Genomic DNA, 42,456 nt, shown 5'->3' with positions numbered 1-42,456 from the left:
GAGTCAGACTATACGAGATAAGTTGGATAGTCAAAAGGGAAAGAGCCCAGACCTCCAGCTAAGGTCCCAAAGTACGTGTTAAGTGGAAAAGGATGTGGGATCTCAAAGACAACCAGGATGTTGGCTCAGAAGCAGCCACACATTCAAAGAGTGCGTAATAGCTCACTGGTCGAGAGGTCCTGCGCCGAAAATGTCCGGGGCTGAAACACGACACCGAAGCTGAGGAATCACATAGTGATTGGTAGAGGAGCATTGCATGCGGGATGAAGCAGTACCGTAAGGAGCTGTGGACTGCATGGAAGAGAGAATGCCGGAATGAGTAGCGAGAACAAGGTGGGAATCCTTGTGGCCGAATATCTAAGGTTTCCAGGGTAAAGCTGATCTGCCCTGGGTAAGTCGGGGCCTAAGGCGAGGGCGAGAGCCGTAGCCGATGGACAACAGGTTGAGATTCCTGTACTGCGATATAACAGAACTGTGGGGACACGTGTGGAGAGCACATCCCGGGAATGGAATCCCGGGGCAAGCGAGGTAGGAGTCACATAGGAAAATCCGTGTGGCGATCCGAAGACGTGATGCGGACCGAACTAAAGTAGGGAAGTGTGTGAGCCATGCGTCAAGAAAAGCCGCTATTGTTTATACCGTACCCGTACCGTAAACCGACACAGGTGGATGAGGAGAGAATCCTAAGGCCGACGGAAGAAGCATTGCCAAGGAACTCGGCAAAATGACCCCGTAACTTCGGGAGAAGGGGTGCCAGGGAGACCTGGCCGCAGAGAATAGGCTCAAGCAACTGTTTAGCAAAAACACAGGTCTATGCGAAACCGAAAGGTGAGGTATATGGGCTGACGCCTGCCCGGTGCTGGAAGGTTAAGAGGAGATGTCAGGAAACGAAGCATTGAATTTAAGCCCCAGTAAACGGCGGCCGTAACTATAACGGTCCTAAGGTAGCGAAATTCCTTGTCGGGTAAGTTCCGACCCGCACGAAAGGCGTAATGATTTGAGCGCTGTCTCGGCAATGCATCCGGTGAAATTGAAGTACCAGTGAAGATGCTGGTTACCTGCGCCAGGACGGAAAGACCCCATGGAGCTTTACTCCAGTTTGGTACTGGGGTCCGGTATTGCATGTACAGGATAGGTGGGAGGCTGAGAAGGCATGACGCCAGTTGTGCCGGAGCCAATGTTGGGATACCACCCTTGCAGTATTGGGCTTCTAACCAGCCGCCGTGACCCGGCGGTGGGACAATGCCAGGCGGGGAGTTTGACTGGGGCGGTCGCCTCCGAAAGAGTATCGGAGGCGCCCAAAGGTTCCCTCAGAATGGTTGGAAACCATTCGCAGAGTGCAAAGGCAGAAGGGAGCTTGACTGCGACACCGACGGGTGGAGCAGGTACGAAAGTAGGGCTTAGTGATCCGGTGGTATTAAGTGGGAATGCCATCGCTCAACGGATAAAAGCTACCCTGGGGATAACAGGCTTATCACTCCCAAGAGTTCACATCGACGGAGTGGTTTGGCACCTCGATGTCGGCTCATCGCATCCTGGGGCTGTAGTAGGTCCCAAGGGTTGGGCTGTTCGCCCATTAAAGCGGTACGCGAGCTGGGTTCAGAACGTCGTGAGACAGTTCGGTCCCTATCCGGCGTGGGCGTAGGATATTTGAGAGGAGCTGTCCTTAGTACGAGAGGACCGGGATGGACGGGCCGCTGGTGTATCTGTTGCACTGCCAAGTGCATAGCAGAGTAGCCAAGCCTGGAAGGGATAAACGCTGAAGGCATCTAAGCGTGAAGCCCCCCTCAAGATGAGATATCCCATTCATAAAGAAGTAAGACCCCTTGAAGACGACGAGGTGGATAGGGCAGAGGTGGAAGTGCAGCAATGTATGGAGCTGACTGCTACTAATCGGTCGAGGGCTTGACCTAAGCACGAAAGTGCGAACGGCGGGTAAGAGAAAAGGTTTTTGTGTTTTGTATATGCGGTTTTGAAGGTACATTTCAAAAAATAGATTTTTTTTGAAAAAAGTCTTGAAAGAAAAAAGATTTTATGTATAATAATAGGTAGTATATAGGGGATTAGTTCAATGGTAGAGCACCGGTCTCCAAAACCGTCGATGGGGGTTCGAATCCCTCATCCCCTGTTGATGATAAAGTGGCAAGTTTAGTATAATCTAAACTTGCCACTTTGTTTTATATTTAAAATCCATTTCCAATGAGAGAAGGAGAAGTGTATGATTTATCAGTTTGATAAAGAGAGGTTTGCGTATATCGTTCACCTAGTGAGTAGAGAGTGGGATAATATTGAAATAGATTGTCAGCTATTGCCTGACAAATTTTATTTTTCAACATACTTATACCATCGGAATTGAAACATTAGAGGGATATCGGAGAAAAGGATATTGCCAAATCCCTACAGAGGCGTTTATCTCTGAGCTGCTGCAGAATGTGGAAATCGAATTCTGTCCATATCTGTTGGAATCCCTTTCTTCACAGTTTCCCACCTGCCATTTCTAAACACTTCATACTGTTTAAACGCGCAGGGAACCCTCTGTGCTGAATTCATATCCTTATCATCCATAAGCTGAAAATGCATATGAGGAAAAAAGGAATTTCCGGAATGTCCGATTTTACCCAAAACATCTCCCCTCTTAACCTTTTGGCCTGCAATAACTTTGATGGAGCCGCATTGAAGATGGGCGAAAGCCGCATACACGTGTTCGTTACATTTTATGATAATATGATTCCCGGCTATGGACTGTATATCATCTTTCCGGGGATTATAAAAATGTGAACTTCTGACAGCAACAAACATATCTGAAATAAGATGTGCTCTGGATCTTTCCCTATGATTATCTTTTGCGTCAACAACTGTTCCATCACAGGGGGCGTAGATATTTTCTCCCCAACAATAGCATTTTTGCAGCGGAACACCAAAAAGTAAATAGTTAAGCCAATGCGTTTGATAACTGGGATGACCTCTTCGTTTCCAGTCGACTTGTAAAAAGTCATAGGCGTACCGTGTTCCGAACCGATTTGTCCCGTGGCTTGGAATCCGTGCTCCGGGGGTGTTGGGAGAGAACCATTCACCTCTCAGTGGGAAGTCCATGATCACAGGTGTGTATTGCTCATTCATTTTGTACCTCCGTAAATTTGGCGGTTTTCTTTTCCGGCCAAGGCTTTAAGCTGCAGATTTACAAATTATCTGACGCATAAAATATCTTGCGCAGTTCTGCAAAGTAATGATCAAGTTTATGTATGACAGTTTCTCCGTCAACATGAGGGAACGCATTGTTTCTAATCTCCTCTAAGATTTTATCTGTAAATCCAACGTTGGACCAGAAGATAAACTGTTTACATGTATTTATCTCCAATCCTTTTCTGAACAGGCTTTCATCTATATCATCAAATAGCTTAGGATAGCAGTCTGCATGTTCCTGTTTTCTCTTATCTTGCAGCTTCTTTTTTACCTCCTCGGAATTTGTATGGCGTGATAGTTTATTAACATTTAAAATCCAGGGATATTCTTCTGTTAGCTTGAGCTGTAGAAAATATGACTGCTGTAGTCTGGCAAAAATATATCTCTCGTTAAAGTCCATTTGTTCAAAATACTCCCTCCTGATCAAATCGGTAAAATAATCATAAACTACGAAAAAGAGCTATTGCTTACTGCTGACATAGTGGAACATGAGAGCTTTCGAGATTCCGGCCTCCTTAGCTATGATATTTGTTGAAGCTTTGTCATAACCTTGTGATGAAAATTCTTTTAGCGCTGCATTTAGTATAGCGTCTCTTTTTTGAGGGACCAGCTAGTTTTACGGGCATTGCTATCTCCTTTTTAATATCAAAAATTTACCTATTAGGTTAATATTTATTGTAACTATATTTACCTAAAAGGTCAATATAGAAAAAAGCCAATATATAGAGCATAAGACCACGGGGAAGCAAACCAATAGATTTTGGTGAATAATGCTTGTATGGCTACTGTTCCTATAGCCACTATCCTGCGGGATGTTATCATGCACCCAGCAGGAAAATTCGTAGGACTGCCAGCCCGGCATGAAGCAGATTTCCATGTCTGCGCATCACGAAGCCTGTTGCTGAGAACAGTAACCCAGTATTTTATGCAGTGGACCATGATTGCTGATCATGCAGGGATTCCGTTTCTTTTTGATTGTTTCTTACAGAAAAAAATGTATCATATCTTTAAGTGAAAGTATCGGTGCCACAGAAAAGGAGTCTAGACGCGGAGATACAATGCCGGATTGGGATAATACCTATCAGGTAGGGGAGCAAGTTCAGATAAGATATATAAAAACAGAAAATGGATATTGCGGATACATCCTGAGAGAAGAGGAGAGCAGTCTATGAAGAAATATGGATATAAGTTTATTGAAATACCACTGGTTACGGATGAGACGGAAAGGTCCGGGTGTGTGCAGACCCAGCAGCCGCCGGTGTCAGCCCCCCGGCTGTTCAGATTTGAACAGCCGGAGGGCTGACTTATGTTTTATTCGTTGCATAAACCAGCCAGAACTTCCTCCAGTGATTTGCCGGATTCCATTACTGCTCTATATAAAGCCTCTTTTTTGTCTTCCGTGATTTTCTGCTCAATCTCTTTTTTCTTGCGGCGTAATTCTTTTAAAGTTTCTTCATATGTGGCGATTTCCCCGATAACTGCCTGCAGTTGTTCATCCAGTGTCCTCGTCTCTTTTTTGCGTCCTCTCGCCATGTTGTAATCCTCCTCATACATAAAATAATTTCAATAACTAGTATAACATTTAAAATTAGGAATTTCCACTATTTTGTATTACATAATCACGAATATTTCTATAATGATGTTACACTTCACATCCACTCCCCTTTAGTGCAGTTTTCTCCGGGGAAACGCCTCCAGGGCAGAAAACTGTGAACAGCAGTGTTATGGTCACGGTGCAGCCGTATCTATAAGGAATCTGGCTTTAAATGTAATTTACAGTATCATGATTCATTCCAGAAACGAAACCCACATCAAGCCGTCATTTTTTGTGTATTATTTCCGAAATTCAAGAGATATTATCTGCAATTACTGCCAATTGACTTTATTTAAGCAGAGTGGTATTCTAAATATAAAAGAATGGTTCTGTAAGTATGCTTAAAATAATCAGCAGTTTACAGCGTAAAAGTAAAAAGGAGGATTTTTAAATGAAAAGAGAGAGGAAATTCAAATTTTCTATGCCCCATGCCTACGTGATCATGATGACAATGGTTCTTATCAGTGCCATACTGACCTGGGTTTTACCGGCAGGACAGTTTGACAGGGCGGTGGACCCGGCTTTGGGGAGAGAACTGGTAGTAGCGGGGAGTTATCATGCGGTGGATGCCAATCCTATAGGCCCCTGGGCTTTTTGCATGAGTATCTTTCAGGGGTTTGTGAATGCAGCGGATATTATATTTTTTCTGCTTTTCGCCTGTGGGTACGTTACTTTGCTTATGAGTACCGGAACATTGAATGCTCTGGTCGGTTCTATACTGAGGAAGATCAAGGACAAGGATTATTTCCTGATTCCCATATTCTTTACTCTTTTTGCTCTTGGGGGAACTACATTTGGCATGAATGAGGAGGCCTGGGGACTGATCCCGGCGTTTGTCGCTATTGCGATCACACTGGGATATGACAGGATAGTAGGGGCTTCCATCGTGATTCTGGGAACCGGTGTTGGCTTTGCCGCGGCAGTCCTTAACCCCTTTACGGTTGGCCTGGGAAGCAGTATTGCAGGAATTCCAAGTGTTGGAGGCAAAATCACCACATTCCGGATCGTGGCATTTGTCTGTTTTGTGACTGTAACTATAATCTACATAATGCACTATGCAAAAAAGATAAAAAAAGACCCCACAAAGAGTTATCTCTACGGCGTACCGGAGCCCACAGTCACTGCCAGCCGAGATGAGGTTATGCAGATGCCTTTTACAGGCAGACAGAAGCTCACGTTAGTGGGATTTGGAATTATTATCATGACCATCGCGGTGGGAGTTGCAAAGTTTGGTTTTTATCTGCAGCAGCTTGCAGCAGTATTTTTTATCGGAATGGTGATAACCGGCCTTATCAATAAAATGGGACCTAGTAAAATTGCAGATTCCTTTGTGGAATCCTCAAAATCCATGGTATTCACGGTTCTTATGATTGGTTTTGCCCGCTCGATCGAAGTGGTGATGAGTTCAGGTAATATTATTGACACAGCAGTTTTGTATTTATCTAATATAGTAAAAGGATTCCCCTCCGGACTTTCCGCATTTGCCATGCTGCTGGCGCAGAACCTGATCAACTTCTTTGTTCCATCAGGAACCGGGCAGGCTGTAGTGACCGTACCTATTATGGCGCCCCTTGCCGATGTGGTCGGACTGAGCCGTGAGATCGCTGTTATAGCTTATCAGTTTGGGGATGGATTTTCTAAAATGTTCTGGCCTACAGGATGCGCTATGATGTGCGGTGTTATGGGGATTGGTATGAATAAGTGGTACAAATTTATCTGGAAATTATTTTTAATGTGGATCGCGATGGAAGTTATCCTGATCATGGGAGCTGTAATGGTGGGTATATAAGGAGAGGAAGAAAATGACAGAGGCAAAAGAAAGATTATGCAGAAGAATTGCAGAGAAGGAGAAGACTTACTCTGATATCAGCCGGAAAATATGGGAATATGCAGAACTGGGATTTCATGAATACCGATCAGCAAAATTACTGCAGGATACGCTGGAAGCGGAGGGGTTTCAGGTGGAAACAGGGCTGGCGGGAATTCCCACAGCCTTTAAGGGAACCTTTGGCACCGGCGGACCGGTGGTTGCCATTTTGGGGGAATTCGATGCGCTTCCTGGGCTTAGCCAGAAGCCGGGGAGAGATACGCAGGAAAAGAGAGAGGAGACAGACTGCGGTCATGGATGTGGCCATAATCTGCTGGGCACCGGTTCCCTTGCGGCGGCAGTTGCCGTTAAGGCTTACCTGGAGGAGAGCAGAGGAGCAGGAACCATTATCTACTTTGGCTGCCCGGGGGAAGAGAAAGGTTCGGGTAAAACTTTTATGGCACGGGAGGGCTGCTTTGAAGGCCTTGATGCGGTGTTCTGCTGGCATCCCTGGGACGTGAACGGGCTTTTTTCATCCAGTTCGCTGGCGGATATCTGCGCTGCTTTTATTTTCCACGGCAAAGCGTCTCACGCCTCCGCGTCTCCCCATCTGGGAAGAAGTGCCCTGGACGCAGTGGAGCTTATGAATGTGGGATGTAATTTTTTAAGGGAGCATGTGATCCCGGAGGCCAGAATTCACTACGCGATCACCAACGCAGGAGGAAGCGCGGCAAATGTGGTACAGGAGACTGCATCTGTCTATTACGAAGCCAGAGCTCCGCGGCTTCGCCAGTCTTTTGAAATATTTGAAAGGATCTGCGAAGTGGCACGGGGAGCAGCTATCATGACAGGTACCTCCTATAAGGTGGTGCGGGGGGATGGATTCAGCGACTATATCCCCAATAAGGTCCTTGGAAACGTATTGATGGAGAATTTTCGGGAGGCAGGAGCGCCGGATTTTGACACCCATGATTACGCGTTGGCTGAGAAAATCCAGAGTACATTTTCGGAGGAAATCATGCAGGAAGCTGTGACGGCGGTGGAAGATCAGCACGGGGAGAATGCGGCTGCAGAGATGGAGGGTAAAGTGCTGGCAGATGCAGTTTTTCCCATAAATCCCCTGAAAACGGTCATGCCGGGAAGTACAGATGTGGGGGACGTGAGCTATCAGGCGCCCACAGGGCAGATCCTTACAGCCTGCAAAGCTTTTGGAACTCCTGGGCATTCCTGGCAGGAGGTCAGTCAGTCAGGGTCTTCCATAGGGATAAAGGGTATGATCACTGCGGCAAAGGTTATGGGGATGTCAGCTATTGATGTTTTTCAGAATCCTCGGATAGCTGAGGAGGCAAAGAAAGAGTTCCTCAAAGCAGTGAAAGGTGGCTATCATTGTCCGATTCCAGAAGAGATAAAGCCGGATTTATAAAAATAATAAGACAGCAGGGCAAAACAGCAGCCGTTCCGGATAAACCGGTAAGGCTGCTGTTTTTTCTATCAAAGAGAACATGCGGATGGATCAGTATTTCAGATTGATCTGATATATGTTGATGGGCCTCCCTTTATTTCCGGAACGTCTCATGCCCACAACTTCCGCGTATCCGTCCTTCTGCAGGGCAGCCAGAAATTTATTGGCCGCTCTGGCGGAGATATTAAGGTGATGCATCAATTCCTGGGAGGTAAGTTTATTGGTGCCCTCCTGTTTCATGACACGGATGATCCTGACAATGGTCTCTGAGGAAAGGCTCACCTTGTCCGCAATGTCATGGATGTAATCGCCTGACACTTTCATTCCGGCCGGGACCAGGCCTATCTGCAGGACTGTGAGCTGATCATTTTCGTCGATCAGGTAGCTGCCGTCCTCCTGCTGGCTGCCGTTTCTGGAATAATGACTGGCATCAATGGCATTTACTCTGGCCTGATAAAAGGTGCGGCCAATGCCGTATCCCACAGAGCCTCTGAAAGAAGGCAGGCTGTGGAGCAGGTCCAGGATCTGACATTTTTGAAATTCCCCTGTGATCTCTTTTATGATACTGTGATCACCGTAAAGTTCAAAATCCCGGTACGTGTTTTTTATGATAAGGCGGTTCAGATATTTCCGGTTCAGTTCCACGATCATTTTATTGATCTCCAGACGGGTGGTTTCATATGACATTTCATCCTGTACAGGCATATTTTCCATATTAATATGTATGACTGCAGGAAGATGGTTCTTCATGCTTTTTATGGAAATGCTTTTTTTCATACTGTTCAGAATATCGCTTATCATGTTCTCGTCAGGATACACATAAATGCAGGGGATAGAGGTGTCACTCAGATTTTCGATCACGCTGTAAAAATAAGTGATGACCATATCCAGTTTGTCCTGTGCTGCCAGCTCCCTGTATTTTTCGGAGAGGGCAGCCTCTCTCTCATCCAGATCCACATTGGATGAATACGCTATCCACTCATCCTCAAATTCTCGGATGCGCTGGGCAAACCGATTGCTCTCCAAGAGCTCTTTTAAGGTGTGGCCGTCCTGAAGGAAATCCATGCCGATTCGGGACAATTTCAGTTGTTCATTCAAAACAATCTGCTGAAGCAGAATACGGTAGGTGTTCTCCACACTGATATGAAAATAGTCAACAACAGCATCGGCAGCCTGCTCCCCAAGGGAGTATATGGCTTTCATGGGGGCAATACCGCTGACCAGAAATCCTTCAAAGTTGTTTTTGTTTTGCAGAAATATTGTTTTGAGTTCCTCCAAGGTATCATAAGTAAAACATTCTACAAAGATATCTTCGCTGATGCCGGGCAGGCGATGATTAAAATGTTGGTAGTAGTGCTGTTTCAGCAGCAGTGCGACTCGGTATCCCATAAGTTATCCCCTTCTGTTCATAGCGATCATAAGACTCCGGTATTTATCTATTGTTTGGCTGTAAAGCGATGATAGATATACTGGTTTGCCTCAATCTCCTGGCTGTCATCGAGGGGAGCCAGCTCCGCTTTTCCGTATTTGCGTTCCAGAGCGTTTGCGATCAGATGATCGCAGATATGCGGATTTTTGGGAAGAAGGGGGCCGTGGAGATAGGTGCCCACAACATTTTTGTAAAGCACACCCTCTGCCTTGTCCTCTCCGTTGTTGCCGCTTCCATAGAGGACTTTTCCGAAAGGCTCATTGTCCCCGATATAGGTGCGGCCTCCGTGATTTTCAAAGCCCACAATGGGAAGGCTGAATTTATCATTCTCCAGTACAATGTTGTCGATCAGGCGGGGGCTGCCCTGTTCTGTGTATAAGTCAACAAGGGAAAGGCCTTCAATGCGTCCGTCATCTGTGTTATAATAATGACCAAGAAGCTGATAACCGCCGCAGACGGCAATCACCACACCGTTGTCCTCCACATAATCTCTGAAATCCTTCTGAATGCTGCGCAGCCTGTCACAGACCAGCATTTGTTCCCTGTCAGATCCTCCGCCCAGAAGCACAATGTCAAGAGCAGAAAAATCAATACGGTCTTCAAGCTGGTATTCTATGGTCTCAGCATCAATGCCTCTCCACTGGCAGCGCTTCCTCATGCACTGGATATTTCCCCTGTCCCCATACAGGTTCAGCAGGTCCGGATATAAATGTCCGATGGTGATCTTCATCATTTTCTGCCCTCCATTTTCTTCAAAATATTATGGGTGGTATACAGGCCGGTGTAGTTTACCAGCAGATACAGATTTTTGGTTCCGCTTTGGATTCGGGTCTGGATAGCCTTCTCTATATCAGGCTCCAGAGAGGAGGGAATATCCACGTATTTCAGCCGCAGGCGCATATCCTGGCAGCGGATGCCGCTGACGGTTATGGATGCGGCATTGGCGTCCTTCAGCTTGTCAAAATCCACATCCCAGAGCCAGGATACATCCGTGCCGTCCTGGCTGTTGTCATTGATCAGGATTATGATATCCTTGGGGGAAGTGTCAGTCATGACCGCTCCGATATTCTGGTTAAAACCTGCCGGGTTTTTAGCCAGGTTCAGCATAACTTTCGTACCGCTGATTTCAAAAAGTTCATTTCTTCCGAACTGAGGCGTGTAGTCACCCAGAATCCTGTTAAAACGGTCAAGGGGAATACCCGCCAGGGAGGCAGCGCCGTAGACTGCCAGTATATTATATATATTGTAAAAACCACGGTAATTGGCTTTTATATGAAAATGGCCTACATCAAAGGACAGACCCTCCGACATATCAATATGGCTGCCGTCAAATTCTGGTGTAGGACGGGCAAAACCGCATTTGGGACAGAAATAATCCCCCAGTTGGCTGTAATGGTAGAATTTGTATTCCATTTTTTCTCCGCAGCGTTTGCAGAAACGGCCTTCCCGGATCTCCCGGGAATCCTGTTCTTTGTACACCTGTTCACTGATGCCGTAAGTGGTGTACGGATTGTCATTGTCCATGGCGAGAAAGGTGGACAGAGAGTCATCCCCGTTGACTAAAAGCTTCATATCAGGTGCCATTTTCATGGCCCGGGACAGAAGGTTCATAGTGGTGTCTATCTCCCCGTAGCGGTCTAACTGGTCACGGAACAGATTAGTCAGGACCATATAGTCCGGTTTGAAGTGGGGAAATACACGGACCGTGGAAGCCTCGTCAATCTCGATACAGGCATAATCCGCATCCAGATGGCCGTTTGTCCGGGCATTCAGGACAAAGGCGGAAACCACACCGTTCAGCATGTTGGAGCCGGTGCGGTTGCAGACAACCCTGCAGCCGTTTGCTTCCAGAACAGAGGCCAACAGATTGTTGGTAGTCGTCTTGCCATTGGTGCCGCAGACTACAAAAATGTCTTTTCTGACTTCACAGGCCAGTTCTTTTAAAATGGGCGGATAGATGGAGAGTGCTATTTTTCCGGCCAGAGTCACACCCTGTCTGCCGGTGATCTGACAGGCTGTCTTAATGAGTTTGGCGCTCCATACAGCAAAAAGTCTTTTTATATTCATATACTAAAGTTCCTTTGTTTTTATTTGCGGTTTTTTCAGCCGCAGTCAGGGTTTCCAGATTCCCCATTTATTATACATAAAGTGGGGAAAGAGTACAAGCGGCATTCTGCATTGAGAAAAAAATCCCCGGCACATCCCGGCCGGGGTAAGACTAATCTTCCAGAAGCCCCATCTCTTTTGCTTTTTTAATAATATTTTCCAGGATTTTGTCCTCATACCTGTCACAGCTTTCAAGGAACTGTTTCTTGTCGTATTCTGATGAATGTTTTGGCTCTTCATGATTTGTCATAAAATATTCCCCCATTTCATTCTTTTGTTTTAAATATACTCAATATTTTGAGTATAGTCAAGAGATTGAGTATGATACTATTCAATAAATGTGTTGGATAGGAGAAGTGTTTATGATTAGTTATAAACCGTTTTACGAGACACTGTTCCGGAGAGATTTGACGGAGTATCAATTGATTCACACTCATGGTATATCAGCCAATACCCTGCACAGGATGAAAAAGGGTGAAGCCATAACCACAAAAACCATTGATGTGCTCTGTGATATTCTAAATTGTGATGTTCAGGATATTATAATTCATATCTGATAGCTCAGATCTGAGACGACACTGGACAGTGTATGAGGAACAGCAAAACGAGGGGGAAAGGAAAAAGAGAAGCACAGCTGTCATGGCGTGTTTCTCTTTTTATGTTTTATTTTACCAGCATGTATGCTGCAACAGCCAGGATCACCTGGATGATCAGGAAACGGACAACAACCTGAGTATCTGACCAGCCGCATTTTTTTCTCACGTGGTCATGAATAGGGGTTCTTGTATTTTTCAGGATCGAGATTTTTAAAAATCTTTTCAGGAAGAGTTTTACAAGTCCCAGGCCGCCGTCAATGATCAGTACACCTGCCAGAAGAAGGTAGATGACCGGATGATGGGATTTGATAGCGATCACTGCAATATAAAAGCCCAGTGCCCGGGAGCCTGCGTCTCCCATCAGCATACTGCTGGGGGAGGAATTAAAGTACAGATATGCCAGCAGGACAGCAGCAAAAAGGAAATTGGCGATCACGTAAGTTCCCAGAGTTTCTTTAAAAATCAGGCCAAAGGACAGCATCACGATCACACAGAGACTGGCACACAGCCCGTCCACACCATCGGTACAGTTTGTTACATTGATGGAGACCCAGAAGAGGATAATGCCCAGTATGGCAAAGACTACTTTTGGTATTTCCAGCTCCGTAAAACCAAGAGAGATGGTGGTACTGTTAAAATTCAGGAAAGTGAGAACAGCCACAGCGGAGATGATGAGGTCGATCAGACCTTTTTTGTATTCATTCCACGGCGTCTCTGCAGCATCGTCCAGGTATCCGCTCAGCATAATACAGAAAAGCAGTATGGCGTAGACGATATACTCTTTGTCAAGAGGCATAAAGAGAACCGTGCCGATGATAAAACAGATGACAAACGTGAGCCCAACGCCTCTTGTCTTACCTTTTGAGAGCGCGCCGTTTAAGGCGAAATCCCGTCCCTGGTCACTGGGGAGAAAGGAAAAGGGATGTTTCAGGGCAAAAAATGTGATGAGAAAGGTAATGATGATTCCCAGCATTACAATCTGTTTTGTATCTAAATATTGATTCAGTAAATGGTACATAAGATTTCTTTTGCTTTACAGCAATCCTCCTTCTTTGTTTTGAACACTTTTAGTATACCACATCCGGAAATGCGGGGAAACGGTATTTTGCAGGAATTATCATGGAATAGAAAAAAATACACCGGTCCCGGCAAATTAAGCCTGTCAGCGCATATGATGGTAAAAGAGGCAGTATATGGGGAGGGGAAATGGAGACTATAATGGAATATGTAAAACCTGAGCTTCTTGTGGTGGCCATAGTGCTCTATTTTGTGGGCATGGCGCTGAAACAGTCCCAGGCAGTAAAAGATAAGTATATCCCTCTGATTCTGGGAGCGGCAGGAATCCTTATATGCGCGGTATGGGTACTCGCAGTCTGTGATGTCCATTCTCCGCAGACAGCCGCAAAGGCAGTGTTTACTGCTGTTACCCAGGGGATTTTGGTAGCGGGGCTGAGTACCTATATCAATCAGATCATGAAACAGTCAGCGAAAAATGAATGAAGACAGAAAAACCGGCTGTGCGGCGCAGAAGATCCTGCGTTTCACAGCCGGCTTTTGAAGCAGCGCATCTCAGGGGCGGAACATGGATTCCACATACTCCCGCATTTCGTGGCGGGAGTTTACCTGTCTGGCTTTGTCTACCAGAGGCTTCTGTTCAGATTTGGGAAGCTGGGCAAAATGATTCAGGATATCTGAATGCTGTGCCAGTTCCATGGTGAAGCCGATGGGAAGTTCTTCGTTGTCGATCATCAGAATTCACCTCGCTTCCTGTCAGCCTTCTCCGCCAGGGCCGTCTTTGCGCGGCACTTCGTCGGGGATCACGTCTGTGGCGTTTGACTCCCTGGGCAGGTCGATCTCAGGAATGTTTCCGTCATCATAGTCGTTTTCGTAAGGTTTTTCTTTTAACATGGCAGTATCCTCACTTATTCTGCTTATATTGGGCGGCAGCAGTTGCCTGCGCTGCAGAATTAGTATGCGGAGAAAAATCTTTTTTATTCCTTGTGACACTTTTCGACACTTTCGTGCGTCTAATATATGGTTGATCCATTCCCAGCAGAATTCTGTGACAGGATAGAATATGAAGAAAATATTTCACATACACTAAAAGGAACAGAAAGTATGACAAAAGCTTTAATTTTTTTTTAGGATTCATTTATATTTATCCGGTTGTAGAATTTTGTGTTATAATAGACAAGTATTCGCGTTTATGTCGAATATAGGCGGCTGCAGCATGGAAAATGAAGCGTAGAAGGCTGCAGTACCCACAGAAATGTAATATCGGGGAGCAAATTAGATGAAGAAAAAAACACAGCAAAAGAAATTGCAGCAGGCAGAAGAACAGGCGAAAGCTGCTGTCCGGCAAGGGGAGGCAGAACAGACACAGCCTAAGTCAGAGATGGAAGCCAAAATTGATTCTGCCATGGAGAAGATCATACAGGATACCATCGGTAGCCAGGCGGAAGCCGCTGCTTACCAGGAGCCGGATAAAAAAACTATAAAGATGCAGAAAAAAGCAGCCAAAAAAGAGATGAGGGCTGAGGAAAAGAAGGGTAAAAAGACCGGGATCAAAATTGCACTGGGCATCACAGGTGCTGTGGTCATACTGGCTGCTGCCGGCTATGGCGCAGGCGCTTATTATTATAAAGACAAATTCTTTAAGGGAACAACCGTAAACCATATAGCCTGCGGGAATTTGACTGTGGAGCAGGCAGAAGATTTGATTCGGAAAAAAGTTGAGGATTATTCCATTCAGGTGCAGTTCAGAAATGACCAGACAAGAGAAATCAAAGGACAGGACATTGGTTATGCCTATGTCAGCGACGGAAGTGTGCAGAAGCTTTTAGATGAGCAGAATCCCTTTACATGGATAAAAGGATATTTCAGGGACACCGATCATGAGGCTGAGGAGAACATCCAGTATGACAAGGAGGCACTGAAAGCCCAGCTTCAGTCTTTTGACTGTATGCAGGCCGCCAGCATGGAAGCTCCAACAGATGCGTACATTGCTTTCCAGGAAAACCAGTTTGTCATTGTGGATGAGACGGCAGGCACCACCGTACAGGAGGACATTATCCTCTCCGCTCTTGAGCAGGCTGTGGCCGGCAGTGAGGAATCGGTTTCCGCTGAGGAGGCAGGTTCCTATGCAGCTCCGGCTGTCACAAAGGAGGACCCCACACTGAATCACCAGAGGGATGTGTGGAATTCCTGCGCAGCCGTAACGATCACCTATACCTTCGGAGATAAGACAGAAGTGCTGGACGGCATGACCGTGAAAGAGTGGATGACCTACGACGAGAACGGCAATTATGTGGAAGACCCTGCAACACTGGAGGCCAGAGTGACGGAGTTTGTGGCCTGGCTGGCGGATAACTATGATACCGTGGGCAGAGACAGAACCATAACAAGCACAGCCACAGGGGAACCGATCACCGTTTCTGGCGGCAATTACGGGTTCCAGATAAACCAGTTAAAGGAAAAGGCCCAGCTTTTGGAGGACATTGCCAGCCACGCAGTGACGGTCCGTGAGCCTGTGTATTCCAAGGCGGGTGTGGCATACGGGGAAAATGATATCGGCGGAACCTATGTGGAGATTGACCTGACAAGCCAGCACCTGTGGTTTTATAAGGATGGAGCACTGCTTATGGATACGGATCTTGTATCCGGTACTTATGTCATGAGAGACAGAAGGACACCGGGAGGTGTGTATTCTCTTATGTATAAACAAAGAAACCAGGTGCTCAGAGGACGGAAACTGGAGGACGGCACTTATGAGTATGAGCAGCCTGTAAAATACTGGATGCCTTTTAACGGCGGCATTGGTCTGCATGATGCCAACTGGAGATACAGCTTCGGTGGATCCATCTACCGCACCAGCGGCTCTCATGGATGTATCAACCTGCCGACCGCTGCAGCTACAACTATATACGAAAATATAGAGGCGGGATGTCCGGTAGTATGTTTCTACAGAGAGTAACAAGCAGTTGGTTCATTGCCTTTCGGCTTCATAGCAACAAAAGCATGTACACAGACTGCAAGAACCGCAGTCTGGCGCGTAGCTGCCTTGGTATTGCCTTGCAAATGCAAGGCAATACCTGGCGGGACAGTGGAAGGTTGAACTGTTACGGAAACATTACAACAAGTGACATTTATGCTTGCATGGCACAGGGGAATGTGCTAAGATATAAGAAGAGACAGGAGACAAGAGGATAAAGCCGTATTATGGCTTTATTGTCTTGTCTTTTTAAAATCAAATAGTTTACTAGTTTACAGTACGGAAATGGAGTGTCTCATGAAACAACAGGATATTTTAGAACAATTTGAGGACTGCCCTGTGGTGGCAGCCATCAAGGATGAACAGGGACTTAACAGGTGTCTGAGTTCCGACATCAGAATCGTCTTTGTGCTCTATGGGGATATCTGCAGTATCGGTGATATTGTGGGGCGCCTGAAAAAGGGCGGCAAGACCGTTCTGGTACATATTGACCTCATAGGTGGTCTGAGCAGCAGAGAGGTCGCCGTGGACTTTTTGAAAAACACCACAGAGACGGACGGAGTGATCTCTACCAAGCCTGCCATTATCAAACAGGCAAAGGAGCTGGGACTGTTTGCGGTTATGCGCTTTTTCGTCATTGATTCCATTGCCTTTGAGAGTATCCGAAGACAGACAGAGAGTGTGCATCCGGATATGATAGAAGTGCTTCCAGGTGTTATGCCCAAGATTATTTCGAGAATCTGTATACACAGCAGAACACCTGTCATTGCAGGGGGACTGATCGCGGATAAGGAGGATATCATGGCAGCACTGAGTGCAGGAGCCGTATCCATATCCACCACGAACCAGAAAGTCTGGTTCATGTAAATAGAATAGATAACGCTGGAGAACAGAGACAAAGCGGAGGACACATGTCAGAAGCATGTGTATTCGCCTTGTCTCTTTTTTGTGCAATGGGTGAAAAAGATACGGCCGAAAGCGGCTGTGTTTTGGCCTGAGAATCCGGTTCGCCGGAACTTTCTAAAAAAACAGGAGGAATGAGAAAATGAAATATGATGTGATAATTATCGGAGCTGGAGTTGTGGGAAGCTCTGTGGCAAGGGAGTTGTCCAGATATAGCCTGAAGACAGCCGTACTGGAACGGGAGGAGGATGTCTGCTGCGGTACTTCCAAGGCCAACAGTGCAATTGTCCATGCAGGTTTTGATGCGGAACCAGGCTCCATGAAGGCCAGGATGAATGTGAGAGGCAGTAAAATGATGAAAGCTCTGTCAAAGGAATTGGATTTTCCATACAGGCAGAATGGTTCTTTAGTCCTTTGCTTTGATGAGCATGATATCCCGAAGCTGGAGGCATTGAAAACGCGCGGGGAGGAGAATGGGGTGGAAGGCTTAAGGATTGTGAGAGGAGAAGAAATCCACAAACTGGAGCCAAACATTTCCCACCAGGTCAAAGCCCTGTTATATGCCCCCACCGGCGGGATCGTATGTCCTTTTAAACTGACTATCGCCATGGCGGAGAATGCCTGTGTGAACGGTGTGGATTTCTTTTTGGATACAGAGGTAAAGGCAGTCAGAAAGCTGGAAAAAGGCGGTTACGAAATTGAGACAGACCGGGAATACTACGAGGCAGCGTGTGTCATCAATGCAGCAGGTGTATATGCTGATGTTTTCAACAATATGGTGAGCAGCCAAAAGCTCTCTATCACTCCAAGAAAAGGGGAATACTGCCTGCTGGATAAAAAAGCAGGAGATTTTGTATCCCACACAGTGTTCCAGCTTCCAACAAAGATGGGAAAAGGGGTCCTCATCACCCCCACAGTGCACGGCAACCTGCTTGTAGGCCCCACGGCGGATGACATGGAGGACAAAGAGGGAATCCAGACAACCGCTGGGGGACTTGAAAAAGTGGCATCTCTGGCACGTGTCAGTGCTGCGGATGTTCCCCTGCATATGGTGATCACGTCCTTTGCAGGTCTTCGGGCTACAGAAAAAAATGAGGATTTTGTTCTGGGTGAAGCTAAGGATGCGGAAGGCTTTTTCAATGCGGCCGGGATTGAGTCACCGGGCCTGTCAAGTGCTCCTGCCATAGGGGAATACCTGGCACAGATGACAGCAGAGTATCTCCATGCAAAAAAGAAGGAGGATTTTATCGGCACAAGAGAGGATATTCTAAGCGTGGCGCAGGCCTCTCCGGAAGAAATGGCAAAGCTGATCCAAAAAGACCCGGCTTACGGCAACGTCATCTGCCGCTGTGAGACTGTGACGGAGGGTGAGATCATAAATGCCATAAGACGTCCTTTGGGAGCCAGGTCTTTAGATGGTGTGAAGCGGAGAACAAGGGCAGGAATGGGCAGATGCCAGTCAGGCTTCTGCGCGCCCAGAACCATGGAAATACTGGCCAGAGAGCTGCATGTGGACCCACTCAGCCTTACGAAGGCAGGCAAAGGGTCAAAGCTTCTTACAGGTGTTCTAAAAGACGGGGAAGCAGGAGAAAATAAGACAGTTTAAACGGGGAAAGAGAGGAAAGATCATGTGTTATGATTTAATTATAATCGGCGGAGGCCCGGCAGGACTGGCAGCCGCTGTATCTGCGAGAAAAGAAGGGGTGGAAAACATCCTGATACTGGAGCGTGACAGGGAACTGGGAGGAATTTTAAACCAGTGTATCCACAATGGATTTGGTCTCCATACCTTTAAGGAGGAACTGACAGGACCGGAATATGCCTGGCGTTTTATTGCCCAGGTGGAAGAGATGGAGATTCCCTATAAACTGCACACTATGGTTCTGGATATCCAGGATGGGGAAGCATGCAAAACCGTTATGGCTATGAACAGAGAGGACGGCCTTATGATGCTGAAGGCCCGCGCCGTGATCCTGGCTATGGGCTGCAGGGAGAGGCCAAGAGGCGCCCTGAATATTCCGGGTTACCGCCCTGCAGGTATTTATACTGCGGGAACAGCGCAGCGTCTGGTTAATATGGAGGGATATATGCCGGGCAGGGAAGTGGTGATCCTGGGCTCCGGTGATATTGGATTGATCATGGCAAGAAGAATGACCCTGGAGGGTGCTGAGGTAAAAGTGGTGGCAGAGCTGATGCCCTTCTCCGGGGGCCTTCAGAGAAATATTGTACAATGCCTGAATGACTTTGATATTCCATTAAAACTCAGTCATACAGTGATTGATATTCAGGGAAAGGAAAGAGTGACAGGGATCACCCTGGCGCAGGTGGATGAGAACAGGAAGCCGGTTCCGGGAACCGAGGAGTTTTATTCCTGCGACACATTGCTTCTGTCCTGCGGCCTGATCCCGGAAAATGAGTTGTCAGGAAAAATAGGCGTGGAACTGTCCCGCGTCACCTCAGGCCCTGTGGTGAATGAAAGTCTGGAGACCAATGTGCCGGGTGTCTTTGCCTGCGGCAATGTGCTCCATGTACATGATCTGGTAGACTATGTCTCCGAGGAGGCGGCAAGGGCCGGTGCCTGTGCGGCCGCATATATTCGGGGAGAGAAGGAAAAAAGGGATGCAAGGCCGATCAGGGTTTTGGCTGTGGATGGCGTTCGTTACACAGTGCCTCAGACCATCCGGCCTGCATGTATGGAAGATACCCTTACCCTGCGTTTCCGGGTGGGCGGTGTTTACAGGGACTGTTATGTGAGTGTATACTTGGGTGAGAGGCGGATTTGGCATAAGAAAAAGAGAAAGCTGGCACCCGGTGAAATGGAGCAGGTAGTATTGAAAAAATCGGATTTGACAGACAATGAAAGTTTCGATAAGATTACTGTGAAAGTGGAGGAGGCATAGAGATGGAAACGAGAGAATTGATTTGCATTAATTGTCCTCTGGGATGTAGTCTTACTGTTACAATGGATAATGGAGCTGTGAAAAAGGTGGAGGGAAACACCTGCAAAAAGGGTGAAGCTTACGGAAAAAAAGAGGTGACCAACCCCACCAGGATTGTCACGTCCTCTGTCCGTGTAGCCGGAGGCACACTTCCAGTGGTATCCGTCAAGACAGCCTCCGATATTCCAAAAGGGAAGATTTATGACTGCGCAGAAGCATTAAGAGCCGTCCGGATGAACGCCCCGGTACATATTGGAGATGTGGTGCTTAGAAATGTGTGCGGAACCGGCGTGGATATCATTGCCACAAAAAATATACCGGCGGTATAAAAAGAACGAGATTTACAAGGAGAAGAAAATGCTGACAGATAAGAACGGTAAAAATGCGGAGAGCCTGAGAGACAAGAAACTATATCTTTTGGATATGGATGGAACTATTTACAATGAAGATGAAATATTTGCGGGAACACTGGATTTCCTGGATGAGATCGAGAGAAGAGGCGGACAGTACATCTTTATCACCAACAATTCTTCCAAGTCGGTAAACGACTATGTGGAGAAGGTGGCTAAGATGGGGATCCGGGCAGGATATGAGAATTTCTACACATCCAGCCAGGCAACTGCCATGTATATCAATGAAAATTATCCGGGACAGGTGGTCTACTGCATGGGAACCTGTTCCCTGGTAAATGAGCTGCGTGAGGCTGGCATACAGGTAGTCACAGAGGTGGATGACAGGGCCACGGTTGTACTCATTGGATTTGATACGGAAAATACCTCTGAGAAAATCAGAAATACATGCATTATGCTGGGCAGGGATGTGGTATATCTGGCTACAAATCCTGATTTTGTATGCCCGGTGAGCTTTGGTTATATCCCTGACTGTGGATCTATGAGCATAATGCTGAAAAATGCCACAGGAAAAGAACCATTTTTTATTGGTAAACCTGAGCCGATTATGGTAAACTGTGTATTAAAGAAGCTGGACCTGAAGGCAGAGGATGCTGTCATTATTGGTGACCGGCTCTACACAGATATCAAAACCGGAGTGAAAGCCGGGGTGGATACCATCTGTGTGCTTTCCGGTGAAGCGACTATACAGGACATAGAAGAAGGAGATGTAAAGCCAACCTATGTCTTTGACAGCGTAAAAGAGATCTATGAGGGACTGACAGAAGCATGAGATATCAGAATATCAGGGAAGGGCGCTTTGTAAGCCGCCCCAACCGTTTTATTGCCCGTGTGGAGATTGACGGGCAGGAAGAGATCTGTCACGTGAAAAACACTGGAAGGTGCCGGGAATTATTAGTTCCCGGCGCCTCTGTTTTTCTGGAGAAAAGTGACAAAAAAGAACGAAAAACAGCATATGACCTGATTGCCGTGAAAAAGGGAAACCGCCTGATCAATATGGATTCCCAGATTCCCAACCGGGTAGTGGAAGAGTGGCTGCGAAAAGGAAATCTCCTTGGTGAGGGCGCATATATCCGTCCTGAGACAAAATATGGAAATTCCCGGTTTGACCTGTATATGGAACAGGGGAAACGGAAAATTTTCATGGAAGTAAAAGGCGTGACTCTTGAGGAGGATGGAATTGTCCGCTTTCCGGACGCACCCACCGAGCGCGGCATCAAGCATATAAAGGAGCTGTGCCAATGTATAAAAGACGGCTATGAGGCGTATATTATGTTTGTTATCCAGATGAAAGACGTGAAATACTTTGAGCCCAACAAAAGGACGCACGAGGCTTTTGCCCAGGCGCTTTTGGAGGCAGAACAGGCAGGTGTACATGTACTGGCCTATGACTGTTTTGTAGAACCGGACGCCATTTGTCTTGGGGAACCGGTGGAGGTGCAGCTAATATGAAACTGGAACAGATAACAGAGCCTTTGCTTTCCTGGTATGAGAAGAACAAGCGGGATCTGCCCTGGCGGAGGGAACCAACCCCGTATCATGTTTGGGTGTCGGAGATCATGCTGCAGCAGACCAGGGTGGAGGCTGTGAAGGACTATTACCGGCGGTTTCTCGCGGAACTTCCCGGAACCCGGGATTTGGCGGCCTGCCCGGAAAATAAACTCTTGAAATTGTGGGAGGGTTTGGGCTATTATAATCGTGTGAAAAATATGCAGAAGGCAGCAAAAGAGATCGTCGAAGAATACGGCGGGAATATCCCCCCGGATTATGAAAAGATCTTGGCGCTTCCCGGTATTGGCAGCTACACCGCAGGCGCTGTCTCCTCCATTGCCTTTGGTCTGAAAAAGCCGGCCGTGGACGGCAATGTACTGCGTGTCATTTCCCGTATCACAGAAAACGGGGAGGATATCCTAAAGCAGTCTGTAAAGCGGCGCGTGGAGCAGGAATTGGAAGCTGTCATGCCAGAGGACCGGCCGGGGGCCTTTAATCAGAGCCTCATGGAGCTGGGGGCTACGGTGTGTATACCGAACGGTATGGCAAAATGTGATGTCTGTCCCGTACGTCATCTGTGCAGTGCCCGGGCTCACGGCACGGTTCTGGATTATCCCAAAAAAGCGGCGAAAAAACAGCGCCGGATTGAGGAAAAGACAGTCCTGCTCATACAAAACGGACAGGAATATGCTATTTGCAAGCGTCCGGATAAAGGGCTGTTGGCAGGTTTGTATGAATTTCCCAATATGGAAGGCTGGCTTACCCAGGAGGAAGTGTTAAAGGCAGTGGAGGAATTAAAACTCATGCCCCTGCACATAAGGGCCGCCGGGGAAGCAAAACATATTTTTTCACATGTGGAGTGGCATATGAAAGGATATGTGGTAAAGGTTGCTTCCACAGAGGAGAAAAAGGCAGGAAGCCTGCTTTTTATCAATAAAAAAGAGTCGAAGGGAAAATACCCGATTCCCTCCGCTTTTTCCGCATATAGAAAATATATTGAGGAGGACTAATCCAATGAAATTATTGTCCGTTGCAGTTCCCTGTTATAATTCCCAGGCATATATGGAGAAATGCGTGGATTCCCTGTTGGAAGGCGGGGAGCAGGTGGAGATTTTGATCGTAGATGACGGGTCCGTGGATGACACGGCGAAAATTGCAGACGATTATGCTGCCAGATATCCCGGCATCGTGAAAGCCATTCACCAGGAGAACGGCGGCCATGGGGAGGCCGTGAACACAGGGCTGCGAAACGCAACCGGAATTTTTTTTAAAGTGGTGGACAGCGATGACTGGGTGAACAAGGAGGCCTATGAAGCGATCCTGACAAAGCTCTCAGAGATTGTTGGCGGGCCACAGACCCTGGATATGATGATCAGCAACTTTGTCTATGAAAAACAGGGCGCCAGACGGAAGAAAGTCATGCGTTATAAGAAATACCTGCCCCAGGGAAAGATTTTTACCTGGGAGGAGATCAGCAAAATGCCGGTGGGGAAATACATTCTGATGCATTCCGTGATCTATCGTACCGGACTGCTCAGAGAGTGCGGCCTGGAACTGCCGAAACACACCTTTTATGTGGACAACCTGTTTGTCTACCAGCCCCTTCCCTCAGTGAAGACCATGTACTATATGGATGTGAATTTTTACCGGTATTTTATCGGCAGGGAGGACCAGTCCGTTCATGAGGATATTATGATTCGCAGGATTGACCAGCAGCTTTTAGTGAACCGTCTCATGATTGATTCCGTGGCGGGAAAGAGGATCGGTGACAAGCACCTGCGGCAGTATCTTTTGAGGTACTTGGACATTATCACTGCAGTATCCTCCATCATGCTGATACGCTCCGGGACAGAGGAGAACCTGGAGAAGAAAAAAGATTTGTGGAAATATTTGAGAAATGAGGATATCCATATTTACAGAAAGCTCCGCCTGGGCATCCTTGGCAGAAGTGTGAACCTGCCGGGATGGAGCGGGAGAAATATTTCTGTGGCGATTTATAAAGTAGTGCAGAAATTTTATGGGTTTAACTAAGGCGTCTGTCCGGGTATACCGGACAGCCAATGCCGGCATATAAAAAGGACGTTCCCAAAAGGCGGTAGCTCATAAGGAAACATTAGAAAAATTATGAGTTATGCCAGGTAGACGGAAAAATTAAAAACTCTATGTGATTGAGAATTCTTTCGCATAGAGTTTTTTCATGTTAGGAATGTTGTTTTTTGATTTTCTTAGCGTTCACAGAACGCGCAGCCGTCACCGCAGGTGGTGATCTCAGGGGTTTGGGGATATGTCACCAACAAGCTTTTTTACAGATTGTCATTTGTGAACAATCTGTGAAAATACGCAAACTTGTGGAAGTTTGCATTGCTTGCCAGTAGTTTTAGAAAACTTGATGAGCAGACTTCCCACTCCAAGAGAGTATTGCCTATCAGGCATAAAATAGATATAATATGTTTGTTAAGCATGGGATTACTGTGAGGAGGCTACATATGGAAATCAGAGTTCTTCGTTATTTTCTTACCGTAGTGCGGGAAGAAAGCATTACAAAAGCATCCGAGGTGCTTCATATTACACAACCGACTTTAAGCAGACAATTGTCGCAAATGGAAGAAGAAGTGGGTGTAAAACTGTTTAACCGAGGTACACGAAAAATCACACTGACAAACGAAGGCATTTTACTTCGCCGCCGTGCCGAAGAAATTTTACAGCTTGTGGACAAAACAGAAAAAGAGCTTGTGGAACAGGAAGAACAAATTGAGGGAAAAATTACAATCGGCTGCGGTGAGATTGCCTCTGTACAACTGCTTCCTGAACTATTTAAAGTCTTTCATGATAAATATCCAAGAGTTACTTTTGATATTTTCACGGCTACTGCAGATATTGTAAAGGAGCAGATGGACAAAGGACTGATTGATGTTGGACTGCTTCTGGAACCGATTGATATAGAAAAGTATGATTTTGTACGGATGCAGATAAAAGAAAAATGGGTAGTTGTCATGCGCCCGGATGATCCGATGGCATTCAAGAAATCTGTTACCGCAAAAGACTTATCAGATGTTCCCTTAATTCTTCCCCGCCGACTAAAGGTACAGAGCGAGCTTGCAAGCTGGTTCGGAAATTATTTTGAAAACCTTAATGTGCTGTTTACCAGTAATTTAAGTACCAATGCTTCTATTATGGTAAGTCAAGGATTAGCGTACTCTCTGGTAGTCGAAGGCGCAATTCCATTTTGGGATAAGAGCAAAATTATTTATAGACCATTATCCCCGGAATTGTCGGCAACCAGTGTCCTGGCATGGAAGCGTGGTCAACCGTTCAGTCCGGCAGCGACAAAATTTATCGAACAAGCGCAATGCCTTTTAGGTATGAGTAAGGCATTAAAACTAAGTATTTGATATAAAGCAAAATGAGATTTATAATGTAAGTGCAGTTAAGAGAATGTATTTCTCTGACGGCACTTACTTTTTTGCATAAAAAGGAGGATATAGATGACTCTGAATGAAGCCAGTCGCAGATTTCATATCAGTATGGATAAACTTAATTTTTACGAAGAAAACGGTCTTTTGGAGCATAGGACGCTCACTGGCGGAGTGCCTGACTATACGGAATCCGATTTTCGCAGGATAGGGTTGATTCATGCTTTACTAAAATCCGGGTTGAATATGGATACGCTGAAAACATATTTAAACCTGATTGGGAACAAGACAAGCAGCAAAGAGGAACAAATTAAAATCCTCCGAAAGCAGCGATTTAAATTGTTGGATGACATTCATGAAAAACAGCAATCTTTGGATGAACTCGATTTTATGATCGATGAAATAAAGAAAGGGGCAATCAAATGAACAGACCACATATTATCTGCCACATGATGGTGGCATTGGACGGAAAAATCATAGGAGAGTACATGGACACAAAAACCGCCTATGATATGAATGCGGAATACGATCGTATTCATGATGAATTTGAAGCCGATGCTTGGATGTGCGGCAGAGTCACAATGGATGACAACTTTACCTTTTATGAAAAGCCGGAGCTTCATGAACCGGCAGAGAAAATCCCTCACACAGACTACATCGCCAATGAAAATGCAGACATTTATGTAGTTGCGGTTGATCCTTCCGGTAAACTCGGATGGAAAGAAAATAATATCCACGGATATGCAAAGCGCCCGCCTGCACACATCATTGAGGCACTGACCGAGCAGGTGTCAGACGCATACCTTGCCTACCTTAGAAAACTTGGAATTTCCTATATCTTTGTAGGTGAAAAGCAAATTGACTGCAAGCTGCTGACGGAGAAATTAAAATCAGTATTCGGAATCAATAAACTGCTGTTAGAAGGCGGCGGATATCTGAATGGCTCATTTATGAATGAAGGCTTAATGGACGAATTAAGTTTGGTTGTAGCTCCTGTAGCGGACGGTAACTCAAACACAGTAACACTTTTTGAGAAAGCGGATTATTTAGAAAGCAATCTGCCGATGGAATTCAAATTGCAGAGCGTAGACCGTTTGGGTGAAAGCGGGCTGTGGATTCGGTATAAACCGTGATGTGAACCACAATGAAATGCAGCAAAATATTCTGCCGGAATTAAAAGACAGTGATTTGGATATTTCAAAGTATGATACTGTTTTTATCGGCTATCCTGTGTGGGCAACCGATGTACCGCAAGCAGTGCTGTCTTTTCTGAACGAATATGACTTGACGGGTAAGACGGTAATTCCTTTCTGTACCCATGACGGTTACGGTGCAGGTGGAAGCTATACAACGATTGCAGAAGCAAGCAAAGCAGGAAAAACACTTGACGGCCTTGCTATTGAGGCAAAGGATGTTCCTTCGGCGCAAGATACCGTAACAAATTGGCTGAACTCCATTGGTATAACGAAAAAAACTGAGAACTCTGCTGAAAACGGTGAAACGGCCATTAAAATCACCGTGGGAGATGTTGTTTTAGATGGCATACTGTATAACACAGTGCTTGCCGAAGAAATAAAGACATATTTTCCGTTGACGATTTCTATGGTGGGATACGGCGGCAGAGAATATTACGGCGGTATCGATTTTTATCCCCAACATCTGGAAGGCGGTCAAAAAACCTTTGAAAACGGTAACATTACCTACTGCGAAGCCCATCATAATATGGCAATCTTTTATGCACAGACCGACAATCCCAATCTTTCTGTGGATGTCATTCCGATTGGTAAGGTTACTTCCGACCTTTCCGTGTTTGATGACCTATCTGGCAGCGTTCAGATTACCTTTGCTCTGGCAGAATAAAACATAAAATAAAAATTTGGAGGTATTCATCATGAAAAAAATAACAGCTATTTTACTCTCGTTACTTATGGTGATAGGACTTGCGGCCTGTTCTGGAAATACGGATCAAAACGGGCAGTCATCGACAGAACAGCCCCCAGCTGAAAACAGTTCTTCGGCAGATGCGATGAATAACGAATCCTCTGCACCGACTGATTCAAGCAACACACCGGATAACGAAGATGAATCTTTAAAAGTATTGGTAGCATATTTTTCTGCTACAGGCACGACAGAAGGCGTGGCAAAGCATATTGCAAATGGATTAAACGCAGAGCTTTATGAGATTGTGCCGGAGCAGCCTTATTCATCAGCCGATTTGGATTGGAACGATAACGATAGCCGCAGCACGATTGAAATGAACGATCCAAATGCCCGGCCTGATATTTCCGGTTCCGTAGAGAATATGGAGCAGTATGATGTGGTCTTTATCGGATATCCGATTTGGTGGTATGATGCGCCGAGAATTGTCAGCACCTTTATGGAAAGTTACGATTTTTCCGGTAAAACAATTGTACCGTTCTGCACCTCCGGTGGCAGCGGTATAGGTTCCAGTGCGTCAAATTTGGAAAAACTGACAAGTAATGCCGAATGGCTAGACGGCCAGCGCCTGAACGGCAGTGATTCTCAGGATACGGTTATGGAATGGGTAAACAGTCTCGGACTGGATAAATGATAGGAAAGGACGAACCGATTATGAAACAAAAGCAGAAAATAAAAATATGCGTTGATTTGTTGATGACGGTGCTGCTGCTTTGCCTAATGACATATCAAATCATCGGGCAGGAACTTCACGAGTGGTTCGGTGTCGGAATGCTTGTACTCTTTCTGCTGCATAATGTTCTGAATATGAAATGGTATGGGCATTTGTTCAGGGGTAGATATACTCCCTTGCGAATAATGCAGACACTCATCAATATGGGCGCTCTTGTTTCTATGCTTTGCCTTGGATTCAGCGGAATTGTGTTATCTCGTCATGTATTTTCCTTTGTTCAGGGTGGCCCGATAGCAACGGCAAGAGCCATGCACCTTGTCGCTTCCTATTGGGGATTCGTGCTGATGAGTCTTCACGCAGGTCTTCACTGGGGAATGATTTTAGGTAAGGTTCGCAGATTAATGAAAGGAAAAACTATACCCAAAACATCTATGTGGATTGCGAGGATAGCCACTGTTGCTATTGCGGGATATGGATTATTCTGCTTTATCGGTGCAGATATTCCGTCCTATATGTTTTTTCAAAATCAGTTCGTTTTTTTCAATTTTGAAAAAAGTGCTGTGTCTGTGTTTTCAGAATATGCGGCAATGATGGGCTTTTGGGTTTTTGTTGGTTATTACGTCACAAAGGTGACGTAATAAATTAAATGAAATATGGAGGATTTTATCATGAGCAAAAAAATTTTAGTAGCTTATTTTTCTGCAAGCGGTGTAACCGCAAAGGTAGCGGAAAAACTTGCTGAAGCAGTGGACGCCGATCTTTTTGAAATTAAACCGGAGCAGATATATACTTCGGCGGATTTGAACTGGACAGATAAAAACAGCAGAAGTTCCATTGAAATGAACGATTCAAATTGCCGCCCAGCAATCAAGGTGAAACTTGCGAACATGGAACAGTATGGAACTGTCTTTGTCGGCTTTCCTATCTGGTGGTATGTTGCACCGAAGATCATCAACACTTTCCTGGAAAGCTATGATTTTACGGGTAAGAAAATCATTCCGTTTGCAACATCTGGCGGTAGCGGCATGGGAAAAACAAACGCTTCCCTTGAACCAAGCTGTCCGGGAGCGGTGTTGATGCCCGGTAAAATATTGAATGGTTCTTTATCAAAACAGGATCTGGTATCATGGGCAGAAAAATTAGGTCTTTAGTTGACGAGGAGGATAGAGATGCTTGTAATTAATATCTATTATACCGGCAAAGACGGCTCGGCAAGGGCATTTGCAAAAGAAATGACCGAGAGTGGTCTTGTGGATAGAATTCGACAGGAGGAAGGAAACCTCGGATACGAATATTTTTTCCCGGTAGACCATGAAGAAACGATATTGTTGATTGATAAGTGGAAAAATCAGGAGGCGCTTGATTTTCACCACAAAACAGATATGATGAAGCAAATTGCTGTACTTCGGGAAAAATACAAATTAAAGATGAAGGTAGAACGCTATCAAGGAGAATGATGATGAAAATAAAACAAACAGCTGGAAGAGACCAACTTGGAGAATTTGCTCCGAAATTTGCAGAACTGAATGATGATATATTATTCGGCGAAGTATGGTCGAGAAATGAAAAACTCTCTCTGCGTGACCGCAGCCTTATAACGGTGGTGGCTCTCATGGCACAAGGTCTTACCGACAGTTCACTGACCTTCCACTTACAGGAAGCAAAGAAAAACGGCATCACCAAAACGGAAATTGCAGAGATCATCACCCATGCGGCCTTCTATGCAGGCTGGCCGAAGGCGTGGGCGGTGTTCCGGCTTGCAAAAGAGGTGTGGAATGAGAAACCGTCTGATGACAGCGCTAAGTCCAAACACGCTGCCGAAATGGTATTTCCGATTGGTTCGCCCAATGACGGATATGCACAGTATTTTATTGGGCAGAGTTACCTTGCTCCTCTTGCCAAAACCGACGATGAACATCCCGCTCTTTTTGCTAATGTGACTTTTGAACCCGGATGCCGCAATAACTGGCATATCCATCACGCAAAAAACGGCGGCGGTCAGGTTCTCATCTGTATTGCCGGTGAGGGTTGGTATCAGGAGGAAGGCAAGGAGGCTGTCAGCCTTACGCCAGGGATGATTATTACCATTCCTCCCGAAGTAAAACACTGGCACGGAGCAAAAGCAGATAGCTGGTTCAGCCATATTGCAGTTGAAGTTCCCGGCGAGGGAAACAGCAACGAATGGTGTGAGTCTGTATCTGATGACGAATATGAACAGTTGAAATAGGAGGAATATCATGTTAGGAAATTTTGATTATTGCAATCCGACCAAACTCTATTTTGGAGAGGATTCGCTTAACTATCTAAACGAGGAACTGCCGAAGTACGGTAAAAATATCATGCTGACTTATGGCGGCGGCTCCATTAAGAAAAACGGGATTTATGAACAGATTATCAGTATTTTGAAAGCAAACGGTAAAACAGTTTTTGAAGATTCCGGTGTTATGCCAAATCCTACCGTTCAGAAACTGTATGAGGGTTGCAAACTTGCAAAAGAAAACGGGATTGATTTGATTCTTGCTGTTGGTGGCGGTTCTGTCTGCGATTATGCAAAAGCGGTTTCCGTTTCTGCTTATTGCGAGGATGATCCGTGGGAAAAATACTATCTTCGCATGGAGGATGTAGATAATAGGATCATCCCTGTAGGTTGTGTACTGACTATGGTAGGCACAGGTTCCGAGATGAACGGTGGTGCTGTTATCACCAACCATGAGCAGAAACTGAAAATCGGTCATGTGTTCGGTGAAAATGTATTTCCGAAGTTCTCCCTCCTGAATCCTGCGTTTACCTTTACATTTCCTAGGCATCAGATGATTGCAGGATTCTATGACATTATGAATCATATCACCGAACAATATTTTTCCGGGGAAGATGACAACACTTCTGATTACATTTCAGAGGGACTGATGAAATCGCTGATTCACGCAAGCCGGATTGCCATTAAAAATCCGCATGATTATGAGGCTCGCAGCAACATTATGTGGACAGCAACCTGGGCATTGAACACACTGATTGCCAAAGGGAAATCCACCGACTGGATGGTGCATATGATTGGTCAGTCGATTGGCGCTTATACCGATGCTGCTCACGGCATGACGCTGTCTGCTGTCTCGATGGCATATTATCGTTATATCTGCCCATATGGACTCAATAAATTTAAAAGGTTTGCCATAAATGTGTGGGATGTTGCTTCGGACGGCAAGACCGATGAGGAAATCGCTTCGGAAGGACTTGACCGCATGGAAGCCTGGATGAAGGGGCTGGGACTTGTTATGAATATCAGTGACCTAGGCGTAACCGAGGATATGCTTGACGGCATTGCAAAAGGCTCTTTCCCAATGGAGGGGGGATATAAAGTTCTCGGTCACAATGAAATCGTAGATATTTTGAAACAGAGTATGTAATGATGAATCAGTCAGAATCGTTATTTACCAACCGAGATTTAAAAAATTTAGTTTTACCATTGTTTATGGAGCAGCTGCTTACGATGCTGGTGGGGATTGCTGACATTTTCATCGTTAGTTTTGTCGGAGAGGCGGCAGTATCCGGGGTATCCCTTGTCAACTCGTTTAATACCATTTTCATTTATTTGTTTACTGCTCTGGCCTCTGGCGGAGCAGTGGTAATCAGTCAGTACATCGGCAGAAACGAACCGAAAATAGCAGGTGAAGCTTCGAGTCAGTTATTCACCTCCTCCGTGCTGTTTTCTATTGTTACTGCCGTACTGATTCTGTTAATCAACAGACCTTTAATGAGAATGATGTTTGGGCAGGTGGAGCAGGATGTGATGGCGGCTTGTGTGACCTATCTTCGTATTTCAGCCTATTCCTATCCGGCTCTGGCAATCTACAACGCAGGGGCGGCTCTCTACCGCAGCTTTGGCAAGACCAGCACGACCATGTATATTTCGTTGATTGCTAATACAATCAATATCGCTGGCAATTTAATCGGTGTATTTGTACTGAAGGCAGGCGTTGCGGGAGTTGCTTACCCATCGTTCATTTCAAGAACATTTTCAGCTATTGCCATTACCATTCTGTGTTTTGGAGGAAAGAATCCTGTTCAGTACCATGTAAAATGGATTTTGAGCTGGAAGAAAAAATTACAGTACCAGATGCTGCGGATCGCGATTCCAAACGGCGTGGAAAGCGGTGTTTTTCAACTTGTAAAGGTGGCTTTGAGCAGTGTTGTGGCATTATTTGGAACATATCAGATCGCAGCAAACGGAATTGCACAGAGTATTTGGGGAATGGCTGCTCTTGTATGCGTCACGATGGGACCTGTATTTATTACTGTGATTGGACAATGTATGGGAGCTGGTGACACGCAGGCGGCAGATTATTATTTCAGGAAACTTTTGAAAATAACCCTGCTGTTTTCGCTCGTTTGGAATGGGTTGATTTTCGCCGTAACGCCGATACTGATGCATTTCTATTCGTTAGCCGAGGAAACAAAGCATCTGGTAATAGTTCTTGTGTTGATTCATAATATATGCAATGCGGTAGCGTTTCCATTTGCCGATCCTTTCGGGAAAGGTCTACGAGCAACTGGAGATGTGAAATTTACAACGGCGATATCGCTTTTTACAACAGTCGGTGTCCGGCTTGTTTTTTCAGTATTGTTTGGTATTACGCTGAACTTAGGCGTTGTAGGTATTGCCTACGCAATGTGCCTCGACTGGATAATCCGCGGTATTATATTTTGGATTCGATTCAAGAAAAACAAGTGGAAACAATGTAAAGTAATTTAAGCGGCATCAAGCAGCCTAACATTTGAGAATCTGCTGTGCAACGGCAAAAAACATCGTGCAGCGGAAATAATAAATGATTGTGAGGCGATTTCATGGGAAATTAGCTGTATTCGATTTATCCGGAACAGATACGCAGATTGGTGAGAAATTAGCACTCTTGCTTGATGAAAAACAGCGAAAAGAACTTGCACAATATCTTTTTGGAGATATAGTATTAACTGCTGATACAGGTATAAATCCACCAAAATATAACTGGCAGCAAGATAGTCCTCTTACTGAAATACAAGAAGGTGATTTATATATTTGTTTGGAACATCGTCTGGTAACAGTCCACAAACAGGAAATAAGTCTGACTGCCAAAGAGTTTGATATATTGTTTTTACTTGCCAGCAATCCGAAACGAGTGTTTACTTATGAGCTTATCATGGATTTAGTCTGGAATGAGGATTATACCTACTATTCCCGGAAAGCAATCAATAATCATGTGAGTAACTTGCGGAAAAAGTTAAAGACCAGACCGGATGACCCTGATTATATCAAAAGCGCTACCGGAATTGGATATAAATTTGCATTACAATAGATTCGCACCATAGGCCAAAACCTACGGTGTGAATTTTTTTGTATTTTCTCAGGACAGACGGCAACTTTCTCCTAAAATATGTACGGAATAATGGAAGGATTTTTCGGTTGCCCTCTCTGCCAGGGTGAATTATGAATTTTTCGTGAACTTTTCAAAATGCCCCCGTAATTTTGCACCAAAAATGTACTACGATGTCCGATTTATCGCCATCAATGATGATGTAGACAGTGCTAAAGGAGAAAATGATTTTGCCGTTTTCAATAACGTTTTCAACGATTATTACACAAAGGACACCAGCAAGAAAATCCGGGCGGTTGTCAAAATGCGAGGAGAAGCCGGGGAACACCTTGCCAGCAATCCGCCCTACGGTTATGTGAAAGACCCACAGGACAAAAAGAAATGGATTGTGGATGAAGAAGCGGCAAAGGTAGTGCGGCGTATCTTTGACCTGTGTATTGCGGGGAAAGGACCTATGCAGATAGCAAAAATACTGACAAAGGAACAGATATTGACTGTTACCGCCTACCATGCAAGGCAGAAAGGTTGGACAATGCCGGATAATCTATATGGCTGGAGCCAGAAATCAGTTTCCGGTATTTTAGAACGGAGGGAATATACCGGCTGTACCGTCAACTTCAAGACCTACGCCAAATCCCTGAAATTTAAAAAGCGACTGCAAAATCCAAAAGAAAACCAGCGGATATTTGAGGGGACGCAGCCAGTAATTATCGAGTACGGACAATGGGAACGGGTACAGGTTCTTCGGGAAAATAAACGCAGACCGACCAAAACAGGCAAGACAAGTATATTCTCCGGCCTTGTCCGCTGTGCTGACTGCGGGGCAAAGCTATACTACTGCACTTGTCACAGCTACAAGGATGATTCACAAAACCATTTCGTCTGTTCCAATTACAAAAGCAATACCGGTTCCTGTCAGATTCATTATATCCGGGAGACCACGCTGTATAAGCGAGTACTGGAATGTGTCCAACGAACTCTGACCTATGTTCGATTGTTTAAGGATGATTTTACACAGGAAATGCTGATGCAAGATGAAGCCAGCCGGAAAGAAGAACTTACACAGAAACGAAAAGCTCTCTCCGGCGCACAGAAGCGCATGGAGGACTTGGACAAAATCATTCAGCGCCTTTATGAAGATAATGTTTTAGGAAAACTGAGTGACCTTCGTTTCCAGAAGCTATCGGGACAGTATGAGACCGAACAGGAAGAAATCAGACTGCTTTCCGAAGTGTTGGAACGTGAAATCACAGAAGAAGCCGAACAAGTTTCTGATGTAGAGCGTTTTCTGCAACTTGCCGAACGGTATTCCGATATACAGGAGCTTGACGCTGCAACAGTCAACGAATTGATTGAAAAAATCGTCATCCATAATCCGAAGAAAATCGATGGAAGAAAGCATGTGACGATTGAAATTTATTTTACTTATGTAGGCAAGATTCGGATTCCACTTCAAAAACCGGAACTGCCTACGGGTACGGAAAAACCGGCGTGATTTCCACCACGCCGGTTCTACCAGAAATTTCATTTACTTCCTTATGAGCTTCCGCCTAAGCGGAACGTCCTTTTTATATGCCGGGCCATAAGGCCTCATTTTACAAATGCGGGTTGTTTCTGCCGGGCCGGATGTGCTTTGTAGAACATCTGGCAGCAGAACACATTCAGCGCAAACGCTGCTACCACATCCACGAGTGTATGCTGCTTTAAGAATACAGTAGCCATGACGATAAGTATGGTCAGAAGCAGGGTACTGCCAAGCAGTACGGGATGCTTTCTTGCTTTTGCGTTTTTGAAAACTGCTGTGCAGCAGGCCACGGAATTGAATACATGAATGCTGGGCAGTATATTAGTAGGAGTGTCGATCCGGTATAAATGTCTCACCAGTTCAATAAAGATGCTGTCACCGGTAAGCTTGGGCCGCAGGTCCTGCCCGTTGGGGTAAATGTAGGAGATGACGAGAAACAGTGTCATACCCACTCCAAGGGTAAAGATCAGTTGGTAAAATTCCCGTTTACTGTCATTAAAAAAAGAAAAGTACAAAACAGTGACTGCGATGTAGGCGAACCACAGCAGATACGGGACGATAAAATATTCACAGAACGGGATATAATCATCAATCTTCATATGGATGATATGGGGCCGGACATCGCGCTGTTCCAGATACCGGAAAGCTGTAAGGTAAAAAATACCATATACCGGGATGATCCAGGTGTGTTTATATTTTTTCAGCAGATTCATAAAATCACCTTCTTTTCGATGCCAAAGCCTTTCTTTATCCTGCCCATTATAGCACAGGAAAATCAAGATAACAATGGGATTTACAGTAAATTCAGAAAAGCTTCACATCCAATTCACACTCTGAAAAAACTGTCCGGTTATGCCTGTTTACGTGGGAGAAAACTGTCAAAAATGACGGAATCAAAACGCTTTTTACACTTTTCATAGGCCTCCGGTGTGCGCAGCGTCCAGGCAAAAACAGGGGTTTTGTAGAGATGGCGGACCAGGCAGAAGCTCAGGTTGCGGCTGTCCTTATAGCAGTAGGCAATAAAGTCGGGTCGTCCGATGCAGTTGGTGAGCAGGTGTTTTACCAAAAAACTCAGCACATATCCGCCCTCAGCCACCGGGCTTGTCAGGTTGGAGGAGAGCTGCCCTCTTACCACTCCGGGCCGGTTGCGCCGGTACCAGAAAAGCGCCAGGGAATTAAAAGATTCAATACAGTAACTGCCTTTATACCCCTCTAATAGTTTATCCACAAGAGCACAGGGATATGTGTGGCGGGAGTGAAGTTTTATCTCGATCAGTAAAGGAACCCGGCCATCCACCAATTTCAGTACATCTGAAAACAGAGGGATTTTTTCTCCGGTGTTCTGCAGAGAGAGCTTTTGCAGTTCCTCATAAGTCTTTGTCTCCAGAGGCAGGTCGATGCCGCACATGCGGCCCAATGTATAATCGTGGAAAACCACGATCTTGTTGTCTTTTGTAACCTGAACATCCAGTTCAATGGGATATCCGCACAGGACTGCCCGTTCAAAGGCGGGCATGGAGTTCTCTGGAATGCCTTCTTTGGGATCAAATAATCCTCTATGTGCAAAGAGTCTGTGCATAAAGGCCCGAGTTTGGGATTTTCTTGTAAAACGCGGCATAATACAGTAAAAATAAAGTAAAAAACCGAGAAGTACAATGGCAGCCATTATCAGCAGTGATTTCATAAGTTAACCTTCTTTCAACTATCCGGTGATGACAGAAATCTGTTCCGGCGCTGTTCTCAGGGAGAGGGAACTCCTGAATCCAAAAGATTCCCCGTCACAGTGTACAGGAAGAGGACGCCGGCTGATGATTTCCACCACATGCCCCTGTTCTATCTGTATGCCTTTAAACCATATGTGTTTCCCAATAAATGCTGTGGGCAGCATGGTGAGGATTTTCAGTTTGGAGAGTTTTCCGGCTACACAAATGTGGATTTTGCCGTCAGAGTGATCTGCATCCGGACAAAATTTACAGCCTCCCCCCTCATATTTCAGATTCATGCCCGCAACAAAAAAGCAGCGGGGAAAACGGGAAATCCTTTTTTTGTCCAGCCTGATATCCACAGGGCAGGGGCGGTACAGAAACAATTGTTTCAGGGCAATGGCCGCATATGTAAGCTTGCCCAGGCCATATCTGTTCAGAAGATCCTTGAGGCCGGAATGCAGAGCTTCATGACAGATGGAGGCGTCAAATCCAATGCCGGCACTGATGAGAAAATAACGCTTTTCTTTGTCCGACTGTGCGATGCCAATATCCATCTTTTCAATACATGCGGGAGCCAGGATCTGCTCCACAGCTTTTTTAGTATCTTTCGTAAGCCCAAGGCCTCTGGCAAAATCATTGCCGGAGCCTGTGGGAATATAGCCCAGGGTGATATGGGTGTACACTGTTTTTACAAGACCGTTTACCACTTCATTCGCTGTGCCGTCTCCGCCTACAACAACCAATGTACAGGGGATAGAGAGGGCTGCTATCTGATGTGCCAGCTCGGCGGCGTGTCCCTGCCGCTGGGTAAAATAGGCCTCGTATTCCAGGTTTTCCTCATCCAGACGCTTTTTTACGTTGTCCCAGATTTCCTGCCCCTTGCCGGAACGGGAGCGGGGATTGATGATAAAATAGTACATACGCTTCTCCTTCTTTGCCATTATTGTAGCAGTTTCCCGTTGTGAGGACAAGTAAAATATGATATGATAAAAAAACAGCAGATACATGGTGCTGCCGGTCACAGAGTGGGCAGCAGCAAATACTGTGATCATACAGACAGCTGAAAGGAGTTAAGATACATGGACAACGAATTTGTAACATTTACTATAGGAAAGAAGAAACATATTGCATTGATCGCGCATGACAATGAAAAGCCGAAGCTGATAGAATGGTGCAGAGAGAATTATGATATACTGAAGAACCACAGCCTTTACGGGACAGGCACTACCGCAAGGCTGATCGCAGACAAGGCCGGCCTGCGCGTAAAGGGATACAACAGCGGCCCTCTGGGCGGTGACCAGCAGATTGGCGCCAAGATCGTGGAGGGCGTTATTGATTTTGTAGTGTTCTTCTCAGACCCTCTGACAGCGCAGCCTCATGACCCTGATGTGAAGGCCCTTATGCGTATCGCGCAGGTATACGATATTCCCATGGCGATCAACAAGGCTACAGCAGATTTTATGATCCATTCCCAGTTTATGGACGGGGAATATGACCATGAAGTGATCAACTTTAAAAAGAATGTGGAAAAACGTGCAGACTCCATGTGAGGTGATATGATTTTTATTATAAGATAGGAAAAGATGTCTTCCTGCTTTGCGCAGAAGACATCTTTTTATATTCGGTATTTTTCATACCGCTCCGCAGCGGGTTGCTTTAAAGTATCAGGTTGTGATCCAGGTACTATAGCCTTCCCGGCGCAGTGTCTGTTCCATTCTCACGGCATTTGCCAGGTATTGGTAGGCGCCTACCTGTACTTTGTAAAAGCCGTCCTCATTCAGGATAAAGGCAGGAAATCCTTTGTCCTGCAGTTCATAGAGCAGATTATCAGCATATTGTTTTTCCCTGAACATGCCTACCTGCACCCGGTAGAGGACAGGTTCACCGGCAGGGGGACGTTCCACTTCTTCCTCTTCCAGAGTTCCAAGGATCGCATAGGCAATACTCTGTGCAATCTCGCTGAATTTCTCATCGAACAAGGCGTTGTCTGCGTCGTTGTTGATAAAACCCGTCTCAATCAGGACGGCTGGCATCTTTGTGCGGCGAAGGACCACCAGTCCGGGTCTTGCCTTCACACCAAGATTATTAAAGCCCAGTTCCCCTAATGCCCCGTTGATATTTTCTGCCATCTCAACCTTGGGACCTGACAGGTCATAGACCAGGGTTTCCACACCGGAATACTGGTTTGCCTGGGGGCTTGAGTTGCGGTGGAAGGAGAAAAACCAGTCTGCACCGGCATCGTTGGCGATGCGGGCTTTCTCAAATGGTGTCTGATATACATCAGTGGTGCGGGTGTACACCACATCCACCCCGTTCTGGGAGAGAATCCGTCCCACGGCCAGAGCCAGGCGGAGGTTGTCATCTTTTTCCTGACGGCCCTTATAGACAGCACCGGGATCTGAACCGCCGTGCCCGGCGTCTATTACAATTTTATATGCCAAATGGTGACTCCTTAAATCGCTTTATGACTATTATATGCGCTGGTTTTCGTTTTGTGCCCTGCACAGACGGCGGAATTTGAAAATCAGGGGCAGGATCATGAGACACCAGATCACAGGCTCTGCAATAATGATTCCCATATACTGAAGCACAGGGGTCAGAAACAGTGCGATCAATACTTTGCCTATCAGCTCAATGAAGCTGGATATGACAGGGGTGATATGGTCACCGATAGCCTGCAGGGCATTTCTTAAGATGTTGATCCCGCAGGCTACAAAATACAGCAGAGAGTTGATGCGCAGGTATCTGGAGGCGTTTTCCACAACCACAGGGCTGTTGCTGCCCGTGACCAGATGGACTAGGAAGGGAGCAGCAGTGTAGCTTAATAAGATAATGATGAAAGTCCACCCCCATGTGATGAACAGTGCCTGCCGGATCCCGGTTTTTACCCGTCCGAACTCACCGGCGCCGAAGTTCTGCCCGCAGAAGGTGGCCATGGTCACGCCCATGACGGAGATTGGCAGAAAATAAAATTCGCAGATTTTCCTGGCGGCTGTGTGCGCCACAATGATTTCTGTGCCAAAGGTATTGATGGCGCACTGGAGGGCAAGGGTGCCGAAAAATACCAGGGACATCATAAGTGCCATGGACAGGCCGGAGGAGAAGAGCACTTTCACCATGGTCCGGCTCAATTTAAAATCTTCAGGCTTTAAGCGGAAAATGGGATAGCGTTTCCACATGTATATAAAACTCAGCACCACGGACACACTCTGGGCCAGAACAGTGGCCAGGGCAGCGCCGCGGACACCCATATGGAACTCCAGGATGAACAGCAGGTCAAGCCCCACATTCAGAAGGGCAGCGCAGACCAGAAATAAAAGCGGGGCCACCGTGTCCCCCACAGCCCGCATGATACCGGCCAGCGCGTTGTAGAGCATGGTGATGAGCATACCCATAAGAATGATTCTTATGTATCCGGACGCTTCGGACAGGAGCTGTTTTGGAACCTGCAGCAGGGACAAAAATCCGTTCAGTCCCAAAAGAGCCATCGCAGTCAGGACCACTGTGGTCAGAAATCCCAGCAGAAACGTTCCGGCAGCCGCTTTTTTAAGCCGTTCCTTTTTATCAGCGCCGAAGCTCTGGGAGACAATGATGGAAAAGCCGTTGGTAAGACCCTGCAGAAAGCCGATGAACAGTGTACTGATGGCAGTCGTTGCACCCACAGCGGCCAGAGAGGATTCTCCAAGTGTGCTTCCCACGATCCTTGTGTCAGCCAGACTGTAAAAAAGCTGGAACAGATTGCCCAGACATACGGGAAGCGCAAAGGAAAGCATGAGTTTGGCAGGGTTTCCCTGCGTCAGATTCTTCATAATTTTTATTCTCCAATGATCATTTTTCTCAAAATCCTTTACCATAATATCACAAGACCGGAAAATAGCAAGTTCTAAGTTGCTGTCCACAGGGAGAAACGGTAATGTAACGGTCTGGCTGTCTGAACTGATACACGGTAATTCTAAAATCTCCATAAAGTCTTTTAAAATCTCTTCCTTTCTTAATTCAGAAGTGATAAAATCTAAATCAACACAAAAAAAGGACGGATGAATGAACAAATGAAGAAACCACAGATGAAAGATGAGACAAGAAAAAAAGTTGATAACTTCTGGTACTATTATAAGTTTCATGTGCTGATCGGAGCGTTTCTGCTTTTTATGGCAATCGTGTTTATGAAAGACATGCTGGGCAAAGTGGATTATGATTATAACATTGCCTTTGTCACAGATTACATGATCGCGGATGAGGACAGCCAGGCTCTGCAGAGTTATTTTGAGGCCAATGCAGAGGACTTGAACGGGGACGGGGAAGTTCATGTGCAGATACAGAACTATGTGCTGCCTCCGGATGATGCCCAGGGATATGATCCACAGATGCTGGCAGCAGGACAGACGAAGATGACAGTAGACTTGCAGGAAGGAACCAGTATGATTTTCTTTATCAGCGAAAAGAATTATGAAAAGTTCCAGGACACCGGTGTTTTTCCGGAAAAACTGGAGGACTTTTCAAAAGTGGAAGATTGTGCTGCCTATGGTGAGATGGGGAGCCCTGCGTCTGTCAAAGACTTGTATGTTGCCATGCGCAGCCTGGAAGGAACCAAGATGGAGAAGGAGGAAGAGATGCTATCTTATTATGACGCCTGTGAAACACTTCTGAACAAATTTGTTTCCGGTGGAAAGTGACAGAAAGCACGCGCTGCGGGCTTCCTATTGTCATGAATAAAAAGATGATTGGGGAACTTGTCAGTTCAGTTCCCCAATCATCTTTTTAATATTCTGCATTTGGTTGTCCACAGCTGTGATAGTGTGGGCACATTCCAGAAGTTCCATGCTGATAAGTTCATGGTCTTTGTTGCTGCCCAGCTCCTTTTTATACCTGAGCTGGTGCTCCAGGCTGGCCCAGAAGTCCATGCCTATGGTCCGTATCTGTACTTCAGCCCGCATGGGAGTTTTCCCCTCTGCGAAGAAGACGGGGATCTCCACGATCATGTGGTAGCTTCTGTAACCGTTGGATTTGGGATTCAGGATGTAATCTTTGATGCGGAGGATTTTAATGTCGTCCTGTTCTGCAAGAAGATTGGCAACCGTGTAAATGTCATCTATGAAGGAACAGATGACGCGGATCCCGGCCACATCGTTTAATTGTTCCCTGATATTAGTCTCTGTAAATTCGTATCCCAGTTTTTGGAGTTTGCTGTAGATACTCATGGGCTTTTTGATCCTCGTCTTGATGGAGGAGATGGGATTACGGTTGTACTTTACGGAGAATTCGTCATCCAGCACCTCCAGTTTTGTCTGTATCTCCCGGATGGCACAGCGGTACATCGTCATAAGAGAATTGTAATAATCCGTGTTCTTTATAAAGCGCTCCGGGAAGCGCACATCAAATTCCTGGGGAGGAGTGATTATATCTTCCTGTGTATTCTGCAAAAAAATGCCTTCTTTCGTGTTTTTTTCCAGTATATCGGAAAATTAAGGTTACGTCAATGTGGGGATGGTATTTTGCTGAAACTTATAGTATAATAACATAGACTATGTCAAGAAGTAAGAACCTGCAGCAGCAGGCAGGAGAAAGGCAGCTAAATCATATGTTTGGATATGTGACGGTGGATAAACCGGAGCTGAAAGTCAAAGAATTTTATCAGTATAAGGCATATTACTGCGGACTTTGCAAAACCCTGAAAGAAGAATATGGATTTCAGGGCAGAATGACGCTTACCTATGATATGACATTTCTGGTGGTGCTTCTCACTTCTCTTTATGAGAGCGAGACCAGGGAGATCAGTTCCCGGTGTCCGGTGCATCCGGTGAAGAAGATTCCCATGCTCCTAAATGAGATCACGCAGTACGGTGCCAGGATGAATATCCTGCTCTCCTTTTACCATTTTGCCGATGACTGGCAGGATGAAAAGAGTATGAAGGGACTGGCAGGTATCCATCTGTTTAAGAAAA

48 protein-coding genes, 1 tRNA gene and 1 rRNA gene (2 of these 50 running past the window's edge) are annotated in these 42,456 nt (G+C 45.8%); 33 read left to right on the top strand and 17 right to left on the bottom strand.

Features of this window, described 5'->3' with window-relative positions; genetic code table 11:
• The 3 genes from A4V09_RS11095 to A4V09_RS26795 form a co-directional block, all read left to right on the top strand.
• A 23S ribosomal RNA gene (locus A4V09_RS11095) occupies positions 1 to 1,913 on the top strand (it extends 971 nt beyond the left edge of the window).
• A 144-nt stretch (positions 1,914 to 2,057) separates the two neighbouring features.
• Positions 2,058 to 2,128 (top strand) — tRNA-Trp (locus tag A4V09_RS11090).
• 169 nt (positions 2,129 to 2,297) lie between these two features.
• Complete coding sequence (locus A4V09_RS26795) at positions 2,298 to 2,501, top strand: GNAT family N-acetyltransferase (RefSeq protein WP_157123561.1); 204 nt, start codon at positions 2,298 to 2,300, stop codon at positions 2,499 to 2,501.
• Here the strand turns inward: A4V09_RS26795 and A4V09_RS11085 are convergent.
• From A4V09_RS11085 to A4V09_RS26790, 3 genes are read right to left on the bottom strand one after another with little or no spacing between them, the layout of a single operon-like run.
• Complete coding sequence (locus A4V09_RS11085; RefSeq protein WP_065542401.1) at positions 2,410 to 3,120, bottom strand: peptidoglycan DD-metalloendopeptidase family protein; 711 nt, start codon at positions 3,118 to 3,120, stop codon at positions 2,410 to 2,412. The two genes, A4V09_RS26795 and A4V09_RS11085, sit on opposite strands and share 92 nt — an antisense overlap.
• A 58-nt stretch (positions 3,121 to 3,178) precedes the next feature.
• Complete coding sequence (locus A4V09_RS11080; protein ID WP_084043538.1) at positions 3,179 to 3,583, bottom strand: hypothetical protein; 405 nt, start codon at positions 3,581 to 3,583, stop codon at positions 3,179 to 3,181.
• Between the two features lie 60 nt (positions 3,584 to 3,643).
• Positions 3,644 to 3,769: a TetR/AcrR family transcriptional regulator gene (locus tag A4V09_RS26790; protein WP_369858438.1), complete on the bottom strand. Its 126-nt coding sequence runs from the start codon at positions 3,767 to 3,769 to the stop codon at positions 3,644 to 3,646.
• Between the two features lie 582 nt (positions 3,770 to 4,351).
• On the opposite strand from A4V09_RS26790, the gene A4V09_RS25755 reads away from it, so the two are divergent.
• Positions 4,352 to 4,486 (top strand): hypothetical protein, encoded by a 135-nt coding sequence (locus A4V09_RS25755; RefSeq protein ID WP_274537200.1) that lies wholly within the window; start codon positions 4,352 to 4,354, stop codon positions 4,484 to 4,486.
• An 8-nt stretch (positions 4,487 to 4,494) separates the two neighbouring features.
• On the opposite strand, the gene A4V09_RS11065 is transcribed toward A4V09_RS25755, so the two are convergent.
• On the bottom strand, positions 4,495 to 4,716 hold the full coding sequence (locus A4V09_RS11065; RefSeq protein WP_065542399.1) for a flagellar export protein FliJ: 222 nt from the start codon (positions 4,714 to 4,716) through the stop codon (positions 4,495 to 4,497).
• Positions 4,717 to 5,168: 452 nt separating this feature from the next.
• Here A4V09_RS11065 and A4V09_RS11060 point away from each other — a divergent pair, with 452 nt between their 5' ends.
• Positions 5,169 to 6,566, top strand: a complete 1,398-nt coding sequence (locus A4V09_RS11060; RefSeq protein ID WP_065542398.1) for a YfcC family protein — start codon at positions 5,169 to 5,171, stop codon at positions 6,564 to 6,566.
• A gap of 13 nt (positions 6,567 to 6,579) precedes the next feature.
• Positions 6,580 to 8,007, top strand: a complete 1,428-nt coding sequence (locus A4V09_RS11055) for an amidohydrolase (RefSeq protein WP_065542397.1) — start codon at positions 6,580 to 6,582, stop codon at positions 8,005 to 8,007.
• A gap of 90 nt (positions 8,008 to 8,097) precedes the next feature.
• Here the strand turns inward: A4V09_RS11055 and A4V09_RS11050 are convergent, their stop codons facing one another.
• The 4 genes from A4V09_RS11050 to A4V09_RS24395 all read right to left on the bottom strand — a co-directional run bounded on the left by A4V09_RS11050 (position 8,098) and on the right by A4V09_RS24395 (position 11,831).
• On the bottom strand, positions 8,098 to 9,435 hold the full coding sequence (locus A4V09_RS11050; RefSeq protein WP_065542396.1) for a helix-turn-helix domain-containing protein: 1,338 nt from the start codon (positions 9,433 to 9,435) through the stop codon (positions 8,098 to 8,100).
• A 47-nt stretch (positions 9,436 to 9,482) separates the two neighbouring features.
• Positions 9,483 to 10,205 (bottom strand): type 1 glutamine amidotransferase, encoded by a 723-nt coding sequence (locus A4V09_RS11045; RefSeq protein WP_065544741.1) that lies wholly within the window; start codon positions 10,203 to 10,205, stop codon positions 9,483 to 9,485.
• Positions 10,205 to 11,542, bottom strand: a complete 1,338-nt coding sequence (locus tag A4V09_RS11040; protein ID WP_065542395.1) for a MurT ligase domain-containing protein — start codon at positions 11,540 to 11,542, stop codon at positions 10,205 to 10,207. The genes A4V09_RS11045 and A4V09_RS11040 overlap by 1 nt, the downstream gene beginning before the upstream one ends.
• 151 nt (positions 11,543 to 11,693) lie before the next feature.
• Positions 11,694 to 11,831: a hypothetical protein gene (locus tag A4V09_RS24395; RefSeq protein ID WP_157123494.1), complete on the bottom strand. Its 138-nt coding sequence runs from the start codon at positions 11,829 to 11,831 to the stop codon at positions 11,694 to 11,696.
• Between the two features lie 112 nt (positions 11,832 to 11,943).
• Here A4V09_RS24395 and A4V09_RS11035 point away from each other — a divergent pair, with 112 nt between their 5' ends.
• On the top strand, positions 11,944 to 12,138 hold the full coding sequence (locus A4V09_RS11035; RefSeq protein ID WP_065542394.1) for a helix-turn-helix domain-containing protein: 195 nt from the start codon (positions 11,944 to 11,946) through the stop codon (positions 12,136 to 12,138).
• Between the two features lie 106 nt (positions 12,139 to 12,244).
• Here A4V09_RS11035 and A4V09_RS11030 read toward each other — a convergent pair whose 3' ends face one another.
• Positions 12,245 to 13,195, bottom strand: a complete 951-nt coding sequence (locus tag A4V09_RS11030; protein ID WP_065542393.1) for an MraY family glycosyltransferase — start codon at positions 13,193 to 13,195, stop codon at positions 12,245 to 12,247.
• 188 nt (positions 13,196 to 13,383) lie between these two features.
• Between A4V09_RS11030 and A4V09_RS11025 the strand changes: the two genes are divergently transcribed.
• A complete protein-coding gene (locus A4V09_RS11025) occupies positions 13,384 to 13,677 on the top strand; it encodes a phage holin family protein (RefSeq protein WP_065542392.1) in 294 nt (97 codons plus the stop codon).
• A gap of 69 nt (positions 13,678 to 13,746) precedes the next feature.
• Here A4V09_RS11025 and A4V09_RS11020 read toward each other — a convergent pair whose 3' ends face one another.
• The gene (locus A4V09_RS11020) at positions 13,747 to 13,926 is read right to left on the bottom strand and encodes an HMG-box domain-containing protein (RefSeq protein WP_065542391.1); all 180 of its coding nucleotides are present in this window, start codon (positions 13,924 to 13,926) and stop codon (positions 13,747 to 13,749) included.
• A gap of 21 nt (positions 13,927 to 13,947) precedes the next feature.
• On the bottom strand, positions 13,948 to 14,085 hold the full coding sequence (locus A4V09_RS24910; protein ID WP_167388472.1) for a hypothetical protein: 138 nt from the start codon (positions 14,083 to 14,085) through the stop codon (positions 13,948 to 13,950).
• A gap of 385 nt (positions 14,086 to 14,470) precedes the next feature.
• Here A4V09_RS24910 and A4V09_RS11010 point away from each other — a divergent pair, with 385 nt between their 5' ends.
• From A4V09_RS11010 to A4V09_RS10905, 22 genes are all read left to right on the top strand, one after another.
• Positions 14,471 to 16,150, top strand: coding sequence for a L,D-transpeptidase family protein (locus tag A4V09_RS11010; RefSeq protein ID WP_084043536.1), 1,680 nt, complete (start codon positions 14,471 to 14,473; stop codon positions 16,148 to 16,150).
• Positions 16,151 to 16,465: 315 nt separating this feature from the next.
• Positions 16,466 to 17,035: a glycerol-3-phosphate responsive antiterminator gene (locus tag A4V09_RS11005; protein ID WP_065542389.1), complete on the top strand. Its 570-nt coding sequence runs from the start codon at positions 16,466 to 16,468 to the stop codon at positions 17,033 to 17,035.
• Between the two features lie 178 nt (positions 17,036 to 17,213).
• Positions 17,214 to 18,677: an NAD(P)/FAD-dependent oxidoreductase gene (locus tag A4V09_RS11000; RefSeq protein WP_065542388.1), complete on the top strand. Its 1,464-nt coding sequence runs from the start codon at positions 17,214 to 17,216 to the stop codon at positions 18,675 to 18,677.
• Positions 18,678 to 18,696: 19 nt separating this feature from the next.
• Positions 18,697 to 19,971 carry an NAD(P)/FAD-dependent oxidoreductase gene (locus A4V09_RS10995; RefSeq protein ID WP_089280615.1) on the top strand — a complete coding sequence of 425 codons (1,275 nt, stop codon included), beginning with the start codon at positions 18,697 to 18,699 and terminating at the stop codon, positions 19,969 to 19,971.
• Positions 19,972 to 19,973: 2 nt separating this feature from the next.
• Entirely contained in the window at positions 19,974 to 20,339 is a 366-nt protein-coding gene (locus A4V09_RS10990) for a DUF1667 domain-containing protein (protein WP_065542386.1), read from the top strand.
• A gap of 28 nt (positions 20,340 to 20,367) precedes the next feature.
• A complete protein-coding gene (locus A4V09_RS10985) occupies positions 20,368 to 21,192 on the top strand; it encodes an HAD-IIA family hydrolase (protein ID WP_198168583.1) in 825 nt (274 codons plus the stop codon).
• Positions 21,189 to 21,872 carry a DNA/RNA nuclease SfsA gene (gene sfsA / locus A4V09_RS10980; RefSeq protein ID WP_065542385.1) on the top strand — a complete coding sequence of 228 codons (684 nt, stop codon included), beginning with the start codon at positions 21,189 to 21,191 and terminating at the stop codon, positions 21,870 to 21,872. Before A4V09_RS10985 ends, sfsA begins: the two co-directional genes overlap by 4 nt.
• Entirely contained in the window at positions 21,869 to 22,921 is a 1,053-nt protein-coding gene (mutY, locus tag A4V09_RS10975; protein WP_065542384.1) for an A/G-specific adenine glycosylase, read from the top strand. Before sfsA ends, mutY begins: the two co-directional genes overlap by 4 nt.
• 4 nt (positions 22,922 to 22,925) lie before the next feature.
• Positions 22,926 to 23,942 carry a glycosyltransferase family 2 protein gene (locus tag A4V09_RS10970; protein WP_065542383.1) on the top strand — a complete coding sequence of 339 codons (1,017 nt, stop codon included), beginning with the start codon at positions 22,926 to 22,928 and terminating at the stop codon, positions 23,940 to 23,942.
• Positions 23,943 to 24,397: 455 nt separating this feature from the next.
• Positions 24,398 to 25,303, top strand: coding sequence for a LysR family transcriptional regulator (locus A4V09_RS10965; protein WP_065542382.1), 906 nt, complete (start codon positions 24,398 to 24,400; stop codon positions 25,301 to 25,303).
• A 93-nt stretch (positions 25,304 to 25,396) separates the two neighbouring features.
• Positions 25,397 to 25,750 (top strand): MerR family transcriptional regulator, encoded by a 354-nt coding sequence (locus A4V09_RS10960; RefSeq protein ID WP_065542381.1) that lies wholly within the window; start codon positions 25,397 to 25,399, stop codon positions 25,748 to 25,750.
• On the top strand, positions 25,747 to 26,457 hold the full coding sequence (locus A4V09_RS10955) for a dihydrofolate reductase family protein (RefSeq protein ID WP_065542380.1): 711 nt from the start codon (positions 25,747 to 25,749) through the stop codon (positions 26,455 to 26,457). The genes A4V09_RS10960 and A4V09_RS10955 overlap by 4 nt, the downstream gene beginning before the upstream one ends.
• Before the next feature lies 1 nt (position 26,458).
• Entirely contained in the window at positions 26,459 to 27,184 is a 726-nt protein-coding gene (locus A4V09_RS24905; protein ID WP_162291111.1) for a cyclophilin-like fold protein, read from the top strand.
• A 31-nt stretch (positions 27,185 to 27,215) separates the two neighbouring features.
• Entirely contained in the window at positions 27,216 to 27,896 is a 681-nt protein-coding gene (locus A4V09_RS10945) for a flavodoxin (RefSeq protein WP_065542379.1), read from the top strand.
• A 20-nt stretch (positions 27,897 to 27,916) separates the two neighbouring features.
• Complete coding sequence (locus tag A4V09_RS10940; RefSeq protein WP_065544737.1) at positions 27,917 to 28,573, top strand: DUF4405 domain-containing protein; 657 nt, start codon at positions 27,917 to 27,919, stop codon at positions 28,571 to 28,573.
• A gap of 30 nt (positions 28,574 to 28,603) precedes the next feature.
• Positions 28,604 to 29,086 (top strand): flavodoxin, encoded by a 483-nt coding sequence (locus A4V09_RS10935; RefSeq protein WP_065542378.1) that lies wholly within the window; start codon positions 28,604 to 28,606, stop codon positions 29,084 to 29,086.
• 18 nt (positions 29,087 to 29,104) lie between these two features.
• A complete protein-coding gene (locus tag A4V09_RS10930; protein ID WP_065542377.1) occupies positions 29,105 to 29,392 on the top strand; it encodes a putative quinol monooxygenase in 288 nt (95 codons plus the stop codon).
• Positions 29,392 to 30,162, top strand: a complete 771-nt coding sequence (locus A4V09_RS10925; RefSeq protein ID WP_334293540.1) for a carboxymuconolactone decarboxylase family protein — start codon at positions 29,392 to 29,394, stop codon at positions 30,160 to 30,162. Before A4V09_RS10930 ends, A4V09_RS10925 begins: the two co-directional genes overlap by 1 nt.
• Before the next feature lie 10 nt (positions 30,163 to 30,172).
• Positions 30,173 to 31,339: an iron-containing alcohol dehydrogenase gene (locus A4V09_RS10920; RefSeq protein WP_065542375.1), complete on the top strand. Its 1,167-nt coding sequence runs from the start codon at positions 30,173 to 30,175 to the stop codon at positions 31,337 to 31,339.
• Positions 31,339 to 32,685 carry an MATE family efflux transporter gene (locus A4V09_RS10915; protein WP_330396555.1) on the top strand — a complete coding sequence of 449 codons (1,347 nt, stop codon included), beginning with the start codon at positions 31,339 to 31,341 and terminating at the stop codon, positions 32,683 to 32,685. Before A4V09_RS10920 ends, A4V09_RS10915 begins: the two co-directional genes overlap by 1 nt.
• Positions 32,686 to 32,758: 73 nt before the next feature.
• The gene (locus tag A4V09_RS10910) at positions 32,759 to 33,265 is read left to right on the top strand and encodes a winged helix-turn-helix domain-containing protein (RefSeq protein ID WP_084043535.1); all 507 of its coding nucleotides are present in this window, start codon (positions 32,759 to 32,761) and stop codon (positions 33,263 to 33,265) included.
• Positions 33,266 to 33,407: 142 nt separating this feature from the next.
• Positions 33,408 to 34,778, top strand: coding sequence for a DUF4368 domain-containing protein (locus tag A4V09_RS10905; protein WP_242964067.1), 1,371 nt, complete (start codon positions 33,408 to 33,410; stop codon positions 34,776 to 34,778).
• 95 nt (positions 34,779 to 34,873) lie between these two features.
• Here A4V09_RS10905 and A4V09_RS10900 read toward each other — a convergent pair whose 3' ends face one another.
• From A4V09_RS10900 to A4V09_RS10890, 3 genes are all read right to left on the bottom strand, one after another.
• Positions 34,874 to 35,521 carry a phosphatase PAP2 family protein gene (locus tag A4V09_RS10900; RefSeq protein ID WP_065542374.1) on the bottom strand — a complete coding sequence of 216 codons (648 nt, stop codon included), beginning with the start codon at positions 35,519 to 35,521 and terminating at the stop codon, positions 34,874 to 34,876.
• A 137-nt stretch (positions 35,522 to 35,658) separates the two neighbouring features.
• Positions 35,659 to 36,492, bottom strand: a complete 834-nt coding sequence (locus A4V09_RS10895) for a glycerophosphodiester phosphodiesterase family protein (protein ID WP_065542373.1) — start codon at positions 36,490 to 36,492, stop codon at positions 35,659 to 35,661.
• An 18-nt stretch (positions 36,493 to 36,510) separates the two neighbouring features.
• A complete protein-coding gene (locus tag A4V09_RS10890) occupies positions 36,511 to 37,434 on the bottom strand; it encodes a diacylglycerol/lipid kinase family protein (protein ID WP_065544734.1) in 924 nt (307 codons plus the stop codon).
• Positions 37,435 to 37,593: 159 nt separating this feature from the next.
• On the opposite strand from A4V09_RS10890, the gene A4V09_RS10885 reads away from it, so the two are divergent.
• Positions 37,594 to 38,064 carry a methylglyoxal synthase gene (locus A4V09_RS10885; protein ID WP_065542372.1) on the top strand — a complete coding sequence of 157 codons (471 nt, stop codon included), beginning with the start codon at positions 37,594 to 37,596 and terminating at the stop codon, positions 38,062 to 38,064.
• A 114-nt stretch (positions 38,065 to 38,178) separates the two neighbouring features.
• Here A4V09_RS10885 and A4V09_RS10880 read toward each other — a convergent pair whose 3' ends face one another.
• Both A4V09_RS10880 and A4V09_RS10875 read right to left on the bottom strand, forming a co-directional pair.
• On the bottom strand, positions 38,179 to 38,955 hold the full coding sequence (locus A4V09_RS10880) for an N-acetylmuramoyl-L-alanine amidase (protein WP_065542371.1): 777 nt from the start codon (positions 38,953 to 38,955) through the stop codon (positions 38,179 to 38,181).
• A 30-nt stretch (positions 38,956 to 38,985) separates the two neighbouring features.
• Positions 38,986 to 40,323 carry an MATE family efflux transporter gene (locus tag A4V09_RS10875; protein ID WP_065544733.1) on the bottom strand — a complete coding sequence of 446 codons (1,338 nt, stop codon included), beginning with the start codon at positions 40,321 to 40,323 and terminating at the stop codon, positions 38,986 to 38,988.
• A gap of 240 nt (positions 40,324 to 40,563) precedes the next feature.
• On the opposite strand from A4V09_RS10875, the gene A4V09_RS10870 reads away from it, so the two are divergent.
• Positions 40,564 to 41,187, top strand: coding sequence for a hypothetical protein (locus tag A4V09_RS10870; RefSeq protein WP_065542370.1), 624 nt, complete (start codon positions 40,564 to 40,566; stop codon positions 41,185 to 41,187).
• A 60-nt stretch (positions 41,188 to 41,247) separates the two neighbouring features.
• Here the strand turns inward: A4V09_RS10870 and A4V09_RS10865 are convergent, their stop codons facing one another.
• The gene (locus tag A4V09_RS10865) at positions 41,248 to 41,913 is read right to left on the bottom strand and encodes a GTP pyrophosphokinase (protein ID WP_465220356.1); all 666 of its coding nucleotides are present in this window, start codon (positions 41,911 to 41,913) and stop codon (positions 41,248 to 41,250) included.
• A 179-nt stretch (positions 41,914 to 42,092) separates the two neighbouring features.
• On the opposite strand from A4V09_RS10865, the gene A4V09_RS10860 reads away from it, so the two are divergent.
• A protein-coding gene (locus A4V09_RS10860) for a DUF5685 family protein (protein ID WP_065542368.1) crosses the window boundary here: on the top strand, positions 42,093 to 42,456 show its beginning. It continues 494 nt past the right edge of the window; only the first 364 of its 858 coding nucleotides appear in the window; its start codon is at positions 42,093 to 42,095; its stop codon lies off the right edge, out of view.

This window comes from Blautia pseudococcoides, assembly GCF_001689125.2.
In the GTDB taxonomy this organism is placed as follows: domain Bacteria; phylum Bacillota; class Clostridia; order Lachnospirales; family Lachnospiraceae; genus Blautia; species Blautia pseudococcoides.
The sequence above is the reverse complement of the archived record's forward strand: the minus strand, read 5'-3'. Positions and strand labels throughout refer to the sequence as shown.

Bases quoted from the DNA above. Each gene is read 5' to 3' on its own strand.
- A4V09_RS11065 (WP_065542399.1), bottom strand. From the start codon at position 4,716: ATGGCGAGAGGACGCAAAAAAGAGACGAGGACACTGGATGAACAACTG.
- A4V09_RS11005 (WP_065542389.1), top strand. From the start codon at position 16,466: ATGAAACAACAGGATATTTTAGAACAATTTGAGGACTGCCCTGTGGTG.
- A4V09_RS10890 (WP_065544734.1), bottom strand. From the start codon at position 37,434: ATGTACTATTTTATCATCAATCCCCGCTCCCGTTCCGGCAAGGGGCAG.
- A4V09_RS11055 (WP_065542397.1), top strand. From the start codon at position 6,580: ATGACAGAGGCAAAAGAAAGATTATGCAGAAGAATTGCAGAGAAGGAG.
- mutY (WP_065542384.1), top strand. From the start codon at position 21,869: ATGAAACTGGAACAGATAACAGAGCCTTTGCTTTCCTGGTATGAGAAG.
- A4V09_RS11045 (WP_065544741.1), bottom strand. From the start codon at position 10,205: ATGAAGATCACCATCGGACATTTATATCCGGACCTGCTGAACCTGTAT.
- A4V09_RS11025 (WP_065542392.1), top strand. From the start codon at position 13,384: ATGGAGACTATAATGGAATATGTAAAACCTGAGCTTCTTGTGGTGGCC.
- sfsA (WP_065542385.1), top strand. From the start codon at position 21,189: ATGAGATATCAGAATATCAGGGAAGGGCGCTTTGTAAGCCGCCCCAAC.
- A4V09_RS10955 (WP_065542380.1), top strand. From the start codon at position 25,747: ATGAACAGACCACATATTATCTGCCACATGATGGTGGCATTGGACGGA.
- A4V09_RS11020 (WP_065542391.1), bottom strand. From the start codon at position 13,926: ATGATCGACAACGAAGAACTTCCCATCGGCTTCACCATGGAACTGGCA.
- A4V09_RS10945 (WP_065542379.1), top strand. From the start codon at position 27,216: ATGAAAAAAATAACAGCTATTTTACTCTCGTTACTTATGGTGATAGGA.
- A4V09_RS10915 (WP_330396555.1), top strand. From the start codon at position 31,339: ATGATGAATCAGTCAGAATCGTTATTTACCAACCGAGATTTAAAAAAT.
- A4V09_RS11035 (WP_065542394.1), top strand. From the start codon at position 11,944: ATGATTAGTTATAAACCGTTTTACGAGACACTGTTCCGGAGAGATTTG.
- A4V09_RS10910 (WP_084043535.1), top strand. From the start codon at position 32,759: ATGATTGTGAGGCGATTTCATGGGAAATTAGCTGTATTCGATTTATCC.
- A4V09_RS11000 (WP_065542388.1), top strand. From the start codon at position 17,214: ATGAAATATGATGTGATAATTATCGGAGCTGGAGTTGTGGGAAGCTCT.
- A4V09_RS11040 (WP_065542395.1), bottom strand. From the start codon at position 11,542: ATGAATATAAAAAGACTTTTTGCTGTATGGAGCGCCAAACTCATTAAG.
- A4V09_RS10925 (WP_334293540.1), top strand. From the start codon at position 29,392: ATGATGAAAATAAAACAAACAGCTGGAAGAGACCAACTTGGAGAATTT.
- A4V09_RS10990 (WP_065542386.1), top strand. From the start codon at position 19,974: ATGGAAACGAGAGAATTGATTTGCATTAATTGTCCTCTGGGATGTAGT.
- A4V09_RS11050 (WP_065542396.1), bottom strand. From the start codon at position 9,435: ATGGGATACCGAGTCGCACTGCTGCTGAAACAGCACTACTACCAACAT.
- A4V09_RS10985 (WP_198168583.1), top strand. From the start codon at position 20,368: ATGCTGACAGATAAGAACGGTAAAAATGCGGAGAGCCTGAGAGACAAG.
- A4V09_RS10920 (WP_065542375.1), top strand. From the start codon at position 30,173: ATGTTAGGAAATTTTGATTATTGCAATCCGACCAAACTCTATTTTGGA.
- A4V09_RS10895 (WP_065542373.1), bottom strand. From the start codon at position 36,492: ATGAAATCACTGCTGATAATGGCTGCCATTGTACTTCTCGGTTTTTTA.
- A4V09_RS10930 (WP_065542377.1), top strand. From the start codon at position 29,105: ATGCTTGTAATTAATATCTATTATACCGGCAAAGACGGCTCGGCAAGG.
- A4V09_RS10900 (WP_065542374.1), bottom strand. From the start codon at position 35,521: ATGAATCTGCTGAAAAAATATAAACACACCTGGATCATCCCGGTATAT.
- A4V09_RS10940 (WP_065544737.1), top strand. From the start codon at position 27,917: ATGAAACAAAAGCAGAAAATAAAAATATGCGTTGATTTGTTGATGACG.
- A4V09_RS11060 (WP_065542398.1), top strand. From the start codon at position 5,169: ATGAAAAGAGAGAGGAAATTCAAATTTTCTATGCCCCATGCCTACGTG.
- A4V09_RS24395 (WP_157123494.1), bottom strand. From the start codon at position 11,831: ATGACAAATCATGAAGAGCCAAAACATTCATCAGAATACGACAAGAAA.
- A4V09_RS25755 (WP_274537200.1), top strand. From the start codon at position 4,352: ATGAAGAAATATGGATATAAGTTTATTGAAATACCACTGGTTACGGAT.
- A4V09_RS10875 (WP_065544733.1), bottom strand. From the start codon at position 40,323: ATGAAGAATCTGACGCAGGGAAACCCTGCCAAACTCATGCTTTCCTTT.
- A4V09_RS11085 (WP_065542401.1), bottom strand. From the start codon at position 3,120: ATGAATGAGCAATACACACCTGTGATCATGGACTTCCCACTGAGAGGT.
- A4V09_RS10870 (WP_065542370.1), top strand. From the start codon at position 40,564: ATGAAGAAACCACAGATGAAAGATGAGACAAGAAAAAAAGTTGATAAC.
- A4V09_RS10935 (WP_065542378.1), top strand. From the start codon at position 28,604: ATGAGCAAAAAAATTTTAGTAGCTTATTTTTCTGCAAGCGGTGTAACC.
- A4V09_RS11030 (WP_065542393.1), bottom strand. From the start codon at position 13,195: ATGTACCATTTACTGAATCAATATTTAGATACAAAACAGATTGTAATG.
- A4V09_RS11010 (WP_084043536.1), top strand. From the start codon at position 14,471: ATGAAGAAAAAAACACAGCAAAAGAAATTGCAGCAGGCAGAAGAACAG.
- A4V09_RS10960 (WP_065542381.1), top strand. From the start codon at position 25,397: ATGACTCTGAATGAAGCCAGTCGCAGATTTCATATCAGTATGGATAAA.
- A4V09_RS11080 (WP_084043538.1), bottom strand. From the start codon at position 3,583: ATGGACTTTAACGAGAGATATATTTTTGCCAGACTACAGCAGTCATAT.
- A4V09_RS10965 (WP_065542382.1), top strand. From the start codon at position 24,398: ATGGAAATCAGAGTTCTTCGTTATTTTCTTACCGTAGTGCGGGAAGAA.
- A4V09_RS10970 (WP_065542383.1), top strand. From the start codon at position 22,926: ATGAAATTATTGTCCGTTGCAGTTCCCTGTTATAATTCCCAGGCATAT.
- A4V09_RS24910 (WP_167388472.1), bottom strand. From the start codon at position 14,085: ATGTTAAAAGAAAAACCTTACGAAAACGACTATGATGACGGAAACATT.
- A4V09_RS10885 (WP_065542372.1), top strand. From the start codon at position 37,594: ATGGACAACGAATTTGTAACATTTACTATAGGAAAGAAGAAACATATT.